The organism is Carnobacterium sp. ISL-102 (genome assembly GCF_018612935.1).
GTDB classification, from domain to species: domain Bacteria; phylum Bacillota; class Bacilli; order Lactobacillales; family Carnobacteriaceae; genus Carnobacterium_B; species Carnobacterium_B alterfunditum.
Genome location: NZ_JAGGRF010000004.1, coordinates 57,717 through 115,387, shown reverse-complemented (window position 1 = coordinate 115,387; position 57,671 = coordinate 57,717). Strand labels below are relative to the sequence as shown.

The 57,671-nt window shown below is 36.0% G+C and carries 55 protein-coding genes (1 of these 55 only partly in view); 14 read left to right on the top strand and 41 right to left on the bottom strand.

All coding sequences use genetic code 11. The annotated features are described in order from the left end of the window. The 7 genes from J7E16_RS04355 to J7E16_RS04325 form a co-directional block, all read right to left on the bottom strand. A protein-coding gene (locus tag J7E16_RS04355) for a CheR family methyltransferase (RefSeq protein ID WP_214889110.1) crosses the window boundary here: on the bottom strand, positions 1–608 show its 5' portion. The gene continues 163 nt to the left of window position 1, outside the view; only the first 608 of its 771 coding nucleotides appear in the window; its start codon is at positions 606–608; the stop codon falls past the left edge of the window. After that, a complete protein-coding gene (locus J7E16_RS04350; protein ID WP_214889107.1) occupies positions 608–1,630 on the bottom strand; it encodes a protein-glutamate methylesterase/protein-glutamine glutaminase in 1,023 nt (340 codons plus the stop codon). The genes J7E16_RS04355 and J7E16_RS04350 overlap by 1 nt, the downstream gene beginning before the upstream one ends. 24 nt (positions 1,631–1,654) lie before the next feature. After that, a complete protein-coding gene (locus J7E16_RS04345; protein WP_214889104.1) occupies positions 1,655–2,137 on the bottom strand; it encodes a chemotaxis protein CheD in 483 nt (160 codons plus the stop codon). A gap of 32 nt (positions 2,138–2,169) precedes the next feature. Continuing rightward, positions 2,170–2,619, bottom strand: a complete 450-nt coding sequence (locus J7E16_RS04340; RefSeq protein ID WP_214889102.1) for a chemotaxis protein CheW — start codon at positions 2,617–2,619, stop codon at positions 2,170–2,172. Between the two features lie 84 nt (positions 2,620–2,703). Next, complete coding sequence (locus tag J7E16_RS04335) at positions 2,704–4,773, bottom strand: methyl-accepting chemotaxis protein (RefSeq protein ID WP_353049858.1); 2,070 nt, start codon at positions 4,771–4,773, stop codon at positions 2,704–2,706. A 279-nt stretch (positions 4,774–5,052) separates the two neighbouring features. Beyond that, positions 5,053–5,964, bottom strand: coding sequence for an aldo/keto reductase (locus J7E16_RS04330; RefSeq protein WP_214889099.1), 912 nt, complete (start codon positions 5,962–5,964; stop codon positions 5,053–5,055). A gap of 72 nt (positions 5,965–6,036) precedes the next feature. Then, a complete protein-coding gene (locus tag J7E16_RS04325; protein ID WP_214889096.1) occupies positions 6,037–6,198 on the bottom strand; it encodes a hypothetical protein in 162 nt (53 codons plus the stop codon). A 225-nt stretch (positions 6,199–6,423) separates the two neighbouring features. On the opposite strand from J7E16_RS04325, the gene J7E16_RS04320 reads away from it, so the two are divergent. Beyond that, a complete protein-coding gene (locus tag J7E16_RS04320; RefSeq protein ID WP_251006061.1) occupies positions 6,424–7,335 on the top strand; it encodes a nuclease-related domain-containing protein in 912 nt (303 codons plus the stop codon). A 296-nt stretch (positions 7,336–7,631) separates the two neighbouring features. Here J7E16_RS04320 and J7E16_RS04315 read toward each other — a convergent pair whose 3' ends face one another. Both J7E16_RS04315 and J7E16_RS04310 read right to left on the bottom strand, forming a co-directional pair. Then, positions 7,632–9,038, bottom strand: a complete 1,407-nt coding sequence (locus J7E16_RS04315) for a uracil-xanthine permease family protein (RefSeq protein WP_214889090.1) — start codon at positions 9,036–9,038, stop codon at positions 7,632–7,634. Between the two features lie 617 nt (positions 9,039–9,655). Beyond that, positions 9,656–10,777: an NADH-dependent flavin oxidoreductase gene (locus tag J7E16_RS04310; RefSeq protein ID WP_214889087.1), complete on the bottom strand. Its 1,122-nt coding sequence runs from the start codon at positions 10,775–10,777 to the stop codon at positions 9,656–9,658. A 183-nt stretch (positions 10,778–10,960) separates the two neighbouring features. Between J7E16_RS04310 and J7E16_RS04305 the strand changes: the two genes are divergently transcribed. Beyond that, positions 10,961–11,371, top strand: a complete 411-nt coding sequence (locus J7E16_RS04305; RefSeq protein WP_214889083.1) for a bis(5'-nucleosyl)-tetraphosphatase — start codon at positions 10,961–10,963, stop codon at positions 11,369–11,371. 109 nt (positions 11,372–11,480) lie between these two features. Here the strand turns inward: J7E16_RS04305 and J7E16_RS04300 are convergent, their stop codons facing one another. Beyond that, positions 11,481–11,900 (bottom strand): Hsp20/alpha crystallin family protein, encoded by a 420-nt coding sequence (locus tag J7E16_RS04300; protein WP_214889080.1) that lies wholly within the window; start codon positions 11,898–11,900, stop codon positions 11,481–11,483. A 215-nt stretch (positions 11,901–12,115) separates the two neighbouring features. Between J7E16_RS04300 and J7E16_RS04295 the strand changes: the two genes are divergently transcribed. Continuing rightward, positions 12,116–12,292 (top strand): hypothetical protein, encoded by a 177-nt coding sequence (locus J7E16_RS04295; protein WP_214889078.1) that lies wholly within the window; start codon positions 12,116–12,118, stop codon positions 12,290–12,292. A gap of 174 nt (positions 12,293–12,466) precedes the next feature. Here J7E16_RS04295 and J7E16_RS04290 read toward each other — a convergent pair whose 3' ends face one another. Continuing rightward, a complete protein-coding gene (locus J7E16_RS04290; RefSeq protein WP_214889075.1) occupies positions 12,467–13,081 on the bottom strand; it encodes a CadD family cadmium resistance transporter in 615 nt (204 codons plus the stop codon). 212 nt (positions 13,082–13,293) lie between these two features. Between J7E16_RS04290 and J7E16_RS04285 the strand changes: the two genes are divergently transcribed. Further along, entirely contained in the window at positions 13,294–14,271 is a 978-nt protein-coding gene (locus J7E16_RS04285) for a permease prefix domain 1-containing protein (protein ID WP_214889071.1), read from the top strand. Between the two features lie 262 nt (positions 14,272–14,533). Beyond that, complete coding sequence (locus tag J7E16_RS04280) at positions 14,534–14,812, top strand: hypothetical protein (RefSeq protein WP_214889068.1); 279 nt, start codon at positions 14,534–14,536, stop codon at positions 14,810–14,812. A 630-nt stretch (positions 14,813–15,442) separates the two neighbouring features. On the opposite strand, the gene pepF is transcribed toward J7E16_RS04280, so the two are convergent. Continuing rightward, positions 15,443–17,254 carry an oligoendopeptidase F gene (pepF, locus tag J7E16_RS04275; protein ID WP_214889065.1) on the bottom strand — a complete coding sequence of 604 codons (1,812 nt, stop codon included), beginning with the start codon at positions 17,252–17,254 and terminating at the stop codon, positions 15,443–15,445. A 289-nt stretch (positions 17,255–17,543) separates the two neighbouring features. On the opposite strand from pepF, the gene helD reads away from it, so the two are divergent. Then, the gene (gene helD, locus J7E16_RS04270; protein WP_251006060.1) at positions 17,544–19,790 is read left to right on the top strand and encodes an RNA polymerase recycling motor HelD; all 2,247 of its coding nucleotides are present in this window, start codon (positions 17,544–17,546) and stop codon (positions 19,788–19,790) included. A 55-nt stretch (positions 19,791–19,845) separates the two neighbouring features. On the opposite strand, the gene J7E16_RS04265 is transcribed toward helD, so the two are convergent. After that, a complete protein-coding gene (locus J7E16_RS04265) occupies positions 19,846–20,265 on the bottom strand; it encodes a pyridoxamine 5'-phosphate oxidase family protein (RefSeq protein WP_214889063.1) in 420 nt (139 codons plus the stop codon). Positions 20,266–20,358: 93 nt separating this feature from the next. After that, entirely contained in the window at positions 20,359–21,006 is a 648-nt protein-coding gene (locus J7E16_RS04260) for an NAD(P)-dependent oxidoreductase (RefSeq protein ID WP_214889061.1), read from the bottom strand. Positions 21,007–21,265: 259 nt separating this feature from the next. Between J7E16_RS04260 and spxA the strand changes: the two genes are divergently transcribed. Further along, positions 21,266–21,670 (top strand): transcriptional regulator SpxA, encoded by a 405-nt coding sequence (gene spxA, locus J7E16_RS04255; RefSeq protein WP_214889060.1) that lies wholly within the window; start codon positions 21,266–21,268, stop codon positions 21,668–21,670. Between the two features lie 449 nt (positions 21,671–22,119). Here the strand turns inward: spxA and J7E16_RS04250 are convergent, their stop codons facing one another. The 5 genes from J7E16_RS04250 to J7E16_RS04230 all read right to left on the bottom strand — a co-directional run bounded on the left by J7E16_RS04250 (position 22,120) and on the right by J7E16_RS04230 (position 26,352). Then, positions 22,120–22,785: a DUF6320 domain-containing protein gene (locus J7E16_RS04250; RefSeq protein WP_214889059.1), complete on the bottom strand. Its 666-nt coding sequence runs from the start codon at positions 22,783–22,785 to the stop codon at positions 22,120–22,122. Then, positions 22,782–24,191 carry an alcohol acetyltransferase gene (locus tag J7E16_RS04245; protein WP_214889058.1) on the bottom strand — a complete coding sequence of 470 codons (1,410 nt, stop codon included), beginning with the start codon at positions 24,189–24,191 and terminating at the stop codon, positions 22,782–22,784. The genes J7E16_RS04250 and J7E16_RS04245 overlap by 4 nt, the downstream gene beginning before the upstream one ends. A gap of 40 nt (positions 24,192–24,231) precedes the next feature. Beyond that, on the bottom strand, positions 24,232–25,155 hold the full coding sequence (locus J7E16_RS04240; RefSeq protein ID WP_214889056.1) for an alpha/beta hydrolase: 924 nt from the start codon (positions 25,153–25,155) through the stop codon (positions 24,232–24,234). A 169-nt stretch (positions 25,156–25,324) separates the two neighbouring features. Next, positions 25,325–25,666, bottom strand: a complete 342-nt coding sequence (locus J7E16_RS04235; protein ID WP_214889054.1) for a GNAT family N-acetyltransferase — start codon at positions 25,664–25,666, stop codon at positions 25,325–25,327. 203 nt (positions 25,667–25,869) lie between these two features. Next, entirely contained in the window at positions 25,870–26,352 is a 483-nt protein-coding gene (locus J7E16_RS04230) for a general stress protein (protein WP_214889053.1), read from the bottom strand. A gap of 238 nt (positions 26,353–26,590) precedes the next feature. Here J7E16_RS04230 and J7E16_RS04225 point away from each other — a divergent pair, with 238 nt between their 5' ends. Both J7E16_RS04225 and J7E16_RS04220 read left to right on the top strand, forming a co-directional pair. After that, positions 26,591–28,225, top strand: a complete 1,635-nt coding sequence (locus tag J7E16_RS04225; RefSeq protein WP_214889050.1) for a peptide ABC transporter substrate-binding protein — start codon at positions 26,591–26,593, stop codon at positions 28,223–28,225. 151 nt (positions 28,226–28,376) lie between these two features. Beyond that, positions 28,377–29,222: a DegV family protein gene (locus J7E16_RS04220; protein ID WP_214889047.1), complete on the top strand. Its 846-nt coding sequence runs from the start codon at positions 28,377–28,379 to the stop codon at positions 29,220–29,222. A 221-nt stretch (positions 29,223–29,443) separates the two neighbouring features. On the opposite strand, the gene J7E16_RS04215 is transcribed toward J7E16_RS04220, so the two are convergent. The 8 genes from J7E16_RS04215 to J7E16_RS04180 form a co-directional block, all read right to left on the bottom strand. Then, positions 29,444–30,202, bottom strand: a complete 759-nt coding sequence (locus J7E16_RS04215; RefSeq protein WP_214889045.1) for an ABC transporter permease — start codon at positions 30,200–30,202, stop codon at positions 29,444–29,446. Beyond that, on the bottom strand, positions 30,199–30,852 hold the full coding sequence (locus tag J7E16_RS04210) for an ABC transporter ATP-binding protein (protein WP_214889041.1): 654 nt from the start codon (positions 30,850–30,852) through the stop codon (positions 30,199–30,201). Before J7E16_RS04210 ends, J7E16_RS04215 begins: the two co-directional genes overlap by 4 nt. Positions 30,853–31,030: 178 nt before the next feature. Then, positions 31,031–31,654, bottom strand: coding sequence for a PepSY domain-containing protein (locus J7E16_RS04205; RefSeq protein WP_214889039.1), 624 nt, complete (start codon positions 31,652–31,654; stop codon positions 31,031–31,033). Positions 31,655–31,803: 149 nt separating this feature from the next. Next, positions 31,804–32,715 carry an ATP-grasp domain-containing protein gene (locus J7E16_RS04200; RefSeq protein ID WP_214889037.1) on the bottom strand — a complete coding sequence of 304 codons (912 nt, stop codon included), beginning with the start codon at positions 32,713–32,715 and terminating at the stop codon, positions 31,804–31,806. Positions 32,716–32,752: 37 nt separating this feature from the next. Next, positions 32,753–34,015: a dicarboxylate/amino acid:cation symporter gene (locus tag J7E16_RS04195; RefSeq protein WP_214889036.1), complete on the bottom strand. Its 1,263-nt coding sequence runs from the start codon at positions 34,013–34,015 to the stop codon at positions 32,753–32,755. A gap of 387 nt (positions 34,016–34,402) precedes the next feature. Then, positions 34,403–35,323, bottom strand: coding sequence for a 1-phosphofructokinase family hexose kinase (locus J7E16_RS04190; protein WP_214889034.1), 921 nt, complete (start codon positions 35,321–35,323; stop codon positions 34,403–34,405). Between the two features lie 152 nt (positions 35,324–35,475). Next, positions 35,476–37,503 (bottom strand): copper-translocating P-type ATPase, encoded by a 2,028-nt coding sequence (locus J7E16_RS04185; protein WP_214889032.1) that lies wholly within the window; start codon positions 37,501–37,503, stop codon positions 35,476–35,478. Between the two features lie 316 nt (positions 37,504–37,819). After that, on the bottom strand, positions 37,820–39,256 hold the full coding sequence (locus tag J7E16_RS04180) for an MDR family MFS transporter (RefSeq protein WP_214889029.1): 1,437 nt from the start codon (positions 39,254–39,256) through the stop codon (positions 37,820–37,822). A gap of 203 nt (positions 39,257–39,459) precedes the next feature. On the opposite strand from J7E16_RS04180, the gene J7E16_RS04175 reads away from it, so the two are divergent. Next, a complete protein-coding gene (locus J7E16_RS04175) occupies positions 39,460–40,347 on the top strand; it encodes a fructose bisphosphate aldolase (protein WP_214889026.1) in 888 nt (295 codons plus the stop codon). Between the two features lie 166 nt (positions 40,348–40,513). Here the strand turns inward: J7E16_RS04175 and J7E16_RS04170 are convergent, their stop codons facing one another. The 4 genes from J7E16_RS04170 to srtB all read right to left on the bottom strand — a co-directional run bounded on the left by J7E16_RS04170 (position 40,514) and on the right by srtB (position 43,736). Further along, positions 40,514–41,440, bottom strand: a complete 927-nt coding sequence (locus J7E16_RS04170) for a metallophosphoesterase (protein WP_214889023.1) — start codon at positions 41,438–41,440, stop codon at positions 40,514–40,516. A gap of 323 nt (positions 41,441–41,763) precedes the next feature. Then, entirely contained in the window at positions 41,764–42,093 is a 330-nt protein-coding gene (locus tag J7E16_RS04165; protein ID WP_214889022.1) for a thioredoxin family protein, read from the bottom strand. Between the two features lie 45 nt (positions 42,094–42,138). Further along, the gene (locus J7E16_RS04160; RefSeq protein WP_214889020.1) at positions 42,139–42,690 is read right to left on the bottom strand and encodes a GNAT family N-acetyltransferase; all 552 of its coding nucleotides are present in this window, start codon (positions 42,688–42,690) and stop codon (positions 42,139–42,141) included. 278 nt (positions 42,691–42,968) lie between these two features. Then, positions 42,969–43,736 (bottom strand): class B sortase, encoded by a 768-nt coding sequence (gene srtB / locus J7E16_RS04155; protein ID WP_214889018.1) that lies wholly within the window; start codon positions 43,734–43,736, stop codon positions 42,969–42,971. A gap of 125 nt (positions 43,737–43,861) precedes the next feature. Between srtB and J7E16_RS04150 the strand changes: the two genes are divergently transcribed. Beyond that, complete coding sequence (locus J7E16_RS04150; RefSeq protein ID WP_214889017.1) at positions 43,862–44,500, top strand: fasciclin domain-containing protein; 639 nt, start codon at positions 43,862–43,864, stop codon at positions 44,498–44,500. A gap of 145 nt (positions 44,501–44,645) precedes the next feature. On the opposite strand, the gene J7E16_RS04145 is transcribed toward J7E16_RS04150, so the two are convergent. From J7E16_RS04145 to J7E16_RS04120, 6 genes are all read right to left on the bottom strand, one after another. After that, positions 44,646–45,650, bottom strand: coding sequence for an acrylyl-CoA reductase family protein (locus J7E16_RS04145; RefSeq protein WP_214889016.1), 1,005 nt, complete (start codon positions 45,648–45,650; stop codon positions 44,646–44,648). Between the two features lie 476 nt (positions 45,651–46,126). Continuing rightward, complete coding sequence (locus J7E16_RS04140) at positions 46,127–46,408, bottom strand: YkvA family protein (RefSeq protein WP_214889015.1); 282 nt, start codon at positions 46,406–46,408, stop codon at positions 46,127–46,129. A 110-nt stretch (positions 46,409–46,518) separates the two neighbouring features. Continuing rightward, the gene (locus J7E16_RS04135; RefSeq protein WP_214889014.1) at positions 46,519–47,226 is read right to left on the bottom strand and encodes a VIT1/CCC1 transporter family protein; all 708 of its coding nucleotides are present in this window, start codon (positions 47,224–47,226) and stop codon (positions 46,519–46,521) included. A 498-nt stretch (positions 47,227–47,724) separates the two neighbouring features. Continuing rightward, entirely contained in the window at positions 47,725–48,693 is a 969-nt protein-coding gene (locus J7E16_RS04130) for an electron transfer flavoprotein subunit alpha/FixB family protein (protein WP_214889013.1), read from the bottom strand. Positions 48,694–48,708: 15 nt separating this feature from the next. Then, the gene (locus tag J7E16_RS04125) at positions 48,709–49,503 is read right to left on the bottom strand and encodes an electron transfer flavoprotein subunit beta/FixA family protein (RefSeq protein WP_214889416.1); all 795 of its coding nucleotides are present in this window, start codon (positions 49,501–49,503) and stop codon (positions 48,709–48,711) included. 5 nt (positions 49,504–49,508) lie between these two features. Continuing rightward, positions 49,509–50,639 carry an acyl-CoA dehydrogenase family protein gene (locus J7E16_RS04120; RefSeq protein ID WP_214889012.1) on the bottom strand — a complete coding sequence of 377 codons (1,131 nt, stop codon included), beginning with the start codon at positions 50,637–50,639 and terminating at the stop codon, positions 49,509–49,511. Between the two features lie 198 nt (positions 50,640–50,837). Here J7E16_RS04120 and J7E16_RS04115 point away from each other — a divergent pair, with 198 nt between their 5' ends. Further along, positions 50,838–51,536: a Crp/Fnr family transcriptional regulator gene (locus tag J7E16_RS04115; RefSeq protein ID WP_214889010.1), complete on the top strand. Its 699-nt coding sequence runs from the start codon at positions 50,838–50,840 to the stop codon at positions 51,534–51,536. 609 nt (positions 51,537–52,145) lie between these two features. On the opposite strand, the gene J7E16_RS04110 is transcribed toward J7E16_RS04115, so the two are convergent. From J7E16_RS04110 to J7E16_RS04100, 3 genes are all read right to left on the bottom strand, one after another. Then, positions 52,146–52,529 (bottom strand): VOC family protein, encoded by a 384-nt coding sequence (locus J7E16_RS04110; protein ID WP_214889008.1) that lies wholly within the window; start codon positions 52,527–52,529, stop codon positions 52,146–52,148. After that, positions 52,526–53,176, bottom strand: a complete 651-nt coding sequence (locus J7E16_RS04105) for a sugar O-acetyltransferase (RefSeq protein ID WP_214889006.1) — start codon at positions 53,174–53,176, stop codon at positions 52,526–52,528. The genes J7E16_RS04110 and J7E16_RS04105 overlap by 4 nt, the downstream gene beginning before the upstream one ends. A 90-nt stretch (positions 53,177–53,266) precedes the next feature. Continuing rightward, a complete protein-coding gene (locus J7E16_RS04100; RefSeq protein WP_214889003.1) occupies positions 53,267–54,463 on the bottom strand; it encodes an amidohydrolase in 1,197 nt (398 codons plus the stop codon). Positions 54,464–54,588: 125 nt separating this feature from the next. Here J7E16_RS04100 and J7E16_RS04095 point away from each other — a divergent pair, with 125 nt between their 5' ends. Together J7E16_RS04095 and J7E16_RS04090 are read left to right on the top strand one after the other, a co-directional pair. Beyond that, entirely contained in the window at positions 54,589–55,701 is a 1,113-nt protein-coding gene (locus J7E16_RS04095; protein WP_251006059.1) for a YibE/F family protein, read from the top strand. Then, the gene (locus J7E16_RS04090; RefSeq protein ID WP_214888996.1) at positions 55,698–56,486 is read left to right on the top strand and encodes a YibE/F family protein; all 789 of its coding nucleotides are present in this window, start codon (positions 55,698–55,700) and stop codon (positions 56,484–56,486) included. The genes J7E16_RS04095 and J7E16_RS04090 overlap by 4 nt, the downstream gene beginning before the upstream one ends. Positions 56,487–56,510: 24 nt before the next feature. Here the strand turns inward: J7E16_RS04090 and J7E16_RS04085 are convergent, their stop codons facing one another. After that, positions 56,511–57,215 carry a Crp/Fnr family transcriptional regulator gene (locus tag J7E16_RS04085; RefSeq protein WP_214888994.1) on the bottom strand — a complete coding sequence of 235 codons (705 nt, stop codon included), beginning with the start codon at positions 57,213–57,215 and terminating at the stop codon, positions 56,511–56,513. Positions 57,216–57,671: the final 456 nt, after the last annotated feature.

Genomic DNA, 57,671 nt, shown 5'->3' with positions numbered 1-57,671 from the left:
ACATTGCGGCAGACGATGACGTGATAGTCTCTTCCAAATCGATCGCCAATCAAATCATGTTTTTTAAATGCCACTTTATTTTTGATTTGATTAGACAGATAAAAAGTATGATCTTCATGGGTGAAGTACCGTTTGCGATTTTCTTCATCGACATTTTTAATTTCGACACTCGTAAAGATCCCTTTTTTAGCTTTTGCTAATATGGTTTCATCAATATCGGTAGCGGTTATTTTCTCTGCTTGGGCAATTTTATGTTTGTCCATGATCATTGCTAATGAAAAGGCTTCTGCTCCAGTAGAACACGCTGCACTCCAGATTTTCAAAGGACCAAAACGGGGCTCAAGATACGTTACCATCAAGTCTTCAAATTCATCAAAAACTTCTCTATTGCGGAAAAAATCAGTCACATTAATAGTGATATAATTCAAAAAGTTCTTTTTAACGATCGGATCGGCTTGGATTTTAATCGCATATTCTTCTAAAGTTACAGCACCAGTATTCTTCATAATTGTTCCGATACGTCGTTGAAGCTGTTTTTCTTTGTATCCATCTAGATTAATATTCAAATGTTCTTTTGTCCATGCATAAAAAAATTCGAAATTTAACATTAGCCTCGCATCCTTATCATCCAATTGATCAAATCTGATATTTCATTTAAACTCGCAATTTCATCGATCACGCCTTTTTGTACTGCATTGCCTGGCATCCCATAGACAATTGACGTTTCACGGTTTTGCGCCACGGTAAACCCGCCAGCTTTTTTGATTTCAGCTAATCCTAGGGCTCCATCTTGCCCCATTCCCGTTAAAATAAAACTAGCTAAGTTACTGCCGTAAGCCGCAGCAGCCGTTTCAAACAAGTAATCTACAGCTGGCCTTACACCGTGGATCTTATCTGCTTCGTTCAATTTGATGCGATTATTTTCGATCAGCATGTGGTATCCACCAGGAGCGACATAAACGATTCCGCCTTTTATTGCCATACCCTCTTCAGCTTCTACAACAGTTGCATTTGATTCTTTATCCAACCGTTTGGAGAATGATGTCGTAAATCCTTTAGGCATATGTTGCACAATAAAAATCGGAAAGCTTAAGTTTTCCGGTAAAGACCGAATGATCGAAAATAATGCTTTAGGTCCTCCAGTAGAAGCACCTATCGTAATAGCTTTTATTTTTTTAGGCAACCTTTTTTCCAATCCGTTTAGCTGCAAAAGAGATTTTTCTACTGGCATGTCCATTTTCTTTTGTTCAAATAACGGTTTTATCTTGTCTGCTACTTCATTTTTAAATACTTCCGATTGATTTCTGATATCATGCGGTTTTTCAATGAAGTCCATCGCTCCCAAGTCTAGAGCTGCGATCGTATTATCTTCCCCACTGAATGAACTCATCATGATAACCGGTACATTGTGTTCTTTCTTTATGATTTCAAGTGTCTCTAACCCATTTAATCCCGGCATTTCAATGTCTAAAGTAATGACATCTGGTTGTAGCTGCGGAATTGCCTTTAGTGCATCACGGCCATTTCTAGCTGTGCCAATAACTTCCAACCCATCGATACTCGTTATTGTTTCAGTGATAATTTTTCTCATGAAAGGAGAATCATCCACAACTAATACTTTTATGTTCATTATTTGATATTCCCCTATCCCTTTTCACAATACGATTATTTCTCTATTCACCATTCGAACCGTTACTGTAAAGGTGGCCAAATCGACGATCATTGTTCTGCCCATGTTCCCTCCAGTATGTATGCCCAATAAAGGAATCCCTAATTGTTTCAATACTTCTTCAACAGCAAGAACATTTCGATCTCCGATACTTCCATGCGGAAGATCTTTAGAAAACTGAAACATACTTGCCCCACCAGCTATCTTAGCAACTAACGGGTTGCTGTTTGTTTGTTTATTTATTTCGGATACCATATGAGGGATAGCTAGATCAGCAAACTTTTCAATCTTGTTGGCATCTTTAAAAGCACTACTATCCGGCAGCATGATATGGCTTAAGCCGCCGATTTTTGTTTTAGGATCATATAAAGCAATCCCTACACATGAACCAAGCCCCACCGTGATTAAAGAATTCGGCTGCTGTGCTACCTTATAATCTGAGATCCCAACTCTTAATTCATCTGCCATCCATTTTCACCATTCCTCTAATCTACCCATTTTTATCGATTGATCAATGATACCAATTCTTGTTTACCTGTTCCTGAAAAAATACTATCCACATCTAATTGTAAAATAATGCCTTCTTCTGTTCGAATAAAAGCTACTATATAACTAGCTGATTCTTGATCAGCCTCTTCTGACGTTTCATGGTCTGTACTTTCAAATGAACGAATATTCGTCACTTTATCTACCGCTAATCCAATTTTTTTGTCTTGCCAACTTATAACGATTACTTTCGTGTCAGCCGTTATTGCTGTTTTATTTTGAAAGAATCGTTCACTTAAATCAATGATTGGTATAATACCTTCATCATAATCTATCGCTCCTAACACATAAACAGAAGTATCTGGAATTCGTGTTAGATTTTCAACGTGTATAATTTTTTCAGTCACTTCGATCGGAATGGCAAAACACTGGCCACCGCTACTAAAAACAACGAACTTTCCCATTATGCTTCTCCTCCAGCTTCTCTACTTGATCATATACGTTCACTCTTATCCGAATGAACGTATATCCTTTTTTACCTTAATAGGCTACTTTATTTTAAATTGATCTGTTTCTTCTTTCAATTCATTTGCAATGGTTTCTAGCTTAGCGATACTTGATGAAAATTCTTCCATTGTTGCTAAAATTTCTTCTGCATTTGCTGATACTTCTTGAGTTCCAGCTGAATTTTCTTCCGCTGATGCAGCGATATTTTCAATAGCTACTAATGTTTCATCTTTCTTAGCAGAGATAACATATCCTAAGCTGGCAACGTTCATAATACTTTCAACAAGTTTGTCCATTTGGTCGGTTACTTTATTTGACGAATTGATTGCTTCATCGATCGTTTTTGTTTGGAGTTCACTTTCTGAATGCGATTGTTCAACTTTGCTGACCATTTCATTTGATTTCTCTTGGATACCTTTGATAATAGCGGCGATATCTTTTGTAGACTCATCACTTTTCTCAGCTAATTTCCTGATTTCATTGGCCACAACAGCGAAACCTCTGCCGCTTTCACCTGCACGGGCGGCTTCAATAGAAGCATTTAAAGCTAATAAGTTGGTCTGGTCAGATATTCCATCAATGACTTTAACGATTTTCTCAATATTTTGAATATCCTCATTTACAGCATGGATACTCTCACCCAATCTGGCCATTGTTTCGATCGTCGTTTCCCAGTTCACATGAACTTCAGCCATCATTTGGTTGTTTTTTCCATTGGCGATAGTGGTGTCATCCGTGTGTTGTCCCATTTTTTGGATGTTTTGATCGATCTCACCCACTGTTTTCGCTAACTCTTCCATTTTGCTTACGGTATCTTCCGTATCTTTCGTTTGGATACTTGTTGCCTGAGCAATTCCGGTAATCGTCTCAGATACTTCCTCTGTTGCTGAAGTTGTTTGTTTAGAAATATCGTTCAGCGTTTGGGTCATATCTGTTAAGCGATTGCTCTTTTGTTGGATATCTCCTACCATTTGCCTGAATTGTTGCATCATTTTATTAAACGCAAATGCGATACGTCCGATTTCATCACTATTTTCATCGATTGCTTTTGATTTTGTCAATTTTTTCAAGTACGGTTTATCCGGCAACATGTTGAAATCATCTCCAGTGATCTCAGTCGTCAAATCGCCTGCTTCAACTTGATTAAAAGCCTTAGTCAAAGTTGCTGTGATCGTCATAACATACTTGGATGCCATCCATGCACTTAGAATAGCAATAACAATACCAATGGATAAGCCGATCACAGCTGCTCGATTCATAGCATCGATTTCATTAGCCATTTCGTCTTCGCCGACGACTCCATAAACAGTCATACCAAGACGGCTGACTTTGGCATAATAACTGCCAACTTCTTGCTTATCGTGAATATAGCCTGTTTGTTCGGTTGCTTTTTTAATTAAATCACTCTCACCGATATTTGTTCCAATTTTCTTTGGATCATTAGACATCATATACTCGCCTGCTTCGGAAAGTACAAAAAAGTTTCCGGTATTTCCATTTTGGATAGAGGTCAAATAACTATTCATTCGCGTTAGATCTATATCAATGGCCAAAACGCCATAAAAAACATCGTCGACAATAATTGCTCTAGAAATCGTCATCGCCATTGTCCCTGTAACAGCATCGCTATAAGGTTCACTCCAAATCAATGCCCCATTGCGTTCAACAGCTCTTTGGTACCACGTTGCTGCACTTGCATCAAAGTCCGTTGGTAAATCTTCGACCGTTCCGATTATTGCTTGATCTTCGGGAGCATAGTAAGCATTTCCTATGTACATACTATTCGTCTTAACAGATTGCATATCTTCTTGGATAGCTGTTTGGATAGCTTCAGATTGAAATTCATTAAATTCTTGGAATTCCGTTTTTTCTGCTAAAGAATTGATCGTATTTTCTAATTCTAGACCGATCCAGTCTAATTGGGTCGTAAATTGGGTCGCTAAATTTTTTTCACTTTGCTCAATACGTTGGGATAACAAATTTTGTGTGCTGTAATAATTCATAACCAACACAATGACAATAGGTATGGTGATCATTGCTATTAGTGTAGGAATAATCACTACTTTTATACTTTTCTTTCTGCTATTCTTCTTTTTGCGTCTATTTTTCACCGACAGTTCCTCCTTATATAAACCTTCTTTAAAAACACTTTTCACACCCCAACGTATATTTGATTAGAAGTTCTCACGAGTACTTTTTTTTAAACGTTTACTAAATAACATATCGGTATTTTCCTTTATTTCTTAAGGGCTTAATTTTCTTTTTTTATTTGTTCTTAATGCTGTCACACATTATTTATTTTGACAGAAAAAAAGGCATTCTTTTGATCGAAGTCAAAAGAATACCTTTTTTATTTTATTCTATTTGCAAAAATACTTTTTGCTTACCGTTTATGGCAAAATATTTCCAGCAGCTAGATAGATCTCATACCATTCATCATGAGTCATCGTTACTTCAGAAGCTTTTGCATAACCTTTCAAGCGCTCTAATGTCATTGTTCCAACAACCGTTTGCATATGAGCAGGGTGACGTAGAATCCAAGCAACAGCCACAGCTGCATTAGACAAGCCGTAACGATCACCGATTTCTTTCAATTTGGCATTTACTTCAGGATAGTTTTTATTGTCTACGAAAATATCTCCACCATCTTTTATTGGTGACCAAGCTTGCAAAGTAATATCCTCTAAACGACAATAATCCAATACTCCACCATCTCGGTTTATCCCACTATCAAACTTCGTATTCACATTGATCCCAGCATCCAACATGCCGGTGTGCTTCAAGCTAAATTGCATTTGATTCGCAACTAAGGGCTGTTTGACGTAACTTTTCAATAATTTAATTTGATGAGGATTATGATTGCTGACACCAAAGTTGCGTACTTTACCGCTTTTTTCCAATTCATCAAAAACTTCGGCTACAATTTCAGGTTCAACTAATGCATCTGGACGGTGCAACAGCAGTACATCTAAATAATCTGTTTGCATACGTTTAAGGATACCGTCTACACTCTCAAGTAAATATTTTTTCGAAAAATCGTAACTGCCTTTTCGAATACCTACTTTAGATTGGAGCAATATTCTTTCACGGATAGCAGGATCCATTTCAATGACTTTTCCAAAAATCTCTTCAGCTTTTCCTCCGCCGTAAATATCAGCTAAATCAAAAAAATCAATTTCTAAGTCCAATGCATTGTTAACTACTTTACTCGCTTCTTGAGGTGACAAATTGCCCATTGTCCAGCACCCTAATGCAATATTTGGCACCATTAATTCACTTTTCCCTAAAAACATTCTTTTCATATCTGTCAGCTCGCTTTCTTTCTATCTGAGAAATCGTTTTCAGTATACCACTTCTGAATGTTTTTTACTAAACTAAAAAACATTCACTATCTTAATTGCTGAAGTTGCGTTACGAGCAGCTTCTTGTGTTTCTTTTAAATTAACTGATGAAGGAGTGAGAATATTTTTAGGGTCTACTTCTACGAGCAACCCTGATTGACGTAGAAGTAAAACCTTTTTTTGAGGTCTACTCATTCGTCAATACCCTGTTGACGAATGAGTGAGACACTATTTCCGGCTTCAGTCTTCCATGCTAGGCAGCTTCATGGAAGACTGAAGCATCTCATCCTCTCTAATCTTACGTGAAAATTTATCCTCAAGAACAAATTCCTTATTATAGTTAGGCCATAAAAAATGACTTTTGCTATTTTCTTCTTATATTAAAAGAGAATGATCAAAATTAAGGAGCGCGATAAACTAATGCTATTAAAAGAACGAACAAAATCGGTCACCCACCGTATCTTAGAATCTTTGAATTATCGAATGAATTTACCGGATGAGGAAAAAATAAAATATGAAAATCAAGTAAAAGGTTTTGCTGGTGAAAAACAATTTGATGTCTGTATGAGTCGATCTCACCAGTCAGGTCTCATATTGAACGATCTTGTTCTGAACCATAGAGACACTGTTTTTCAAATCGATTCCCTTCTTATCACGACTGATGCCGTCTATTTATATGAAGTGAAAAATTATGCCAGTTCATACTTTTATAGAGAAGAGTCATTTTTCACGGAATCGGGCTACAAAATCCTTAATCCCCTGAGACAAATCGACAGAAGTATGACCTTTCTTTATAATGTGATGCTTAGTCTAGGGTACCGATTGCCGATACATCCTCTTATTGTTTTTATTGATCCAGAATTCAACCTTTACTCTCTGCTGCCAAACAAACTATTTCTATTTTCAAATCAATTGCCTAAGCACCTTAACACCTTATCTGATCAAAATTTTCCAATCACAGATAAACAAGTGGAACTTGGGAAGAAATTAAAAGCGTTACATAATGAAAATTATCGTCCCGATAATTTACCTATTTATCATTTCGATCAATTGCAGAAAGGAATCTTATGCCCCATTTGCTTCTCAACAAGCTATAGAGATACAAGACAAACTTACTTTTGTACCGCATGCGGTCACAAAGAAACCATTATAAGTGCTATTGAGCGTAGTATTGTAGAGTTTAGACTGCTTTTTCCTGATAGCTTAATGACGACAAATCTGATTTACCAATGGTGTGGAGCGATCTACTCTAAAGAACGGATCCGCGTGATCTTAAAAACAAATTATCATCGTCATTTGTCCCGGCAGATGACGTATTATAGCGAAAAGTAGTCAATGTCCTTTATTTTCCCATTTGGCGCATGTTTCACGAAAGAGTAAAAGCATTTCTAGGGTCTACTTCTACGAGCAACCCTGTTTGACGTAGAAGTAAACACATTTTCATGTCTCACTCGTTCGTCAATACCCTGTTGACGAACGAGTGAGACACTATTTCCTACGTTACTTTTACGTGGAAGGTCACTTCACGAATGAGTGGCGCCTCACAGCCTCACCAACTTATTAACTCATTAAAACTAAAAAAACGTTCACCACTCCTAAATCAGAGTGCTGAACGTTTTGCTGTTTGATTAAATTGTTTCGCTTTCCAGTGTTGGTTTTTCTTTCAAAATAATGTTCAAAAATAAGGTAACGATCGTTCCAGCAGAAATCCCAGATGAAAATAATCCACCAAGAATTCCTGGCAAACCGGCTACTACTTCAGGCCTGAAAGCCACGCCTAGTCCAACACCTAATCCAGCAGCGACAATGATCAGATTGCGGTTGTCAAAATTCACACGAGACAATGATTTCACGCCAGACGCGGCTACGTTGCCGAACATCAGAACTCCTGCTCCACCTAGAACAGCCATTGGCATGATCGATACAAGTGTCGCAAATTTAGGCAAGAAACTCATTAGCATCAATAGAACACCCGCTGCGATCGCAACTGAACGAGAGGCATTTCGCGTTAAAGGGATCAATCCAGCATTTTGGCTAAAAGTCGCTACCGGGCCTGACCCGATCGCCGGTCCAATAAATGACCCGACTCCATCCGCGCGGACACCATTTGCAATATCATCATCAGTTAATTCTGTTTCTGTTACCGCACCAATAGTCTGCATCACACCAACTGTTTCAATAACTGTTACTAAGTAGCCTGAGATAAATGGAATCGCAAATTTCAAATCAAAACTCACACCATATTTAAAGAGCTGCGGCATAGCGAACCAATTAGCTCGAGTTACTTGACCGAAATCAACCATTCCAAGCGGGATACACATCACATAACCAACAACGATCCCAATCAGTACTGCTGCAGGCCCGATTTTCGAACTTCCATAATGATTCAGTATAACAATGATCAAAAATACGATCGTAGCGATCGTTAAGTTAAGCAGTGAACCATAGTTAGCTGACCCCACTCCACCAGCTACCCAATCAAAGGCAACAGGCATCAACGTTAATCCCATCAGTGAAATAACGGTTCCTGTTACGGCTGGCGGAAAAAATTTCATTAAAGGTTTAATAAAATAACTTAAGCTGATCTCTAAAACGGCTCCCATCATAGTCCCGCCAAAATAACCAGCAATCCCTCCACCCATCGTATTGATGACTGCATTTGCCGGACCGACGAAACCAAAATCGGTTCCCATGATCGTTGGAAGACCGGCTCCTACACGAAACCACTTCGGTCCGATCCCTTTGGATTGAATGATTGAAACAACGCCCGAACCCAACAAGGCTGCACTAATCATATAAGAAGTATCTGCGACCCCAAATCCTGCAATACCAGAGATCACTAAGGGCACAGCTACGATCCCACCAAAAGCAGTTAGTATATTTTGAAATCCTAAGAGAGTCATCAAGAAAAAGCCTGGTTTATCGTCTACTTGATAAATAAGATTCGATTCGGGTTTCGGTGCAATTCCCCCTTCTCCCCTCTTTTTTTTCGGTAATACGATTTTTCTTTCTGGATTTCCTATTCTTTCTTCCAAAATAACCCTCCCATTAAATACGAACATTTATTTTTAAAACAGTCTTATACTTCGTATTTATTAATTCTTTTTTAGTATAACTGCTCGAAAACATTATGTAAAGCATTAAAACGGAATTTTCCCATTCTTTTCTTAACTAGATTGTTCGTGTTTTTTCCTCAAAAAAAAAGGCTGGGACATAAGTCCAACCCTCTTTACCTACCCAACCATTGATTTTAATAGTAGCCTCATTGGTAGAAAATGAGATTGCAATTGACTATCATACCTTAACTCTTTTTAGCAAAGAATTTAGTAGTAATAAATCAGTTTAATCACTCACTTGAAATTTTTGGCGGAATAGGGTTTGCTTGTAGCCTAAAATAAAGCACTGTGGGCAAATAACGCCCAAGTATATCATGTTTGTAAGCAGCTAAAGTAGCAACAACCATGACAACTTCCTCTTTAGGCTTCAGGTGTTCCCATGGCTCTCCACAAGCAAACCCGTTATTCCAGAAGAAATTTCTTTTGGAACACTATTTTTTAAACAATCGATATATAACAAAATAAGAGCCTGCTCATCAGTTTCCTGATAAGCAGACTCTTATTATACAATCTATCATTTTTAGTGTTTGCTTTTATTAATGAACAATTGGAAACCAACCCGGTCTGCTTTCAATATACTCCCACATAGCGTCTGGCAACATGAGATCTTTACGATACTCCGGTTTGATTTTTTTACGAATCGCTGTTTCATTACCTAATTTTACTTTTTGGATCCAATCAGGCTCAACGATTAATTCCCGGCCGATTGCAACAATTGGTATACCCGATTTCATTGTCTCTAAAGCATCATCCGGCGTGATGATCGATCCTACTCCAATGATAGGGAAATCTTTTCCAACAAATTCTTGGATACGTTGAACAATGGGAGTCGCTTCAGCTGGATTGCGAACTGATCCTTGAGTCCATTCATTCGTTGAGACATGAACGTAGTCTAACCCTTGCTCTTTCAACTTAGCCACAAGCTGAAGTGTATCTTCTATTGTAATACCGGGTTCTTTTATTTCTTCAGGAGAAATACGGTACCCAAAAATAAATGGTTTTTCAGCATATGTTTGAATGGCTTTTTTTGCAGCTTGAACGACTGCTAAAGGAAAGTTCATACGTTTTTCAAGTGATCCTCCCCAATGATCTTCACGACGATTCGAATGTGGTGAGAAAAATTGTTGGATCATGTAATTATTTGCTCCATGCAATTCGATCCCATCAAATCCAGCCTGGATCGCTCTTCTAGTCGCTTGTCCAAATGCATCAACTAGTTCGTGTACTTCTGCGTCAGATAACGCTCTTGGTACTTCTGCTCCTACAACGTCCAGAGGTACTGCACTTGCACTAACCGGTTGCTCACCTCTTAAAGTTCTTCTGGATCCAAGTCGGCCCACATGGAAAATTTGCAAAATAGCTTTCGGTCCTTCATCTTGGATCGTTGTTGCTAATTTTGAAAGACTATCGATTCGGTTATCAGATGCGGCACTTAACGAACCTGCAAAGCGTCCGTTTTCCATCACTTGGGCACATGAAGTCACGACAGCTCCTAAACCTGCAACACGTCTTTTATAATATTTTTTTTCATCTGTCGTGACCATTCCATTTTCAAAAGAAGAATTCGTTGTCATTGGTGCCATAAACACGCGGTTATCTATTTTGACTCCCGATGCAAATGTAAAAGGTTCAAACAATGGATCGTATTTTGGTTTCATAAATTTTCTCCTACTTTTATTCATTTATTTTTTTCTACTCTTGTCATCCCCTAATGATAAAAGAATTAAACGCTTTTTTCAATCAATTTCACTTACAATTTATCAAAAAACATCTCCGCTAACTTTTTAGGTTTACTTTTGGTATACTAGTCAAAACAACTTATCTTACTGGAGGAATAACTGATGAAACAAGAGAAATCATGCGGAGCAATAATTGTCACAAAAGGAATAGAACCGCCAAAATTTTTATTGATCAAACACCACAATGGCGGACATTGGGCTTTTCCAAAAGGACATGTGGAAGGAACGGAAACGGAAGAAGAAACCGCTCTACGAGAGATCATGGAAGAAACACATCTAACGGTTGAACTAGATACTCATTTTAGACACGTTGTTCACTATTCACCATATGAAGGCACTGTAAAAGACGTGATTTATTTTATTGCGTATGCTGCTGAACAAGCTATTCAAAAACAAGAAGAAGAAGTCCTAGACAGTACCTGGTTAAGTTTCGAAGAGGCCTTGGCTCTCATTACTTATGAAAATGATCGGACTATCCTCGAAGCGGCCATGAATTACCTCGTTAAAAAATAGATAAAGGTGGTTCTTAAAGCAGATGTCTGGTTTGTTTCTCAAAATACATTCGATACAAAAAGGTGTTGAGACTTTTGTCTCAACACCTTTTTGTGGTCTTTTTAGCTGCTTAGTGAATTTCGATTTGTTTAGGATTATTTTCGTCTGAAACTTTTTTAGGTAATGTTACTGTTAAAATACCATTTTCAAAAACTGCATCAACGCCGTCTTCTTTAACATTTTTTAATAGGAATTGGCGGCTATACGATTTAGTTGAACGCTCTCTGCGGATATAGTTGCCTTTATCATCTTTTTCATCTTTACTTGTTTCTTGAGTTGCCCCAATAGACAAAACATTGTCTTCATATTTCAATTGAATAGCCTCTTTAGCCATCCCAGGTAATTCAGCTTCTACGATATAAGCATCGTCTTCATCCCGAATATCTACGTTAAAATTCGCTGTGCTTGGTAATAAGTGGTCAAAAGGATCTTCGAAAAAGTTCTTACTAAAATTCATGAAATCACGTCCTGCTGGAAATAAATTACTCATAAATCTCTCCTTCTTTCTCTTTTTTTTTTAGACCTTTTGAGCAAGTATATCCTTTGCTCAAGTTTAGTATAGGACGTTTAAAAATCTTAGTCAAAGAAGATGATTTATTTTGCCTTTTTTTACAATTTTATTCTCAGCACTTTTATCTCTTGTTCGTATTAGTATTCTTTATTTGTTATACTAGCTAAACAAACACTGTACGGGAGGTACGCGTTATGCTTAATATGATAGGTAAAATTTTATTAGTTATCGGTCTGATGATCATCATTTTTGGTTATTTTGGACCTGTTAAATCAGGAGATCCGATTATTGGAACATTATTTATTATAGTCGGCTTGGCTATCACAGCTTTGGCTTTTATGTTTGGAAAAAACCGGACACCTAGAACGTAACTCCGCTAACAATAAAAAATAGCATTACTCTCCTGAAAGAAAAAGGAGCGTGGTGCTATTTTTTTTGATTTGTCATACAAGGAACAGCTAATTCTAGCATCACACATCCCAATATATGAAATCCGCTGCTTATATCAGATCATTAAATTCTAAGACTGCGAAAATTCATTAGCCTTAGTTGATCCAGTTTAAAAGCGTTTGTATGGTGTTATTTTCGATCATGATAAAGATTCCTAATCCAATAAATACTATTGGTACAATAACTCGTTCATATTTTTCTAAAGTAGTCGAGACAAAAGAAATTTTTGCCAATTTATAACTAATAAAGCAAAGAAGAGCAATAGAGATAACAAATACAACTAGGGCAATGATGATTTCTGAAACAGATAGAGAAGCAAAGTAAGGGATATAAATACCCAAATTATCGCCACCAGAAGCAATCGTTATCAAGGCAACTGTCCAGAACAAGCGACTTGTCCCTCTAGCTTCTAGCTTTTCAGCGACTTCCTCTTCTTCCTCCTCTTCACCTGTTACAGCAACTCGGATGCCTAAGTAAATCGGGATCAATCCCAAGAGACCAATGATCCAATCTTGCGGAATAAAATTCAGCACATAAGCTGCAAATAAACTTACCATTACTAAAATTCCTGTTCCAAGATATTGGCCCCAATAAATCTGACGTAACCCTTTTTTGGTATGACTTTGGGAAAAGATGATCAGCAAGATAAATAAATAATCAATGCTGGTGGAAATATAAACAGCACTAGCTGAAAAAATACTTTGTAACAAAATAACTCACTCCAAACTAAAATTTTATCGCTAACATTTCTGAGAACTCTATCTATTGTAATACATATGATTTTAATTTGCTCATTCAGTTCAGATTGCTTTATCTGTTATAAGTAAAGGAGGTATACTTTAGTTAACAAGATGGTTGGAGTAAGGAACTGGCTGGATTTAAAAAATAGGATGGACAAATTTATTGAGGAGGAATAAAACTCATGGACACAATAAAGCAATATGTCGAATCGATTTTTGTTAATTTACCCCGGACTTCTAAAATGCTGCAGCTTAAAGAGGATATGCTCACTGATATGGAAGATAAATACCGTCAACTAAAAGCAGAGGGTAAAAGTGAAAATGAAGCCATTGGTGCAGTTTTATCTGAATTTGGCCATACCGATAAACTTATTGCAGAATATCATTCAGAAACTGAATCAGAACAAACTGATGACCATTCCGTTTATTTGTCAGAGACACAAGTTGAAGCGTTTATGCAGCACCGATCCAAGTATGGAATGGCCATTGGAGCTGGTGTTGCTCTTTGTATTTTAGCTCCGGCTGTCATGATTTTATTCCGTGAAGTTGCCATTTTAGTTTTTTCTTCAGCAGCTATGGAAAATATCGATATATTATCAGTTATTCCGCTTTTTATTTTTATTGCTATCGCTGTTGGCATTTTCATCATTTTTGGGTCGAAAGAAGAACAATTTGATCTTAATAAAAAAAATATCATTCTTGATCCCGCTACGCGTGTCAACTTGAATCAAGAAATGAAAGATTTCAAGCCTAGTTTTGCGAAGGCCATTGCTTCTGGTGTGATCCTTTGTATTTTAGCTCCCATTTCGTTACTGCTAGCGGTTGTTCTTTTAGGTGAAGATAGCGCTTGGTCTGTCATTTTCCTATTGGGTTTTGTAGCTGTTGGGGTTTTCCTATTTGTCTTTTATGGCACTCTGAATTCCACCTATGAAAAGCTGCTCTCAATTGGTGATTATAAACCTGAAAGAGTCATTGCTAGCAAACTGACCGATACGATTGCAGGAGTTATCTTTCCATCAGCTACAGCTGTTTATTTATTCTTAGGTTTTGTTTACAATGCTTGGGGTACGGCTTGGATCATTTTTCCAATAACCGGTATCCTCTTTGCCGCTTTCTCTTCACTCTACCAAGGTTTTATTGAAACAAAACGAAAAAAATAACCTTTTGATGAACGGATCGAAACAGTTAGACAGGATCTAACTGTTTCGATCCGTTTATTAGTTACATAAGTATATCTTATTAGCTGTCAGCCAAACATTTAGCTTCTTGATAGAACCCGTCATTTCAACTTTAACTAAATATGTTTCATTACCTTTCTTACAAAAAGAAGTCATCTTTTAGGAAACTATTGTTATGCAGAATACCACATTGTATACTTAAGTTTATCGACAATACACACTAAAAAGATTGGAGTTCTAGTTTATGTATAATACTAAAAAAAATACTCAAAAATGGCCAACTATCTTATTTTCTCTTTCAATCGTGTTGACCATCCTCTCAATTTTTATTCAAAGTCAATTTTCATTGTTTAGCTTCCCTGTTTTTCTTAGCGTTCTCATTGTTGCTGTTTTATTAAGCACGTTATCAATGATTTTATCCTTGAAAGCCAGAAGTCAAACATACACGATTGTCTTTTTCATCCTTAATTTACTGATCATTGCTTTCTTAGCTTTTACTATTTATACACTTTTGATGGCTTGAATCAATTAAAGCTTTCTTCCTAAAATCTTCACACTTTCTTTTAGTCATTGTCACAATATAGAGAGAAATGACCATTAAATTTTCACACCTAGCGTTTATACTAAAGACATACCAAACCTGAAACTTTTTTTTCTACTTATTTACCCCCATAAATGAGTAATCCATACCCCTTTTAAAGCCTTTGCGATTTTAGCAAAGGCTTTTTCTATGGAAAGGTAGGGTCCCAAGAAGCCTCTAGATCTGATTAACGCAAAAAAACTTAGCTGCACGATAAAACACCTTTGCACTATTTTCATAGCGGAGTAAGAATTTTTTCTTGCTTCGCTTTCACGTGAAAACGACTTTGACCAAAGAGTGCTGACTTTTTTTAGTCTCACTCTTTGGTGCCGGGCTGTTTCATAAGGGAGTGATACTAATATGCCGCTCTACTTGTTCATGAAAGGTCCTTTGATGAACAAGCGGCTCCCGTGACTCCCACTTCCCCTATCGCTTACCAAGCAAATAGCAAAGTTCAAAAATAGTTGATCCGAAAAAGACTCAGCTTCTATTTCTGATGAAAGAAACCATCAAAAATGGAGCTGAGTCTTCTGCTAATGAGTTAGACAAACTTGTTTTTTTTGTGAATGAAGTTTAAATCGTAATCTCTTTGGTCAATGCAATGATTTTATCAACAGATTCATCTAAATAGTGGATCGTATCAGATAAAGGTTTATCAGTCGTGATGTCGACACCTGCAATTTTAGCAGCTGGAGCTGGACGGTATTGATCACCTAAAGCTAGGAATTCCAACCACTCTTCTACTGCTGGTTGGCCCAGTTCTTTGATGCGTAAGAATGCTTGAGTCGCGATCGTTAACCCTGCAGAGTATGTGTAAGAATACAATCCCATATAATAATGACTTTGGCGCATCCACGTTAATTCTGCTCCTGGATTGATTTCAACTGCATCTCCCCAGAATTTATGCAATACAGATCGTTTAATGTCGCTTAATGCCGCTGCATCAAAACTTTTGCCTTCATCGATCAGTTGATAAACTTCTCGTTGATAAGCAGCTTCCAATAAATGTGTAATAAAGTTATGGAAATACGTGTTAGAAATCATATTAGACAAGGCAAAGCGTTGTTCACGAGGATCTTCACTTTTGCGTCTTAAAGATTCTGTTAATAATAATTCATTGAATGTTGATGGAGCTTCAATCAAGTAAAGCGATGGTTCTGATCCTAAAAGGGCATTGTTTTCGCCAGAGAGCATCCCTTGACCAGCATGTCCTATCTCATGGATCAATGTGTAAACGTCAGATAATTGGTTGTTCCATGACATTAAAATATACGGGTGTTTGCCATATGGAGACGTACAGAATCCACCGGTCGATTTCCCTTTATTTTGGACAAAATCTACCCAGCGTTCTGGATAAGCTTTCATGATCCGATCAACGTAATCTTGCCCTAAGACACTCAGCGCATCTACTACGACCTCTTTTGATTGCTCAACTGTGATTTTTGATGAATAATCGGCATCCAAGTCGATTTTCAAATCAGCATAGGTCATTTTATCCAACCCATTTACTTCTTTCACATGGCTGATATACTTTTGCATAACGGGAGCTAGATCATTCATAATGCTGTCGATTTGACGGTTGTATAATGTGCGGTCAACCTCTTGATCGTACAAAAGGTAGTCGATAACTGAATCAAAACCACGCATAGTAGCAATTGTTTTTTCTTTTTGGACCTGTGTGTAATAAGCTGCCGCTACAACATTTTGGTAATCGCTAAGGACTGCTGAAAATTTATCAAATGCTGCACGTCGAATAGTAGTGTCTGCATGATACATGTACAAATCTTCGTATAAGACAAAACTCAATGGGTAGTCTTTCCCAGCAGCATTAAATGTTCCAAAATCCATATCTGCCAAGCGTGCTTGTTCGTATATGGCTTCCGGTGCACCAAGGACTGGTGAAAGTTGTGCTAAGGCTTTTTCAACTTTAGGGTCCAATTGAATTGATTTGTCTTCTTTGATGTGACGAATAAAAGACGCGAATTGAGGTTCTTCTTTTTCAACTTGGTCTAAAATAGCGGTATCTACTGCTTTTAATTCAGAATCAAAAAAAGATAATTGGGCACCGATTTCTGCCAATACATTTTCCATAGAACGAGACAATTGGGTGTTTTCAGGATTGGTCAAATCAGTAGCAGCTGGTAAAAAGGCATAATGATTTGTCCAGTCTGCTGTTTGCATGATTTCACTGTATTGTTTTAAAGCCGTGCAGATCATTTTAGCATCCGTTAAATTTCCTTCATAAGTCGTACTAAATTGCTTGACCGCTGCTTTCATATCTTCTACTGCAGCTTCAAAGGCTTCTTTAGTTGGGTATAAACCTGTAAGATCCCACGTTAATGCTTCCGAGACCTCAGATCTGTTTTTCAATTCTTCCTGTGCCATTTTATCAAGCTCCTTTATTGGTTACTATTAGTTGGTTTTTTAGATAAATTACTCATCTAGTATAACACTACTAATGGAAAGGTTGCTAAACTTCTTCTCTATCATTAACAAAAAATTAGTTGATTTAAACATTTAAATAACAACTATTCTTGTATAAAATGCATTCTTTAAAATAGAATCAATCACTTTTCTAGTAATCAAACTATTTGGATGGTATACTGCTAATTGCGTTTAAAATAAGTTGGATGACCCCTCTTTACTTTTCGGCTTTTGAAAGGAGCTTATTTCATTGAAAAATAGTCTATCTATGGAACAGCAACGTGTCCAAACCGTTGTAAAACAAATTCAAACTGAACTGAATCAATTAAAACAAACCGTAGCAAATGATAGTGCAATACAAAAAATGCGTTTAAAAGAATCTGGTGAAATCAAGATCAATCAAGGTTCAAGTGAAAGTATGTGGGAATCAGCAGGCGAATTGCGTTCGATCGAACAAGATTTAATGATTCGCAGTAGAACACTGCTTAAAAACCAAAATCGCGTCATGGCGTTAGAAAAAATGGTCAATGATCCTTACTTTGGGCGAATCGATTACGAAGATGAACTTGGTAAGGAAACTATCTATATTGGCATTAGTTCTGTCTTTGATGAATATGATAATTTAGTAGTCGATTGGCGCTCTCCCATTGCTTCGCTTTATTATGAAGGCAATGTAGGCGACACGATCTCTTTGAAAATTGGAGAAGAAAAATTAGCGCTTTTGATTGAATTGAAACGCCAATTTCTAATTCGCCAAGCAAAGATCATCCAACTATTGGATACAGATAATATAATGGGTGACCCTTATTTACTTGAAGCCTTAGAAGACCGATCCACTTATCAAATGGGTGCTGTTATTTCGACGCTGCAAAAACAACAAAATCAAATCGTACGAGAAACTTCTGCAAAAATCACTTTGATCGAAGGTGTTGCTGGATCTGGAAAAACAGTTGTTTTGATGCAAAAAATTGCTTACCTGCTTTATACATTCAGAGATCAGTTAAAAGCATCTGAAATCATCTTATTCTCACCCAATAAGATTTTCCAAACCTATATCTCTCAAGTTTTGCCTGAGTTAGGTGAACTGAATGTGACGAGTCACACTTTCCCCGAATTTATGAATCAAAGAGTTCCAAAATACACGCTTATTTCTAATCAAGATGAAGAGTTGTCTGACGTCACTTTATTAAAAGGGAGTCTGCAATTTTCAGAGGCGTTAAAAGACTATACTGATCGATTAAAATCGAACTTTATGCGTTTTTCTTCGCTAACCTTCCAAGATGAAATCATCATTTCAAAAGAGGAAATCAAAGAATTGTTTTACAGTATCGAAAGTGAAGGTACCTTAGCTAGTAAGTTGGCCCTGCTTCAAACATTGTTGCTTCAAAAAATAGCTCAATTTAAACAGACGCAAAGAACAGCTAATTGGGTCGAAGATGTCTTGCTTTCAATGTCTGACAGTGAGTTGCGCCAACACGAAAGCGAATCGAAAAACGAACAAAAGGCTGAAGAAACCTTGATTGATTCGATCCTAGAAACAGCTTATTTACCAGTCGTTAAAAGAATTAAACGATTAACCTTCATTCGCTACCAGCATCAATACATTCATTTCTTAAAAGCTGTACCAAAATTACTTTCTTTAGCAGACTTTTCAATTGATGATGACATGTGGACAGAGCATATCCAACAAGTTGTCACGAATATGGCCCATAAAGAATTAGTGTTAGAAGACTTAGATGCCTTTTACAGCTTATTCCAATTGATGCATGGACCAATCAGCAGCACAAAATTTAAATACATTTGTTTAGATGAAGTGCAAGATTTCTCTCCATTCCAATTACAAATGCTAAAGGATTTTTACCCAACTGCCTACTTTGTTTTGAGCGGTGACTTAAACCAAAATATCTTAATGAAACGAATCTCTTTTAATGATTTAGATGCTATTTTCGCTGGTAATTCTTTTCAACGCTATCAGTTGTTAACGAGCTACCGTTCGACAAATGAGATCATTCAATTCTCAAATCGCTTTTTAGAAGAAAATTCTGTAGAGGAACCTAATTTTCGTGAAGGAAAAAAACCAGAATTAATTTTAACCACTAAAAATGATCATTACTTGGACTATGTGAAAACAAAAATTGTGGAAAATCAAAAAGCTGGTTTCCGTACAGCTTTTATCAGTAAAAATTATGCAGAAGCAGAACGTTTCTATCAAGAGTTAACAAATGATGGCATTGAAAGCAATTTAGTTCTGAAAGATACTGATAACAGTCACTACCCTGTTATTGTTATCCCTGTTCAGTTAGCTAAAGGATTGGAATTCGACAGCGTATTTGCTCTTTTCCATTATTCGACTCCTACTTCTTCCAACGATTTATCGACTGCTTATACTATCTGTAGTCGTGCTATGCACGAGTTGTATTTCATCGCACCTGATCTTCAAAGTCCATTAGTAAATCGTCTTGAATCAGCTGATTATCATTTAGTTGACTTGAAGTAAATCAAAAAGAAGGATAAAAAGCGGCTGCTTTTTATCCTTCTTTTTATTTTCTCATTTAATTTAAATCGATTGCAATCACTTCAGGATCTTTTGTTCCTCTGAGGGCAACGGTATCTGGTTGGATTTTTAAAACAACGATATTCGGATCATCTTTCCCTTCAAAGATAAGCTTCATATAAGGGCTCCAAAGATGTTCGATCATCGTTCGATCATCAATGATAGAGACCTGGCCTGCTATTTCAACATAGTTGGTGTTCAACAAACCAGAGTCATAGCCTAGTAAAATAAACGTATAGGGATTTTTTTCTAGCTCTTTTACTTTATGTGTTCGCTTGTCCGTTAATGTGTACAGAATGAATCCTTCATTAAAAAAAGTCATATAACGAGATACAGGTTTACCATCTGAAACAGAAGACATTGTTCCTATATTATTTTTTTCAATAATTTTTAAAGCTTTATCACGCGCATCAGCCATAATTGCATTCCTCCATTTTGAGTTTATTATGCCATACCAAGTATGCTTATTCAAAGAATATGTTCCACTTACAAAAAACGTTTACTTTAAAGACTATTCAGCTTCCGCAACTACTGTATAGCGCTCATTAATGTGTGCTGCCATTGCGATCTCATCAACAATCGCAATGGCAAAGTCAGCATAACTGATGTAGCTTTGATTAGTTGAATTGACAATTACTTGATTGGTCCCGACTTGGTAAGTACCCGTTCGCTTGCCGGTAGCATCAAAATCTAAGGCTGGACTGACAAAAGTCCATTTTATACCAGCTGCTTCTTTTAGATCCTCTAGATTTTTAGCTTGATTGATTGCTGTCGGTTTAAAAAAGGTTGGCAAGTCTGGCGTATCCATTACTCGAAGTGTTTTTTCTGCGTTGACATACAAACTCCCTGCTCCACCTACAACGATCAATCTTGTATCAGGTGCTCCTTTTAATGCTTCAATTAAAATTTTGCCAAATTGTACATGTTTAACAGCTTGTTCTTGCTCCATACCTGTACCAAAAGCATTAACAACGACATCATATTTTTTCAAATCTTCTGAAGTCAACGAAAAAAGATTTTTTTCTACTACTTTTAATTCTTTATCTGCTAATCTTTCTGCGTTTCTCACAATTGCAGTCACTTTATGTCCTCTATTTTTTGCTTCTTCTGCAATCAAACTTCCTGCTCTTCCTGTTGCTGCAATAACGGCTACTTTCATCTTGCTTACCTCCTTTAACTTTATTACTTTCTTTTTATCAGATTAACACATGGGGTAATGTAAACAAAATCTCTCGCCTTTTACCTTCTTGTCAACTTTTTTACATTGAATTAATCTGAATGTCACAAATATGTGAACTTTTAGTGACAAATAGTATTGCATTTCGTACATATTCATAGTAATATACTTGTAAGAACTGGTTTTTAATTTTATTTTAAAATTATTAATTAGTCTAATTACAAACAGGAGAGTGGATGAAATGATCACTTTATATACAACACCTAGCTCTGCTTCATGTCGTAAAGCAAAATCATGGCTAGAGGAAAATAACCTATCTTTTATTGAAAAAAATATTTTCAACGAAAGTTTGACTATTTCAGAATTGAAAGCCATTTTACGTTTGACAGAAAATGGGACTGAAGATATTATCTCATACCGTTCACAAGCTTTCCAAAATTTAAATATTTCACTAGATGAATTCTCATTGTCTGAAGTGTTGGCATTGATCCAACAAAATCCAAGTTTGATTCGTAGACCTATTTTAATTGACGATAAAAAATTGCAAATTGGATTCAACGATGATGATATCCGTCGTTTTTTACCAAGAGAAGTTCGTCGTATCGATTTATTAGAGATGCAAAAACAGCTTTCTGATATCTCTTAAACTTAAATTAATACTTAACGTATTTTTTTACCCTTATAAATTATTCTGCATATAAATGAGTAAATAAAAACTAAAAAACAGCTCTCCCAAAAAAATTCAAAGGAATTTTTGGGGAGGACTGTTTTTTTTTGCTATCAACACTAAAAAATGAGGGTCTATAATTTTTAGTGTTGATAGACTTAATCTAATGGCATTGCTTACCCAAAATTCATGAAGGAATAGGGTTGCTTGTAGCCTAAAATGAAGCACTGTGGGCAAATAACGCCCAAGTGTATCATGTTTGTAAGCTGCTAAAGCAGCAACAACCATGACAACTTTCTTTTAAGCTTCAGGTGCTTCCATGGCGCTACACAAGCAAACCCGTTATTCCAGAAGAAATTTTATTTTGAAGTATCTACACCATATGACGAAGAACCGAAAATGAACGAACCTAGCTAAATTTAAACCAGTTAGACCATCATTCTCTTTTTTAGCTCTCTCAGCACTTCTGCTCGATAAAAAATAAAATTAACTATCAGCATAACGGTACTCAATCCTATTGACAGCCATGCTGGTAAAGGATTGGTTACCCAATCAAAGAAAAGAAAAACAGCTGGGATCAAACCAATCAGCGCTGCACACAGCAAATATAGAATATAATCTTCGACTTCTACTTTCACCAAACGAACCGCGATATACATAGCAATAAGTGCAAAAATGCAGATCATCGGTACCGCATGAGTGGTTGACCAAGCTGACCATCCCTCTACATAATCCCAATAGATACTTAATAAAGATAAGAAAATAATCAAATAGACGATACTTTTAGCAATGTTTCGACGTTTACGAATAATGATCAAAACAACTAACCACATACTTACAATACCAAAAGAAATAATATTAAGACCTTTGGTTGAATTCAAAAAGAATAGTTCAATAATAAGAGATACACTAATAGTCGCAATAGAAATACTCGTCAAAATACGCAAAACTTGTTGCTTATTAAAACGTAACGGGATATCTGGATAAGGATTAGGTGTTGGTATTTCAGAAACCTTTTCCAATGGTTGATGACAAAGAGGACAATTTAACCAATTGCCATTAACAGACACCTTACATTCTTGGCAATATCTCACTCTTCTTCACCTCTCAATTCTAAACCATCTATTCTATTAGCTGAAATAGTTATAGGTACCCCTAGAGCGGTTAAATCTCTAACAAATTGTTTATACAATGTGGTTTCGACGAATGGCGAATTTAAACAAATAGATAAATAGTCTTGGTGACTGATGACACAAAACTGCGGTCTTACGGCAGACGTTTGAAAATAAAATTGATGCACCTTCTCATCAATTGATTGAGGTAATTGAACACTTCCTAAATTAGACATTGCAAAAGTTAATCCGCGATTGTTAAAGTAATTGATCACTTTTAAAATACCATCCTTGATAGGTCTAAAAATTACACGCGTAATAGGATTAAATTCATAAGCAATCAATTTGTTTAATCGTGTTTCTAAACTATTTGGACTAAGTTGTTGCTGCAATTGTTCTTTAAGTGTCTTACAAATGACCGCTAAATTTGTTTCCTCTGACGGCTTATACGTATATTCCAAATGCGTAGTACTAAAAAAGTTTCGAGCAGAAGTTGAATCATAAAATTGCCTCAAGTTGACTGGAACCGATACCGCTATTGTCATTCCGTCTTCTACAACAGGGTTCGTTTTCCGGATGGCTTCGATGAATAATGCCGTTAAATAAATTGTAAGCGAAGCGTTTTGTTCATGTGCTAATTTCAACACCGGTTGAACCGACATATTTAATTCAACGACATGCGTCCGATTATCAATTGTTCGCTTACCTTTTATTTGATAAACTTTCTTTCGCTTCTTTTTATTTTCTTGATTGGTCATTTCATACCGCATAGCTTTTTTTCCATATTCTAGTGCAAATTTACCAGCTGTCTTACTTGCACCCGTTAATTTACGGATAGAAGACTGCGCGGCTTCTGCATAGGTGCGTTGTCCTTTATGACGGAAGTGATGGATAAAACTATCTGTATGTGCACCTTCCATAGCGCGCTCTGATTGGGAACTTTCCTTGTTTGTTTCAGCAGAAATAAAATCATTTTGAAGAAGAACGTATTCACTCAACAAATCTTCAAAAAACCACATCGCTCCCGTTCCATCTGACAAAGCATGAAACACTTCCAAATGAATTCGATTTTGATAGTATACTACTCGGAACAGCAATTCTTTGCGATCAAAATGATACAATTGAGAACAAGGAGGTTGTTCATCCAATAAGACTTGCGGTTTCAAATCACTTTCTTCTAAATAGTACCAGAATACACCTCGTCGTAAGACACTATGATAGAGAGGATAGGCTTCAAAGTTCTTGTCTAATGCTAGTTGCAGTAATATTGGATCAATGGCTTCTTCCATAGTTGCACTCAGTCGAAAGACCTTTGTATCAAAATCAGTCATGGACGCGAGAAAAATATTAGACGCATTATCAAGACGAACCCAATTTTTCCGTTTCATATTATTTCCCCTTCACTCTACTAAAATTCGCCTTTTTAGTTTACTTTTCGTTTAAAAAATCATTAATAGCCTGATAAGCAGCTGTCACTGGTACCGCGAATTTAGGGTAGGTAATGAAACCATGTACTGCTCCTCCGATTCGCTGAATGACTACATCATTTCCGGCTTCTCTTAAAGCTATTCCATACATTTCGCCTTCATCGCGTAATGGATCAAATTCCGCTGTAATGATCAATGTTTTAGGCTGATTTTTTAAATCTTTTGCCATCAGCGGCGAGATGTAAGGATTCTTACGGTTAGTTAGATCAGGTTCATACATCTCCATATATTCTTGAACTTTTTTGGCTGTCAGGCCATATTCATACCCATTTGTACGAATGGATTCAAACGGAGAACTCTCTGTATGGTTCCAATAAGTGACTGGGTAAAGTAAAATTTGCTTAGCTGGGACTGCTTTTCCTCTGTCCCTCAACAATAAAGAAACGGCAGCTGCTAAATTCCCGCCGGCTGAATCTCCAATCAACGTGATTTGTGAAGCCTCCATGGATCCGCTTAGTTCCAGATGAGTCATTAAGGTTTCTGCGATTCGGTAGCAATCTTCTAAACCAGATGGATACGGGTACTCTGGAGCTAGCCGATAATCGACTGAATACACTACTCTCCCTGTTAAGTCAGCCATATTTGTACAAGCTGTTGTATAAGTATCGATATCCCCAATTACCCATCCCCCTCCATGAAAGAAAACTAAAACATCTTCATTTAAAGGTTCCTTTGGATAAAAAATGCGTACTGGAATATCATGTGATCGATCCTCCGAATAAATTTTCTTATCTAATATTCGATACCCTCTTTTTGGTTTTGACGAAAAGAATTGCTGCACTTTTCGTACCCAGAGATAATCTTCTTGCATGTTTATTTTTGGTGAAGATACTAATTTTAATACGATTCTAAATAATGGATTCATTTTTTTCCTTTCACACTAACCTATTCTTTTTATTCAGCATGAGTTATTCGTTTAAAATTGTCAAGACAATACACTATTGGAATAGGATTGATTTTCACCACCAAAAATTGCAGGACCTAAAAAGCCATTATTTCCAGCTGCAAATAATGACTTTTTTCTTTTTATTTGTCTAATAGACAGCATCTATAAAGGCTTCTATTTCAACAATAGCAGTCATTCTGTATTCGCTATATATTTTTTGAATTTCACTTATCATGGCCTTTCCTACTCCTTCTCCGCGAAATGAAGGGATAACAGCTAAATGTTGGATCAAAAATTCATCTTTTTGGATGCTGATTCCTATTATTCCGATGTATTTTTCATCTTCTTTCCACAAATACATTTCCCAGTTAGGATCTTGTTGATAGCGCTGCATCGTTAGTTGGAGGTGTTTTAATTCCTGCTCTTTTGGCATAAGCGATAGTAAACCTTGAGCCACTTTGTTATGGCTACTTCTATACTTAACTAACACTAGCTACCCCTTCTCTCCTTTAAAGCAAAGCACTTTTCAAAATTTTTATGATGCATTAACAGAGTCACACAATTCGTGTAACTCTGTTAGGTATTGAGAAGAAACAAAATGCACGTAACCACTCTTATAACTTTTTATCTTTGCATTTTTAGTTATACTTAACTATTTCCCAGCTTATCTTCTATCTAAAAGATTGATTTGAATCAGGGATTTTCATCTTCACTAGAATCGTCTTTTGCTGCTCCAGATTTCTTTACAATACCAGGAATGATAGGACCTGCGCCAAATCCAGGAACACTATTATTTATAGTCGGCGTTATAGGGACAGTGCGCTCTTCTTGATCATAACTTGAGGGCTCTGTTTCATCATCAATGATCACTACATATTCCCCGTTTTTGATAGCTTTCGTATAGTCTTCTGTTTGCTTTTTATTAAAACCATATTTTTTAAGTGGATTATCTTCATCATTCGAGAAAACCTGTTTTACTTTTTCCCATATTGAATCTGGCTCTTCTTCAGTTGTAACAGCTTCAAATTCTGCAATAATATGATCTTTAATAGCCTTGATTTTTTCTTCTTTTGCCACTACCGTAATATTATCAGATCTATAACCTTCCTTTTGCAATCGTTCAACTTTTGCTGTTGTTTTTTCAAGTGTAGGATAAGCTCCTAAGATTTTTTTCATTGATTCTCACACCTTTCATCTTCTATTTTTTCTTTATCATACCAAATAAAAGAACTGCTTCCAAAGATAACGCTCTCTTTATTTATGTTGGCTATTTCATGCTAGTTTGCCTTATACGATCGTTCATTTATCTAGTTACGATTGCTATTTTAAAGAAAATAGAAGTGCTATAATAAAGAAACAAAATAAAATTGGTATAGAGAGAAATCATTATTTGATTTTAAAGGAGCGTACATATATGAAAGTGCAATTTTATAAACTTGGATTACTATCTTTCACCTCACTTGCAGTATTAAGCGCATGCGGAGATGCAGAACAAGAAAATACTGGTGAAGAGCAGCAAGTTTTACATTTAGCCGCTGAATCAGAAATGGATACGATGGATACTACGATATCCACCACTAATTTCACACCGATGAATAATGTTTTTGAAGGCTTGGTCACCTACGATCTAGATGGCAACTTAGTTCCTGGGAATGCAGCTTCCATGCCTGAAGTATCAGAAGATGGACTAACTTATACGTTTACTCTTCAAGAAGACGCTAATTGGTCAAATGGGACTACTGTTACTGCAAATGATTTTGTTTTCGCTTGGAAAAGAATGGTAGATCCTGAAAATGGATCCGGATATGCCTATCTGTTTTCGGGTATCATAAAGAATGCTGAGGCTATTTTAAATGGTAAAGCAGAAGTTGATACATTAGGTGTTGTTGCCCTCGATGACAAAACGTTAAAAGTAACATTAGAAAAACCAGTTCCTTATTTTCTTGATGTCTTAACGATTCCCAGTTATTTCCCCCAAAATGAAGCTTTCGTAACTGAACAAGGTGAAAATTACGGATTAAATGCAGAAAATGCTATTTACAATGGTCCATTTACATTAGCTGACTGGGATTCTGCTTCAGGTGATTCTTGGAACTATCAAAAAAATGACGAATACTGGGACAAAGATACTGTTAATCTAGATGAAATCACTACACAAGTTGTCAAAGAAGTCGGTACCGGACTTAACCTGTATGAATCTGGTACCCTAGATTCCATTTCTTTATCCGGTGATTTTGTTGCACAATACACAGAAAATGCTGATTTTAAAACAAATAACAAAGCCTGGATTTATTATATTGAAGTCAACCATGAAGTACCCGAATTAGCGAATGAAAATATTCGCAAAGCTTTATCTTACGCTATCGATCGTCAAGGATTCACGGATAATGTTCTGTTAGATGGATCTCAACCTATTTTTGGGCATGTTCCAAACGGATTAGCTAAAAACCCAGAAACAGGTGTTGATTTCCGCGAAGACGCTGGAGATGTTGTGCAATCTGATGTAGAAACGGCTCAAGCAGCTTGGCAAGCAGGTCTGGAAGAATTAGACACGGATACTTTCTCATTGGAGTTGACGACAGCTGATTCTGAAGATAGTAAAAAATTAGCTGAATTCATTCAAAGTGAGTTACAAAATAATTTACCTGGTTTAACGATCGATATTCGTCAAATGCCCGATAACTCAAGACTGGACAATATTAAATCAGGAAACTACCAAATTGCTACTTCTTACTGGTTAGCTGATTTTGCAGATCCGATTAATTTTGTCGAACGTTTTGACACAGATATTAACCGCGGCAATTACTCCTTCGAAGATATCGATGCACTCGTGGATCAAAGCAACCAACAATATGATGATGCCTCAGCAAGATGGAATACATTGATCGAGATTGAAAAAACAGCTTTAGGCGAACATTATGTCGATGTTCCAATTTATCAAACAGCTGAAGCTTACCTTGAAAAGCCTTATGTAAAAGATATTTATCGTCCTGTATTTGGCAGCAGAAGTTTTAAATATGCTTCCATCGATGATACTCAAAAAGAGTAAAATAATTTGTAAACAACCTAAAAAAAGTTAACTTTCACTTAAGTGAAAGTTAACTTTTTTAGGTTAAAATCATTATTTAAAAATAATTCATATTTTTATTAAAGCTTTTCCTATATACTCAATTTACAACTTATTTTAAGGAGAGCATTCAATGAAATTAAAAATTGTAACCGATTCAACTGTCGAATTAACCGATGAAGAAGTAGCTCGTTATGGTATTCAGATTATCCCGTTATCTTCTATGATCGGCGACGTGGTCTATCATGATGATATTGAGATAACAAATGAAGAATTTCTACAGAAAATGAAACAATCACCTGAGCTGCCGAAATCCTCTCAACCACCTGTTGGAAAATTTTTAGCTGCCTATAATGCTTTAACGGCTGACGGAAGTGAAGTTTTGTCTATTCATGTAACCGAAACATTGAGCGGGACTGTCCATTCAGCACATCAAGCAGCAGCATTAGCTGATGGTAAAGTAACGGTCATCGATTCTCAATTTTGTGCTCGCGGTATGGCTTTTCAAGTCCTTGCAGCAGCCGAATTTGCAAACCTTGCTTCATCAACAGCGGAAATGCTCGATCATTTAGAAAATATAAAAGCTAGAACGATACTTTATATCAGCATCGTAAATCTTGAAAATATGATAAAAGGCGGCAGAATAGGTAAAACGATGGGCAAACTGACTTCCCTAATGGATATCAAAGCAACTTTACAAATGACAGATGGAAAACTTCATTCCGATTCAAAAGGACGTGGAACGAAATCAATTGTAAAACGCTATAAGGAAATTTGCCAAACCTTACATGATACCCCAAAAAAGGTAAGCGCAATCGGATTTACACATGTTGGAATGAGCGATTACTCGACCACTATTTTAGAAATGTTAAAAACGACTTTCCCCCATATTGAACCTATGGTTTCTTATGCAAGTCCTAGTGTGATGACTCATGCTGGTCCTGAAGCCGTCTCTGTCCAATTTTTATTAGAAAAATAAGTAAGCACTGTCTATTTTACACAGAAGCAAACTTAGGACTAAATGTAATCCTCTATTTATGATTCAGATATATAGGATCTATAATTTTTGATGTTAATAGATTCGTTTGATCACTTACCTGAAATTTCTTTTAGAATACCGACACCATTTAGTAAACAAACGATATATATACAGCCAAAAAAAATCTGTTCATCAGTATCCTGATAAACAGATTTTTTTATTTAGTTTTTTAATTGTTTTCGGTCATTATAAAATTCTTTATACGCCATATAACTTGCTATGACGGATGCGATACTTGTTGTGGATAACAGCATGAACGTTACCATGATTTGATATTTGATGGCATGCGTTGGATCCACACCAGCAAACATCAAGCCGGACATCATACCTGGCAAACTAACAATACCAATTGTTTTTGCTGAATCAATGGTCGGTGACATTCCTGCACGAATACTATCACGCACAATTGAAACAGAAGCCTGTTTTAAATCTGCTCCTAAAGCTAACTTTTCTAAGACCTGCTGGCGTTGATCGGTAAATTTTGCATTCAAGTTTCGGTAAGCGATGCTGATCGCAATCATTGAATTACTGGCAATCATTCCTGTAATAGGTATTACTTGTGAAGGAATAAACAGAACAGAACCCGATAATATTAAAACGAGCAACGTTAGACCTGTTGCAGTAAAGATGGCAATAAAAGAGATTTTAAATGCATTTGATATCCCTTTACTCCTCTTGCCTGCGTTAAAAGAAGCATTAAAAATAATCACTAAAACAAGTGCTAATGTCACAATAACATTATTCAACTCAAAGACGTAACCTAATAAATAACCAACTGCAAATAACTGGATAACAGCCCGAAAAACACTTATAAGAATATCTTTACCTAAACCTAATTTTTCTTTGTAAACGATTAGCAGTGCTATCCCAACTAGCGCTGTTGCAAAGAATAACGAGGTATTGTTTATTGCTAGATTCATTTAGCTTCCTCCATTTCTCCATCGACCAAATGAATGACCCGATTTGACAAGTCGATTTCTGTCTGATTATGTGTCACCCATAATACTGTGACACCACGCTCTTCATTTATGGTACGGATCAACTTACGAATAATTTCTTGGTTCGCTGAATCTAAAGCACTTGTAACTTCATCTAACAACAATATTTCAGGTAAAAATAATAGATTGCGGATCAATGCTATCCGCTGCTTTTCCCCACCAGACAAAGTCGTTACTTGTTTAGTCAGATACTCTTTCCCTAAACCGACTTCATTTAAAGCCGAAACAGCTTTCTGTTCATCAAAAGTTTGATTTCTGATTTCATATGGAAAGGCTAAATTATCTTTTACAGTCTCTCCAAAGAGGGTGGCTGTTTGAAAAGAATAAGAGACTTCTTTTCGATAAACAGTTGGTTCATACTCTTCAATGCGTTTATTTTGATACAGAATATCTCCCGAAGTTTGCGATGCCATAGAAGCAATGATTTTTAACAAGGTGCTTTTCCCACTTCCAGAAGGTCCAGTGATTGTCACAAATTCGCCTTTTTCGACTGAAAAATCAATACCTTTCAGAATGACTTTCCCCTCTGTTTCATAGCCTAACTGGTCGATCTTTAATAACGGTACATTCATTTATTTTCCTCCCAGAATCATTCTTATTTATGTATCGCTAAAGAATAACTACTCTTTCTATTTGTAACAATTATTTATTTATAATAATTATAAATAAAACGAATGTTTATGTCAATTAAAATTCAGAATACCAAAAAAACTGCCTAATCTCAAGAGAGGAGGCAGTTTTTTGTATCTTTTAATCATTTTCTACAGATAAGAATTCCCCAGTTTCAGCGTTTAAATGAACATCTACTTCGTTATTTCCTTCTTCAAATTCTCCTGTAAACAATGGTATATTCGTATCATCATCTGCTTCTAAATTCCAAGAAAGAAGGACTGCATTCGGAGCTTCTTCCTCCGATTTTGCAATCAATTCATTAATGGTCATTAAATTGTCTACTGCTAATTCTTGATCATCAAAGTCTGAATCTTTCTTCTCTATGTTATTTTTTGTTTCTACTCCATTTTCAGCATTTACTTCCCATTCAATTTCTTGTATATCATCGAAACCATTGATTTCAAATGTATACTTACCAAAATCCTTGTCAAAATCAACTGAAGAGATAACTGCATTTGGATAAGCTTTCTGGAAATCAGCAATAGCTTGTTCATACGTTACGGAGAAAGTTTTACCATCAAAGTTTTTTGATGTAGAACTAACATCATCTGATTCTGTCGTTGTTGAACTTTCCATTGAACTAGCGGTTGATTCTGATGTTGAATTTATGGAATCATCTGTAGGCGCTTCTGCATTGCCACAAGCTGATAAGAGTATCAAAGCAATTCCGCTGACTGATCCTGCTTTTATTGTTGTTAGCATGGTCTCACCTCCTCTTATTAATTCTATAGTACCAAACTAACTAAAAACATGGTGTTTTATTGCTTCCATTACAGTAGGAATCAATTTTAAATTGTTATTTTAACCGGCCTTAAACTGATCACTAGATGCTTCTCACAAAGAGAACCATGTTACCTTTTCTCAAGTTCTGCTTTCAAAAAGTTCGCCAATTCTAACATGGCATACTTTTCAGCAATTTTTTCAGCATCTGCATTATAATTTGTATTTGTATTTACATCATAGGCATAGGCTTCTCCATTTGCATCAAATATAAATTCAATGGCTGCTACATCAATTTCTTGTTCTTTTAGAAACTGTTCATACAACTCTACTTGTTCACTTGGCAGGGAATCAATGATTGTAAACTTATTAATCACTGGTACATCCCCTATTTGGCAGCTGTCTGCTGGGCACAACTCAAACCCATCGCTCGAATCAACTTTCACGGCATAAAAGAATTTTCCACCGATAAATTCAGAACGGACGATCGTTCCATCAGCCGGTTTGATGTATTCTTGGATCAAGCTGATCCCATCAATTGAATCTTCGAATTCTGGCCCATAAATATAGGTTTTCAACTCTGCGATCGAATTTAATAAACGGACACCTAATCCTTTACCGGCACGATTATGCTTGATGATGAAAGGAAATTGATTTAATTTTTCAGCTGCTTTAAGAATCTGTTCTTTGCCAACTGCTCCGTATGTTTCAGGTGTTTGGATACCATTTTTTTGCAAAGCTAAGTGTTGTTTCAGCTTGCTGACTTCTAATTCAATCGCTTTTGTCCCATTAAATACAACGGCATCACGACTTTCCAGCCAAGTCAAAAGATTATCCGTTAATTCAGGTGCGTAACGGTGACCACGTGTATGTGAAGAAGCACTCATACGATTATAGAAAATCCCTTCAGGCGGTTCTGCTTGAATATCGATCATGCCCTCAGATAGATCCCACAACGCATAAGGTGCATTGATTTCATCCAGTTGTGCTGTCAGATGTCTTGTCCAATCATTATTTTCATGAATAACATAAATTTTTTTCATTTTATCTTCTCCTCATCTTTTTTAATTTGCTCTATTTTTATTCATTCAGTTCAGTCGCTGTTTTTTTGTAGTCTACTGTTTTTTTGTATACAAACGCATCTTCAGATTGAGCAATCAGGACTGGGGCTAAAGCGTTCCCTATCACATTGACTGCAGAACGACCCATATTGATAAAGAAATCAACTGAAACCATTAGCGCTACTCCCTCAGCAGGTAAACCAAGTTGTGTTGCTGCTGCTAACAATACCACTACTGCTCCTGATGGAACAGTTGCGATTCCCTTGGTAATAACCGTTAAAAATAAAACGAGTGCAACAATTTCGCCGAATCCTAAAGTCACATTATACATATTAACAATAAACATCGTGGCTAAACTAATGTAAACACCTGCTCCATCAAGATTAAATGAATAGCCTAGTGGTGTTACAAAAGAAGAAACTGATGGTGAAACACCAAATTTCTTTAAGCGGTCAATTAAAGAAGGCAAGACCACACTTGAACTTCCTGTCGTAAACACAACTACGACTAAATCACTGATTTCTTTTAGCATTGTAAAGTAAGGAACATGGAAAAACCAAGCAATGATTGGAAAGATAATCAAAATAACGATCATGAATGCTAGGTACGTAAATAAGACAAATTGTCCTAAAGAAAATAGGTTTTCTATCCCATAGGCTGCTATATCATAGGCCAAAAATCCAAATACCCCAATGGGTGCAAAAGAAATCGCATAATCAACCATTTTGAACATCGCTTGAGACCACGATTCAAAAAAAGTAATGACCGGTTTTCCTTTTTCACCTATCGATACTAAAGCTAGTCCAAGAAAAATCCCAAAAAAGATGATTGGCAATAGATTTCCATCTGCAAAGGCTTGAAATAGATTGCTTGGTACAATACTCAGAAAAAAGCTTTGAAAGTCAATTCCGCTTGCGATACCATCAAGCGACTCAGTCGAGACGGCTCCAGTTTGAAAATTGCTGCCGATTCCGGTCCATTTTCCAGCTAAAACACTAAGGATGATCAGACCTGTCGTTACAGAAAAGAAATAAATAAAGGACTTTCCTGCTACTTTTCCAAAACTTTTTGTGTCACTGATATTGACTATCGCTAAAATAATAACTGGGAAAATAAGTGGCACAATGATCATTTGAATCAAATTCATAAAAATCGTACCGAGTATTTCTAGTTGGAGACCCGTTGTTTTGCTGAAATAGCCTACAAGTATACCCGCTAATCCACCAATAACAACTTGTAACATAAGACTTGGTTTCTTTATCTTTCTTTTATTTACTGACATTTTTTATTTTCCTCCTAGTCGATCGATTATTGTGCACAAAAAAAGTGCATGAGTGGTTTACACTCATGCACAGTTGATCCATCTTTAAAATAAATTAGAAGAGTCCACCCCTGAACAAAAACAGGCTTTTTTCTTATAATTGATCATAGAGCTAACATTGATTTATTCAATCAGAAAGAAGCCCTATGAAAAGATGATTGCTGATAACATGAGTGGTTCATACAACATGGACAACACAACATGCTTAAACAGTTCATCTTTTTCATTATGGCTTCCTCCTTTTTTTAAGTTTATTTTTTCTTTAACGGTGAGCGCTCACCTATTTAAAGTAAGCCCATTGTAACAATGTGAAAATTCATTGTCAACTGTCAATTTTATATTTTGGTCCTATAACTTTTCTAGTATTACCTTTTCTTGCAGATTCTGAGCATCTTTCACACTAAATGACGTACTGTCATCGTGCTGTACTTTGCTAGCTGAACAAGCAGTAGCCATCGTCAATGCTTCAACAAAAGTTTTTTGCTGCGTTAAGGAAGCTAAAAAAGAACCTACAAAACAATCCCCTGCTCCAGTATCATTTTTAACAACTACGACTGGAGGAGTGATTTGATAAAATTCATTTTTATGCCCGCATAAACTGCCTGCTCCGCCTTGCGATACGATAACGTAATCAATCGTTTTGGTTAGTTCTTTTACCGTATCTAACAGCGATTTGCCTTGCTCAGCAATTTCTAGTATTTCAAATCGGTTTGGTTTAATAAAATTTATACCAGTTTTTACTGCCGCTTTTAAAGCCTCTCCTGAGAGATCACAAGCAATAAAACAGCCTATCTTATTTAACAAATTTATTAATTTTTCTAAATCCTCGATTTCAAAACCTGGGGGCATGGAACCAGCAATCAACACTGTATCCTCAGCTTCGACTTTTTCCTCAATTTTATCAAATAATAGCGATTTATCATAATTTGAGACAGCATATCCTTTTTCGGTGATCAAGATACTGCCGCTAACGTCTTTTTCTAAAAGAACATAACTTTCTCTAGTTGGCTTACCATATACTTCAACAAGATCATGATTAATGCCCTTCTCCTCTAATATCTTTTCAAGTTTTCTTTTATTGGTTGTTCCACAAAATCCTAATGCTTGATTTTCCACACCTAATTTACTCATCGCATAAGAGCCATGATGCCCTTTGCCACCTAGGTCGTACGCAACACGGTCCAAACGGTTATTTTTCTCCTTAGTCAACTTCCCTCCAAGATACAATAATCGGTCAATAGTTGGGTTTAACGTAATGGTATAAATCATTCGATATCCTCCTCTTTTTTGAAGTTGATACTATCATTTTGCTGCAGAATACTCATATGTTTTTATTATACCATTTAACTAAAATGGTCCATAAAAAAAACCACTATTAAAAGTGGTTTCACTGAAATACTTTTTAATGCAAGTCGTTTAGTTTAATCAATTTTCAGCATTTGTGCATTTATTGCAACAATGATTGTACTCAAAGACATCACAATTGCACCTATAGCTGGCGTGATCAAAATATTTTGATTGATTAAAACACCTGCTGCTAGTGGAAGAGCTATTACATTATACCCGGCTGCCCATACAAAGTTTTCAATCGTTTTTTTATGGCTAGCTTTAGATAATTTAATGATATTTAAGACATCTACCGGATTGCTGTTCACTAAAACAATATCAGCTGTTTCAATAGCGACATCTGTACCTGCTCCTATCGCTATCCCAACGTCGGATTTCGCTAGCGCTGGGGCATCATTGATTCCGTCTCCGATCATAGCGACCTTTTTACCATCTTTTTTTAATTCAGATACATACTTAGACTTTTCATGAGGAAGAACTTCGGCGATCACTTGTGAAAGTCCCAATTTATCACCTACATAATTAGCTACTCGTTTGTTATCTCCTGTCATCATAATAGTTTCAATACCTGAATCATTCAACTGTTTTATTACTTTATAAGAGGACTCTCTAATAATATCAGCTAATGCAATCATTCCTTGCAATTCATTGTTTTTCAAGACAAACACGACTGTTTTCCCTTGCTGAGCCATTGCTTCATAGCTTTTTTCATCAAATGAAATTTGATCGTTTTTCATAGCTCCTGGGCTGACAATTGAAACTTCCGTATCTTTTACAGTTGCTGTTAATCCTTTACCTGCTAGATTACGGTAATTTTTAACAGCATAGATTTCTAATCCACGTTCCTTTCCTGCTTTAACAATGCCTTTAGCAATTGGATGATCCGATTGTGTCTCAACTGAATAAGCTAATGTTAATAACTCAGATTCGCTTACCCCTTCAGCAGGTTGAATGTCTGTTACACCAAAATTACCTTCTGTCAACGTACCTGTTTTATCAAAAACGATTTTATCGATTTTATATGCTCCTTCAAAAGCGATCCGATTGCGGATCAACAAGCCTTTACTAGCTGCAATCGAAGTTGATCTTGAAGTAACTAAAGGACCTGCTAGTCCCAATGCGTGTGGACAAGCAATGATCAAGACTGTCACCATTCGTTCTAAAGCAAACTCGAAATCACCAGTGACCGACCAATAGATAAGTGTAACTATACCAGTTACAACAGCTACATAGAAGAGCCATTTAGCTGCGATATCAGCAAATCCTTGCGCTTTAGATTTTGTGGTCTCAGCCTCTCGGACTAACTGGATAACTTGAGAAAGATAAGTATCATTCCCAATTTTATTTACTTCAATTTTCAAAACGCCTTCACCATTAACGGATGCACCGATCACATTCATTCCGGGGTCTTTCTCTACTGGTACAGATTCTCCAGTCAGCATCGATTCATCTACAGCAGATGAGCCTTCATAAATACTGCCATCTAAAGGGATCTTTTCACCTGACTTGACAAGGATTTTATCCCCAGGTTTTAAATCTTCTACTGTTACTTCAATAATATTGCCTGTTTCATCAATTTTGTGTGCTTCTTTTGGCATTAATTTAATTAGTGCTTCTAAGGCTTTTGAAGCTCCCATGATCGACTTCATTTCGATCCAATGTCCAAGCAGCATGATAGAAATTAAAGTAGCCAATTCAAAGAAGAAATCACTACCTGAAATAAAGAAAGTGGTCAACGTACTATAGAAATATGCTGTAATGATCGCTAACGAAATCAGCATCATCATTGCTGGGGTTCGCGATTTTAGCTCGGTCCATGCTCCTGTCAGGAATGGTTTCCCACCATAGAAAAAAAGAATGGTTGAGAGAACAAACAATAGGATGTCACTTCCTAAAAATCGAATATCATATCCAAAAAGCATTTGGAACATTGGCGATAAAATAGAAATAGGAACTGCTAGAATCAATGAGACCCAAAATCTTTTTTTAAAATCTTCAATCATCATTGCGTGATGCCCCGCATGCCCGCCATTATGGTTCATACCGCTATGGTTCATATTATTGTGATCCTGATGATTTGTTTGCTCTTTGTACTTTGCCATATCTATCTCTCCTTCTTCTATTTCTTGATTTCGTTTACGTTTGTAATCATATCACTTTCAAATTTATACTTATTAAATAAAATTGTCAAGAATAGTCTTCTTATAAATGACTTTTTAGTCTACTGCTATCTATATATATAGTACATAAAAACTATTATACATATCAACATTCGCGTTCTACGATAAAATCATCATTGAAGCATCTAAAGGTAATAATGAGTGGCTTTTTTGATTCAAAGCATTTTTTTACCTTATCAAATACTTTTAACTACAAAAAAACTCTTTACCTTTTAGGCAAAGAGTTTTCTACTTTAGCTTAAACATTTCCGACTGGTTTTACTTTTAGTAAATACAGATCTTCTTTAATAAATAACGTCATAATGAAGGCTGCCAGCGAGAACAATCCTACTAATTTGAAGACCATTTGAAACCCTGCTAAATCAGACAATTCAGGTGATAAATGCTGTGTTGCACCATTTTGAGAAGCAATTGTCATCACAACGACGAACAGAGCCGTTCCCATTGAACCCGCTAATTGGCGTTGGGTATTGAACATTGCTGAAGCATGTGAAGCTAAGGCTAAAGGCACCGCGTTGAAAGCAGCTGTTTGGATGGGCATCAAAGTTAATGAGAACCCTAATGAACGAACTATTTGAAGTAAAACAATGTATTTGATGGGTGTATTAAGATCAATTAGTCCTATAATAAAGGTTCCGATAGTGACTAATACTAACCCACTCATGGCTAACCTTTTAGAACCATATTTATCAAACATTCTGCCAGTTATCGGACTCATGATAGCCATCACGATTGATCCAGGTAATAGGACCATTCCTGATTCCATCGGTGTCATCCCGCGCATATTTTGGAAATAAATCGGCAACAACATGATCGCTCCGTACATCCCTGCTGTTAACACAAACGAAATAATAAGATTTAATCGGAATCCTTTGTATTTAAAAATACTGAAATTCAGTAATGGTTCTTTTGAATGATTGGAACGATTGACCAATAGAACTAAAGAAACAACCCCAATAATTAAAGGCAACGCCACATTAGCGCTTATAAAGTTATTTGAAGATGCATTACTAAGACCAAATAGTAATCCGCCAAAACCTAATGTTGAATAGATGACACTGATTCCATCTAGTTTAGGTCGACTTGTTTCTCCAACATTTTTCAAAATGAAGAAGGCAACCACAACATCTATAATAGCAAATGGTAAAATGAAATAGAACAACATATTCCAGTGGTAATTTTGCACTACCCACCCTGAAAATGTAGGTCCAATAGCTGGAGCGAAATTCATCGCTAGACCAATCAGTCCCATCGCTGAACCTCTTTTTTCAATTGGAAAAAGGTACAATATAACGATCATTTGTAATGGCAAGATGATGCCTGCTCCGATTGCCTGAACCATTCGTCCAATGATCAGTACGCCGTAGATACTAGAAGTTGCCGCCACAAAAGTACCAATTGAAAAGACAATCATCGAAAACAGGTACAATTGACGGGTTGTAAAGCGGTTAACAAGATAGGCCGTGATAGGTACCATGATCCCATTGATCAGCATGTATGCAGTTGTTAACCATTGACCTTGAGTCGCTGTGATCGAAAATTCTTTCATAATACTCGGTAAGGCGGTACTCATAAGCGTTTGATTTAATATGGTCACAAAGGACCCCATTAAAATAACTCCTAAAATAGACCTGACTTGTGTGAATGACATATTTTGATTTTCTGCTTGAATCATTACTTTTTTTCCCCTTTATTAAATTTTTAAATCTGTTTTTTTCTGCGAACCAATCATTCGAAGGGTAAATACTTTGCAATAGCTTATCTTTTTAATTTAAATTATGAAATGCTATACTAATCAATGAAAGGTTTATTACCCATTCACTGAGTTGACCTTTCTTATTTACTATTTTCTTAAAACTAATCTAAGGAGCTGAACTAATGAAAAAAGAACAATTCGAACGAATGAAGAACGGAAAAGGTTTTATTGCAGCATTGGACCAAAGCGGTGGAAGTACTCCGAAAGCTTTAGAAATTTATGGCATAGCACCTGACACTTATTCAAACGAAACTGAAATGTTCGACTTAGTTCATAATATGCGGACTCGTCTGATGACTTCTGCAGCTTTTAATTCTGACTCGATCTTAGGAGCTATTTTATTTGAACAAACAATGGATCGCAAAGTTGAAGACCTTTATACAGCTGATTATTTATGGGAGAAGAAAGGCATAGTCCCTTTCTTGAAAGTCGATAAAGGATTAGCAGAAGAAACTGATGGTGTTCAGCTAATGAAACCTAATCCTGACCTAGATGAATTATTGCAAAGAGCTGCTGAACGTCATATTTTCGGAACAAAGATGCGCTCATTAATTAAAGAAGCAAACCCTGAAGCTATTAAGCAAGTCGTTGACCAACAATTTGAAGTTGCCAAACAAATTATTGCAGCCGGACTTGTACCAATTATTGAACCAGAAGTGGATATCAACAGTAAAGATAAGGAAAAGTCTGAAGTTCTCTTGAAAGAGGAGATTTTGAAACAGCTAGATGCCTTAAACGAATCAGCTAACATCATATTAAAACTATCGATTCCAACAATTGATGATTTTTATAAAGAATTGATCGATCATCCTAGAGTTATACGAGTAGTAGCTCTTTCTGGTGGCTATCCCCGTGAGAAAGCAAATAGAGCTTTGTCACGTAATCATGGGCTGATTGCTAGTTTTTCAAGAGCATTATCCGAGGGTTTAAGCGCTAGTCAGTCAGATGAGGATTACAACGCAATGTTAAAAGAATCTATCAAACAAATTTATAATGCCTCGATCACTTAATAGTCAGTGGTCGGAAGCTAAACAATAAACACAACGTATAGTAATAGAGGAAAGTCCTCTATCTTATACGCTGTGTTTTCACTTTAACAGTATACTCTTGTTTACATAATAAATCAAAATCTTTTACTTTTCTTTATTTTTATAATTATTTTGAGATCCATTGAACTCATAACTTACTGTTATCCTTATTCCAGCCTTCCAACATCATATCAAATTCTTCGATTGGTTCTGGTCCCCGCATAACATTTTTTTGAACGGTAAAAACACCTTTTTTACTTACTTTAGTTTCCCATCTTACCAACTGGACTTCTCCTCCGGTTATTTCAATTCCGGTAATACTCGTGGGGTAGACACAGCAACCCGTGTTGAAGTAAGGAAGGTCCTTATTTTTCGGGTATTTAAAACGGTGTGTGTGGCCGCAAATAAGCATTATTTTATTTTTCTTGATCCATTTATTGAAATTTCGCTCGATTTTATGTCGTTTTGCTACATTTTTTACCGGACTTGTAGGATTTCGAATGCCAAACCCATGCAAAAAACGCCAAAAGAATTTTAATGATAACATCGTGAAAAAAGCAAATTGATCATTTGGCGCATCACCTTGGTGGCCATGTACGGTCAAAATTTCTTGTCCTGTTTTTTTATACCTCAACACCATTGCTTCAATAGGTTTAAGTCCCTTTAAAAAATCAAAAAATTCCTCTGTGTATTCATCATAATTTGTATAATAATTATCTTTTACAAATTTAGGATTCTTTAAAGCAATATCATGATTGCCATACAATTTTATTAGGCGATCGTCATCAAAAAACTGTTTAATAACATCATATACTTCTCTATGTGCATTTTTTGTGAAAGTAAAATCAGAATACTCTAATAGTTCGTCTCCATCTCCAGCCTCTACATAAGTAAACCTATTTTTATAATAATATTTTAAAGCATGCAGATAAATATTCCGGTTTCGCGTGAACTCATCAGTTATATTTCCATTACCACGATGGACATCACTAAAGAACACATATTTAGAATTCTCATCAAACTCTTCTACTCTAGCATTTTTGTAAGCTTCCGTTAACTTTCTGTCTGTAAACATCTTTTCACCTCATAATTAGTTGTCACTCTTTTTCATGAGTAACCAAATTGTTAGCCTTGTTAACAGTATACTTTATCTAGTCTGGTAAAAAAAATAATTGTTGCTATAGTGCTGAAACTGGACAACTAATAGATAAGATTTTAATTAGGTTTGGATCCATTCTATGGCTGCAAGTAACTACTCTTCCTACAGAATTTCCAACTGAGTGATTAAACTAATCTATTTTGGTGTAAAAAAATAGGTGCAAATGAATTTCTTCATCCACACCAAAAATTGTGCAGTCGCTTTAACAGCGTCTAGACGACGGGGGTATTTTGCTCTACTTAACTATTTTCAACTACTTGCTGAAATTTTCTGTGCAACTCATCCATGACAACAAACCTTGCCTCGCGAATTGCTTCTTTCCCCTCAGCAAATAACAATAAAGCAGGAACAGTAAACACCGTGAATTGGCCGGCTACTTCAGGAACGTCATCTGCACTGACTTGAATAGGTTTGATAGTTGGAAATTCTTCCAACATTTCTTGTACTTGTGGTTGAACAGCGTGGCAAACACCACAATTTTTTCTTGAAATATAAACGAAAGCAAGCGCGTTTTCATCTATTAAACGTAAAACTTGATCTATGGATGTTGCTTGAGGAAATGTATTCATTTTTTTCATTCTTCTTTCTATGAGTTGATTGTTTATTTATTTTAATCAAGTAAGATAGTCTTCTTTGAGGATGGAGTAGTAAACATCATCTACATAGCGTTCTTTGTGGATCCTATTTTTTCTTAACGTTCCTTCATATGTCATCCCAAGACGCTTTAAAAATTTTCCAGAAACTAGATTTTCACTATCATGACAAGCATAAATTCGTTCCAATCCTAATTTTTCAAATCCTAACTCAAGTATTAATTTTCCTGCTTCTGTTACATACCCGTTTCCCCAATGACTTTTATTTAATGTGTAGCCAATTTCCGCACTATTGTGTTCTTCTCTCAACCTTATATCAATTGTGCCAATCATTTTCCCGGTTTTTTTCAATTGAATAGCATACTTTCTAAGTGGCTCTTTCATGAAATGATTCGCAATATTTTTTCCCGTTTCTGCTAAATCTTTATGTTTTTCAAAAACAAATCTAACAGTTTCGTCATCAGAAGCGTATTCATACATATCTGCTGCATCTTCCAACGTCATAGGCCTTAATAGGATCCGCTCACCATCTAAATAGCTGCTAAGACTTAATTGGTATATTTTTTCTTCCATATAAATCCCCCACTTTATTCTAACTATTACTTTCAATTTAGTTAGACAGATAGATTTATTCAATCGACCTAAAAAATTTAAACCATCTTTTGTATAAGAACTTAGGATTATTCGTTCACTTACATTTTGTAAGTTATTTAATATTATGCCACAGATCAAAAGGTATTTCAAGCGGAAACACTTCAAGTTAAGCATCTCTTTCATAACATTATAAAAATTTGTAAGACTAACTATTTTCTTAAATAAAAACAGCCAGTCAATAGACAATAACTTTTGTGCTATTCCGTTATTTCAACGGCATGAATAAAAAGTCGTCCGTCATTAACATCGTAATTACAAGTAACCAGAGTTAAGATCTTATCTTCTGGGGAAACAGGAGTATCGGTTAGGAAAATAGATTCATTTTTTAAGGTGTCAACAAAATCAGGGAATTCATTATCTTTAAAGGACACATCGAGGAATTTAGGATCAGCATCAGACGGGTGCACGGAAAAAATTTTATAGGTTCGTTCTGTGAAGGCATCGGTAAAAATAAATTCAGAATTGTTAGTTAAAAAATCTTCTGATAGATATTGATCTAAATCCTTGAACATTTGGCCGTATTTAGCGTAATGCCCATAAATAATGGTGTGTTTATCTATGCCCATACCGACGTTTCGATAATCCATAAAGATTGCTCCTAAAACGTCTTCTTCTTTGTAAAAATTATGCTTCAAATAAAAGTCATTATCTGTTCCACGTACAACAGGATAATCAATAACGGTATTACCTATATTTAACCAACCAACATAATCAGAATTAAGCAGATAATGATCTGTTGCGGTATTTTTTTCAAACACCATTTCTTCTGCAATGTTTTTTTCGGTATCTATTTTTGTAGTAGGTGCAACTTCTTTTGGGACCCCATTTTCTTTAGGCGTTGATTGAACTAAAACACTCTCTGGAACTTTGACCTCTTTGCGTTGAGCCGTTACCATGTTGTAATAATAAGCACTCTGTACCACTAGCAAACCTGATAAAATCGCTACCCAATATTTTTTTTTCATATACATACCTCCATTTTATTTTTCCTCGGAGTTATCTTTTGACAACGTTTACATTATGATGATATTATAACTTATGTAGACAGAGATAACAAAATATAACTTTGTCACAAAGGAGATGGATAGAAATGAAGAAGTTTTCGAAGATTGCATTTTCCCTTGTCACTCTGCTGTTACTATCGCCAATTTTTGCCGCAACTGCTAATGCAGAAAATCATGTTACAGATGACGTAGTCGGTGTCGCTCTAGGTAACCCTGATTTCAGTATCCTTGTGTCTGCTCTTCAAAAAGCTGAACTAGTTGAAACACTTCAAGGAGATGGCCCATTTACTGTATTTGCACCAACTAATGCAGCATTTGAAAAGCTGTTAACGGAATTAGATATTACAGCAGAAGAATTGCTGGCACAACCTGACTTGGCAAAAGTTCTTACCTATCATGTTGTTTCTGGAAAAGTTTTGGCTTCTGATTTAACAGATGGAATGACAGCACCAACTGTAAATGGCGAAGAGTTGATGTTTGATCTTTCAGGAGATCCAATGGTCAATAAATCTATGATTACTCAAACTGATATTGAAGCAACAAACGGTGTTGTCCATGTTATTGATACTGTTTTAGTTCCTTCAGACTTTACGTTACAAGAAGTTGATATAGAAGAAACAACAGTTGCAAAAACAGGACTTGAAAGTAGTGCACCAATTCTTGTAGCTATGCTTGTTACTGCTGGTGTAATCATTTTCATGGTTATCAAAAAGAAAGAAGCATAAACTAAAAGCTAAGTGAAATGAATTGTCCCAGTTAACAGAACTATATAAGAGGCTTATTATTTGGGCTAAAAAAAATAGTGTTGGTGAGTAAAAAAACTCAGCAACACTATTTTTATTGTCCTTAGGATCAAAAATAGGATGTATTCTATGCTATTATTTCAACTAAAGTTCTTCCTGTCATTTTACCTGCTATAATTTTAGAAAAAGATTCTGACAATTCTTCGAGTGTGACTTGATGATCGATCATACGCTCCAGTTGTTCTGGTTTCATATCCGTTGCAAGACGATTCCACAGTCCCTTTCGTTTGGTCAACTCAAAATCAGCTGAATTGATTCCATAGATACCGATCCCTCTTAAAATAAACGGCAACACAGTAGCTTCAAACTTTGCTCCTCCTGCATTTCCACTTAGTGCAACTCCACCATTTAGAGCAAGTTGAGCAAGGTAATCGGAAAGGTACTCTCCTCCAACCGGGTCGATTACTGCCTGCCATCTTTGTTTAGCTAATGGCTTTCGTTTTTCTAAATGCGCCTCATCTGGGTGAATGACACTATTTGCACCAATAGCCATTAAATAATCCTGTTGGACTATTTTTTTACGCGATTCAGCTTCAACAGGATAACCCAATTTAGAAAGCATTTGAATAGCCATACTGCCGACTCCTCCAGTAGCACCTCGTACAAGGACGGGAAGCTTATTTTTTTCTAAACCCATTTTTGCTAAAGTCTGAACAGATTGTCCAGCTGTAAAACCAGCTGTTCCGATGATCATTGCTTCTTTTAAACTTAGACCTTGCGGCAACTTCACTACCCATTCTTTTGGAACACGAGCATATTCACTAAATCCACCAAAATGAGTTATTCCCAGACCGTAACTCGTCACAATGACACTCTCGCCGATTGAATGATCTTCTGTTGTAGATTCTACTACTTCACCACTCAGATCGATCCCCAAAACGATTGGATAAGAGCGGATAACTCCACTTTTACTATTTGTCGCTGCAAGTGCATCTTTGTAATTCACACTAGAATAATGTACTTTGATAAGTACTTCTCCCGGTGGCAAATCATTTTTTGACAACACTTTTACTTCTGTTACAACTTCTCCTGCCTCATTTACATCAGCCCATAATGCTTTAAAATTATTCATTTTTTAAACTTCCTTTCATTCTAAATTACCCATTCTATAGTGGTTTAAAAAAAGCACTGTATGGCTTCATGAAAAGCGTACTAAAAACAGCTCAATAAAGCAACCGTTTCCATATATAACGGCTGTATAATTTTTGGTGTTGATATACTTAATCTAATTGCATTGCTTACCCAAAATTCATGGAGGAATAGGGTTGCTTGTAGCCATGTAGAGGATTCAATGAGAATTACACAACGTTGGCGCTTCAGCGATTACGGTGTGTTTGAAGCTTGAAAGCCGGAAGACATTCTTTTAGGCTTCAGGCGTTCCCTTGGCTCTCCACAAGCAAACCCGTCCATTCCAGAAGAAATTTTTTTGAAGCATCCACACCATTTGTTGTAGAACATATATAACAAATTTTTAAAAAGAGAAAATAAAATCAATTTCAAAAAAAAGAACTCCTAATATTTAGAAGTTCTTTTTTGTTTAACATATGGTTACACTTTTTCAGCTTCTTTTCTTACTTGAGTAGAATTCATTTGTGTATCATCTGAAAGCAGCTTATTAGCAACTAGGAAAAGAATCGGTAAGATAACGTCATCTGCATATCCAACTACAGGGATGAAGTCAGGGACAAAATCGATGGGACTAATAATATATAGAATGATTCCCGCTACTATTAGTTTCTTTTTCCCGCTTGTTTTTGTATTAAATAGAGAAAGGATCAGCGATTTCACTTGCGCCATTGGGGTCTTGGCTTGTTTTGTTTTCAACTTCATCTTTACATGACCTCCATTCAATTTGGATACAGTTAGTATAACTTCATTTTCGCTACAATGTATCAGTCTAAAGCATGATTTTCTAATAAATTCTATATTCGATTCCTTTATCAAATACTTCCTAAAAAAGCACCAACAACATAAGCAACTAAAGCAGCCAGACCGCCCACTAGTAACATTTCGAAACCTGATCTCAGCCAATTAGTATGAATAACTTTGGATTTCATCGCTCCTAAACTAAACAATGTCATTCCAGTAAGGATAGATGCAATAAAAAAACTATTATCCAATAAGCTTGGTATATACATCGCTAATACATAAATCAAAAGTGGGACTACACCAAAGATACTAAAAGACAAAAAAGTCACTACTGCATTTTTTACCGGTGAACCTTCTGTAGTATTAGAGCCGTATTCCAATTTCATCATCTGGTTTACAAATGGTTTTTCATACTTGGCAAGTGTGGCTGCTAATAAGTTAGCATCATTCTCATTGATTCCTTGTTCGACAAGAGAATTCGTCAGCTGTCCTTTTTCCTGTTCAGGGTGTTGCGTTATATCTACCTGCTTTTTATACCGTATATTTTTTTCATACTCATTTTGTGATTTTGTTGAAAGAAAATCTCCCACCGCCATTGAAAAGCCATCGGCCAATAAATTTGAAAAACCTAAAATCAAAACAACTCTAAAAGATAATTCTCCGCCAAGACTTCCAGCTACCACAGCAAAAGTTGTAATAATACCATCTAATCCCCCATAAACAATACTCTTGATGTATTGTCCACCACGATTCTTAGGAGTTTCTGCATCTTTTTCCATTTTATTAGCCCCCACCTCTAATTCAATTAACTAGACCAATTGTTCAACTTTTATCTTGCTAGTATGCTTATCGTCGCTATAATTGCTGAATTATTGCTACTTTGATCGCTAAAATTCTTATATTTTTATTATACTATACTGTTTTTTTTATTCAAATAAACGAGAGGATTCATTATCAAAACAACTGATGTGAACTCCAAACGTCAGGCTTTATGTTAAGCATCTAATTGACTAGCATGAGAATAAAATTTAGCAAGCCTATATTTGGATCATCTCTTTGAATAGATGATGATTTGTTTAATTAAAGACCCTTTTTTTGATCTATATCATGACCGCAAAAAAATAAATTCACACCGATACAAAAAATATGTATCGGTATGAATTTATCGTTGATTATCTAGGTTTTGTCGCTATATATTGAAATTTCTTTCTAATTCAGCTCTTTATATTCATACACAAGTGTTCCTTATTTTTTAATTTCTCTACTGGGATCTATCCTTACTGAACGACTTTTAAAAATCCTTTCAAAAAGTCAGCCGAATCTCCAACATAACTGTAATCTGAATGCTTAAAGATAGGTGCTTCTGGATCCTTGTCTACAGAGATCACAAGTTCTGCATTCTCAATTCCTGTTGTATATTGTACAGCCCCATGTATACCTAAATTGATCAATAATTTAGGTGCGATGGTATTACCAGATTGTCCAATTTGATCATCACCACTAAATTTAGGATGATCTGTCAAAGGACGGGTCACTCCAATTTTTGATCCTAACTTACGAGCGAGTTCTTCGGCCATGGCAATTACGTTATCGTCCACAGCACCTCGTCCTAGTGCAATTACGCGATCAGCACTTGCAATGCTGTCACTTTTAGAAAGTAAAGGAGTCTCTTCCATGATTTTTATGCGGTCTGCTACTTTAAAAGGTAAATCAATTACTTCAGTAACCATGACTGACTTGTTGCTGACTTTAATAGATTCAAAAGTATTTGGTCTTACAGAAGCCATTTGTGGGCGATGGTCAGGACAGATGATCTCACACATGATGTTATCCCCATAAGATGGTTTTGTTTGTACTAATAAATCCCCATCAAATGACAAGTTTAAACAATCCGAAGTCAAACCTGTATTTAGTTTTGCTTGCAGTCGAGGTGCGATTGAACGTCCAACAACTGTAGCTCCAAAAAGAATACTATTTGGTTGGCGACGACTGGCTAATTCTGCCATTAAGAAAGCAATCTCAGAATCAGCTGCATCTTTCAGCCGATCATCTTTTACCACAACGATTTCATCGGGACCGTACTCTTTAATAGTATCTTCAAGATTATTATCTGTTGCTTCAAATAGGATAACAACAACTTTTTTACCATTTGCAATTGCATTTGCTTTAGTTATTAATTGATAGGTAACCGGTTGGATGATTCCTAAATGTTTCTCTGCGTATACCCAAATTTCTTGATTAGTCATTTTTTTCCACCTCTTTTAAAGTAAATTATTGGCTCTCAATTGTATTAGTAATTCACGAATTGCTTCATCTGCTGTTCCTTTAAGAAACTTCGTAGCTTTCGCTTCTTTTTCGGGTGCCCAAACACTACGTACGAATGTTGGAGAACCTTTCAGACCAATTCTATTGGGATCAACTTGGAAACTCTTTTCATCCCAAATACGAATATCTTTTTTGTAACTCTGTTGAATATTACGCGGTGTTGGGTAACGTGGTTCGTTCATTTCGCTGCGAACAGTTACTACTGCTGGTAATTGGAATTCAATTTTTTGTTGCATATTTTCTAATAATCGAGTTGCAGTCATAGCTTGTTTAGAATAGCTATGCAGATCACTAACAAAGGTGATCTGCGGCCAATCTAAAAATTCAGATACAATGGGTCCAACTTGACTAGTGTCTGCGTCAACTGATTGGCGACCAAATAATACTAGATCTACATCTCCTAGTTCTTTTATAGCTTGTGACAGAACATATCCTGTTGCTAAAGTGTCCGCTCCACCAAATTGACGAGAACTTAAAAGTATCGCATCATCACATCCCATAGCTAAACCTTGTCGTAACGTCATTTCGAAGTCAGGAGGTCCCATAGACAATAGAGTGATTTCTCCACCCCATTTATCCTTTAAACGTAGAGCTGCTTCAATGGCGTTCTTATCAAAGGGATTCATGATCCCAGATTCTCCAGAACGAATTAAGTTTTTAGTAATTGGGTCAATTTTCAAGTTATTAGAAACAGGTACTTGTTTAATACATACTACAATTTTTAAGCCCATTGAACTCATTCCTCTCCCTCGTTTACAACTTCTTTAGCTATTTCAATCATCATTTTTTCTAACGATCCTTCGGCAAGTTGTAAAGCACGAGCATCACGAATCAAATGTTCAACTGGATATTCTTTACTGTAACCATATGCACCTAATACTTGTAATGCATGGTCAGCGGCAGTTACTGCGGCACGACTACCATATGATTTTGCCATAGTGGCCACTTTAGCATAAGATTTACCAGCTTCTTTTAACTTAGCAGCTTCTTGGTAAAGCAACTGTGTATTTTCTTTTGCAATAGCGATTTCTGTAATTTTTGTTTGAATAGAATGTAATTGAATAATAGGCGTATCGATTGCTTCGCGTTTTTTTGCGTAATCAACCGCAATAGTTAAAGCATGTTGGGTGATACCAGCTGCAATCGCTCCCATTAGAATGCGAGCATCGTAGTGAGCATTATCCCCTATCTCCACACCTTGTCCTATTTTACCAAGCAAGTGTTCTTCACTGACAACAACGTCTTCCAAGAAAATCTCGCCTACCGGTGTACCATTCATTCCAATAAATTCTTCTCTTTTTCCATGTTTAAATCCATTCATATCTTCATCCACAAGGAAGCAAGATAATTCCATTGGAGCTGTTTTAAGAAGTACACAGTATACTTGTGCCAATCCACCATTTGTAATCATCGTTTTGTTACCGTTTAAAATCCACTTATTTCCCTCTTTTACTGCCTTTGCGGTATGTCCCATTACATTAGATCCACCTTGTGGTTCTGTTGAAGCGAAACCAAAGATTCGGTGATTTGCTTGAGGCAAATATGTTTCTTTTAATGCAGGTGTTGCATATTTTAGCACTTGATCAACTGTTTTATAATGACCTTCTAAGGTAAAAGCAACACTTGCATTCCGACTAGCTAAATCATAGATAGTTTGAGAACTAGCAATCGTGTCAAATCCGGCACCACCATACTCTTCTGGCAAAACTAAACCTAAAAAGCCTGTGTTCACAAGGTCATCCCATAATTTTTTAGGGAAATCTCTTTGTTTATCAATCAACATATCCAGTGGTTTTACTTCTTTATCAGCAAAATCTGTAACCATTTGATGTAACATTACTTGAGACTGTGTTAATTTTATACTCATTTTTTACACTCCTTTGTTCAACTATGCACAATATTAAATACATTGCATTTAATAAATTAACTATACCGTATTCTTTTTCCGATTTACTTGATTTAAATCAAGTACAATTTTTTATAAAAGATAACGTTCTCTTTTCTAATATATAAATTACTGGTACACTATAGGCGTATTGTGAAGAATTATTGAGGAGCTCATGAGATGAAAAAAAAATATTTAAAATCTGATCATCAGACGTTTATATGCGGAAAAACAGAACATCATTGCATAGATGCTATTCCCTTATTTCAATCACTTACAGCCGAACAAAAAGAAAAAATACATCCATTGATCCAACACAAACACTTCCTTCGAGGTGAAACGCTTTACCGCCCAGGACAGATAGCTGACTCCCTTTATGTACTAAAAAGTGGAACTACCCGAATATATCGATTAGCCGATACAGGAAAAGAGCAGCTGATACGTATTGTAACTCCAGGAGAATTTACCGGAGAATTAGCTTTATTTAAAGAAGGCATCTATGAAGCTTTTTCAGAAGCATTAAGCGATTGTTTCGTTTGTGCCATTAAGCATTCAGATTTTCGTGAGTTGCTCCTACAATACCCTTCTATATCAGTCGAAATGTTAGCTACGATTGCAAAAAGATTAGCGACCTCTGAGCAACAGACCGCTTGGGCTACTACCGAAACTGTTAAAGATAGATTATTGCATTTTTTAATTAGTTTAGCCGACCCCAAAGAGATAGAACCAATTGTTGAATTAAAGATGGCTAAAAAAAATCTAGCTTCTTATCTAGGAACGACTTCAGAATCATTAAGCCGAGAGTTTGCTCGGTTAGAAAAAGAAAAAATCATTAAAGAAATCTCATATGGAAAAATAAAATTATTAGATTTTCCATAATTGATATTTATCTTTATAAATATAGAATCTTCCTCATAATTAGGAAGGTTTCTTTTTTTACTCCCTTATTTATTATGCTAAAGGTATTAACAGATAGGAGAAATACAATTATGAAAAAGGTCATTTATATATAGATCAATTAAAACCGTCGTCTTATATCAAAAAACCTGCTTTGTTAGTCACATGGAAACTTGTTTTGGTGCTCATTTAATCAATAAACCTACTTTGTTAGTCAAACGGTAGCTTATTTTGGTGCTCATTTAATCAATTCACCTACTTTATTAGTCAAATAGAGCCTTATTTAACATCTGTTTAATCAGCAACCCTTAACAAAAATATATTTACCAAGTGATGTTGGTATTTCAAAATGAATTTCTTCTGGAATAAATGTATTTTCATATAAAGGGTTGGATCTTTTATATTGATTGCAAGCATTTCCTGTTTTTCCAGAAATTCAACTAAACTCGTTTATTCGTCCTATCAACACTAACAACTATTGACCCCGCAAAAAAAGGAGGACAGATTTTTATCTGTTCTCCTTTTTTTACATTTGCTCACTTAAGGATTTTGGCAATCTAAAATTCAACACAGGAAGCTTGCATGTACTTTTCAGATCGTAATTTCTATCCAATTGCCTTCTGGATCGGCTACAACGCTTTCATAGTAACCGTCTCCAGTCCAACGAGGCTGTCCGACAATCGTATGCCCCTCGTCTGCAATGATGGTCGTTAAGTTATTTACTTCTTTTTCACTTCCAACACTGATAGCTAAGTGTGCCCATCCTAATGGTGTTTCTTCCGGTTGATAGGTAATTGTAGGCTGCTGCATCAATTCTAATTTCGTTTCTGCTCTAGGAAACGTTAAAAAATAGCTGGCAAATCCACGATTTGTATTCTCATAACGTTCTCCCGCTTGTGCGTTAAAGTAGGTTTCATAAAATTGACGCATACGCTCAATATCCTTAGACCATAATGCTACATGTGAAATTTTCATCTGATAGTACCTCCCTTAATTTCAGCGTCCTGTTCAATGGCAACTTCTGCCCAATAGGCCGCTTGCTGTTTTTCCCACTTTATTTTGTCTGCTTGGGTGATTTCTCGAATGACACGGCATGGATTACCAGCTGCTATCGTATTCGCCGGAATATCCTTAGTAACCACAGATCCAGATCCAATAACAGCGTTATCTCCTATGGTGACACCAGGATTCACTACAGCACTTCCACCAACCCAGACATTGTTCCCAATTGTAATTGGCATGCCGAATTCTAATCCACTATTGCGAACTGTCACATCAATGGGATGTCCTGCCGTGTAGAGACACACTCGCGGTCCAAACATAACATTGTCTCCAATCGTAATTGCAGCAATATCTAGCATAATACAATCAAAATTAGCATAAAAATGCTTTCCGATAGTAATATTTTGCCCATAGTCTAACCGTAAAGTTGGTTCAATGTAGATTTCACCTGCTACTTTACCGAAGATTTCCATTAACAATTGCGTACGGTACGGTTTTTCTTCTTCAGTAGTAGCATTAAATAATCGAACCAGTTGTTGTCCTTTTTTTCTTATAGCTTTCAATTCTTCACCTTGAGCCAGATACAATCTTCCTGCTAACATTCGCTCTCTTTCTGACATCTTTTCTACCCCCTGCTAAAGATTCTGCTGTTTCGCTTGATGCTGAACAATTTATATACTCCAAACACTATGCCAAATTTACTTTAAAAGTTATTTTTCTTTTATTAGATAATCCACTACAATCGAACCCATTGTTTTGGCAGCAACGATCAAAATTGATTCATTAATTTTAAATTTGGGGTGATGATGCGGATAAGCTTCGCCTTCTTCAGGGGCAGCACCAATATAAAAGAACATACTTGGGCGTTCTTTTGCATAATACGCAAAATCTTCTGATGGAGGTTGTGCATCACACAATTCGATTCCTTTTAATTCAGGAATGGTTGTTTGTTTCAATTTACTGATTGTTTCTTCTGTTAAACCAGGTTCATTATATAGAACAGGATAGTCATTTTCATATTTCAGTTCATAAGTAACATCAAACATAGCTGCTATACCATCTAATTTAGCACGGATCTCTTTTTCAATGATCATCCGAACCTCTTCAGACATTGAACGTACATCGCCTTCTAAAAAGACTGAATCCTTAATAACGTTGAATGATCCGCGGCCATCAAAGTTACCAATCGTTATTGAACCAACATCGAATGGGTTTAAACGGCGACTCACTATTGATTGCGCTGCAACAACAAAGTAACTTGCGGCTACAATTGCATCATTTGCTTTATGTGGAGAAGAACCATGTCCACCGACTCCTTGGATTTTGATATGAAAATTTGCACGGCCCGTTTGGATGTTTCCAGGACGATAAAATAGTTTACCTGTTTCCATTTGAGACATCACATGAATACCGAAAACATTATCAACACCATCTAATGCGTGATCTTCAATCATTTGAATCGCACCACCAGGCGGCATTTCTTCAGCATGTTGATGTAAAATAACGATTTTCCCTGTTAATGTATCTTTTATCTCAATCAAAGACTCTGCTAAAATCAACATGTATGCTGTATGTGCATCATGTCCACAAGCATGCATCACTCCGGGGTTTTTTGATTGAAAAGCAACATCAGATTCTTCTTGGATCGGCAATGCATCGAAATCAGCACGGATCGCAATCGTTTTCCCAAGTTTACCAGAATCAATCGTCACAACTATCCCTCGTCCACCTACATTAGTACGTACATCACAGTCTTTGCTTTTATAGAAATCCGCAATATAAGCTGCAGTTTGTTCTTCTTGGAAAGATAATTCAGGGTTTTCATGCAACTGATGACGTATTTCAATCATATGGTCTTGTTTCGCATTTATTTTTCCAAAAAGGATACTTTTTATTGATTCATTCATTTTTTCCCTCCTAATACTTTTTTCAAAGCATTTAAATCTATAATCCTGTTCCGCTAGTCAAAAAAATTTATGTTATAGTAGATATGCTGATTTATTGTATTCAGTTGAATAATGGAGGTAATTATTTGAACAACAACAGGAAGAAAAAAAGAGTCTTATTATATGGCTTTACCTTGCTATGTATAGTTGCATCTATGTTATTTATTCAAAATAACTTTAACCTATATGACCAACCGATAGCAGAAGTTGTAACCGTAACACTTAAAGAAAAAAAGAGCATTGATGACGCAACGAATAAAGATGAGTTATTTTATCAAACGCTAGTTGGAAAAATCAAAAATGGAACGCAAAAAGATCAATTGATTTCATTAGAAAACACTTACTCCTCATCCGGAGCCTTCGACCAACATTATCAAGTTGGCGACGAACTATTTGTTTCCATTCAAAGCAGCGATAACGTTCAGTTAGCAGGAACTGTTGATGGACCAAAACGAGACAAATATGTTTTAGCTGCAGCATGGCTATTTATACTAACTGTCTTACTTGTCGGGAAAAAGAACGGCTTGTTTTCATTGATCAGTTTAACAATCAATATACTTGTATTGTACCTCGCTTTAAACAGTTATATCAACTCAGAACGAGCCAGTTTATTGCTTATCTCTAGCGGATTAGCTGTTTTTTTCACTGTAACATCTTTATTATTAGTTAATGGAAAAAACGAGAAAACCCTTGTCGCTGTCTTAGCAACCTTAATTGGTACTTTTTCCGCTCTTCTAATCGCCTATATTGCAATGTGGCTGACAGCAGAACAAGGTCTAAGATATGAAGAAATGGCATTTATCACAAGATCGCCACAAAAAGTATTCTTAGCCAGTATCTTAATTGGTTCTTTAGGTGCAGTAATGGATATTGCGATCACAATAACTTCTTCACTATATGAGCTGCATGATAAGAACAACGCTATTTCCTTAAAAAATCTAAAAGTATCAGGAAATGAAATAGGCAAAGATATCATGGGGACAATGACGAATGTGTTGTTTTTTGCCTATGTTAGCGGCGGTATTCCTATGATTCTGCTTTATTTAAAAAACGGTTCAACATGGGGTTACACTTTATCGATGAATTTATCCTTAGAATTGACTAGAGCACTTGTTGGAAGCATCGGGATCGTGCTGACTATTCCAATAAGTATCCACACGGCGCTTTATTTTATTCATAAAAGGAGCACAATTAAATGAATGTATTAGTTCTTTTATCAATTATTTTATTCGTACTGATGAAGTCCATCAGTGGCGAAAAAGGCACAAAATCGTTTATCGCTCTTTTTTTAAACTTTGGTATTACACTTTTGACTATACTGTTGATTGCTAAAGGAATAAGTGATCCGATTTTTCTAACCTTGATTGCCTGTATCATCATTAGTTGTATTAATTTATTTTATATAAATACAATCAACCTTAAATCAATTATTGCTTTCATTTCTACAATGATCACATTACTTTTTTTAGTAATTGTCATCTTCTTTATCGTTGAAAAAGCTAACATACAGGGATTTGGGATAGAAGAGATAGAAGAACTTAGTTTCTTCAACCTTTATGTAGGAATAGATTTCCTTAAGATCGCGATTAGTACGATCATTATGGGATCTATTGGTGCCATTACAGATACTGCTATTTCTATTGCCTCTGCAATGAATGAGATATGGTTACACAATCCTAAACTAAGTCGATCCAATCTCTTTAAATCTGGCATGAATGTAGGTAAAGATATTTTAAGTACGACTACAAACACGCTGTATTTTGCCTTTATTGGCGGATATCTAGCTTTATTATTATGGTTTAACGATCTATCCTACTCACTTGGTGAAGTAATCAATTCTAAAGTATTTAGTTCGGAAGTTATTTCGATTTTCTGTATCGGAACAGGTGCAATTCTGGTTATTCCTGTTACAGCTTGGCTTACGGCTTATATTTTTACCAAGTATAAAAAAGAATTTCCTGTAACTAAATCCGCTTCTGAATAAAACAAACGAACTGCCATGATTTGCTTAAACCAATAACAAACCATCTAAATCAATTACTTTAATCCGTTTATGAGTGATTTGTTTGATATAACCTCGCTCCTCTAAATCATTGAATTTTCGGCTGATCGTTTCAGGAGTGGTTCCTAAATAAGAAGCTAAATCTTTTTTACTCATAGATAAAGTAAATTCAATTGTTCCAGCACCTTCTTGATCGAGACTTTCTGCTAAATATAAAGCAATGCGCGTTTCGACTTTTTCTGTTGAAAAACGAGTTGTTTGCTTCTCAGATGCCTCAAGTCGATTTGAAAATTCAGCAATTACTTTTAGAGAGACAGAAGGATATTTCACTAAAAATTCTTGTAGATCTGAACGTTTGATCAGGCAGATTTTTGTATTCACCATTGCTTCAGCATATGATTCATGTGTAGATTCAGAAAACAATGCCATTTCACCGGTAAAATCGCCGGGATTTAAAATGCGGACCAACTGTTCTTTTCCGGACTCCGCTAATCTATAGATCCTTACTTTTCCTTTATTAATAATATAAAGAGAGTCGGATTCATCTCCAGCATGATAAATAAGTTCATTTTTTTTATATGAAACGGATTGTGTGGCTCCCATAATTTCGTCTAACTGCTCATCCTCTAAATGATTAAAAATTGGGACTAACGACACGCACGATTTATGCGATTTACCCGTATGGTGATGGTGCATATTATCTTTATCCATTTTATTCCCTCCAAAAAGATACTTTCTTGAAATCATTATCTATAGCAATTAAGCTAAGTATACCACTCCATCTATATTCTTCGAGTAAAGTTGAGTATTTTCTTTTGCATCTATATTTAATCAAAGTAGCCTGTTACAGCTATAAGGCCCCACTATAAGCAGGCTATTTTTTATTTAATAATATTACTGTGGCTTCTTCTGGCTTTATCTTGCAGCTTGAGAAACGGTTAAAAACTAGGATGAGTTTTAAAACTGTCTCTTTTAAGAGGAAAATTGCCGCTACATAGACAAAAGCTACATAAATTTCCGTGTTATTTATCGTACTCTATTCTAATAAGCCACCACTGCTTTGAAAATAATTCGATTTGACAGTGAGAAAAAAATGGATCTCAACTCAAAATAGATCATCATTTGAGTAACCTTAATTAGTCTTAATTCGTGCAACTCAGAGTCGCT

What these genes read in the sequence shown, in the direction of transcription:
- J7E16_RS04350 (WP_214889107.1), bottom strand. Translation starts at nt 1,630, where the DNA reads ATGAACATAAAAGTATTAGTTGTGGATGATTCTCCTTTCATGAGAAAA.
- J7E16_RS04345 (WP_214889104.1), bottom strand. Translation starts at nt 2,137, where the DNA reads ATGGCAGATGAATTAAGAGTTGGGATCTCAGATTATAAGGTAGCACAG.
- J7E16_RS04340 (WP_214889102.1), bottom strand. Translation starts at nt 2,619, where the DNA reads ATGGGAAAGTTCGTTGTTTTTAGTAGCGGTGGCCAGTGTTTTGCCATT.
- J7E16_RS04330 (WP_214889099.1), bottom strand. Translation starts at nt 5,964, where the DNA reads ATGAAAAGAATGTTTTTAGGGAAAAGTGAATTAATGGTGCCAAATATT.
- J7E16_RS04325 (WP_214889096.1), bottom strand. Translation starts at nt 6,198, where the DNA reads ATGAGTAGACCTCAAAAAAAGGTTTTACTTCTACGTCAATCAGGGTTG.
- J7E16_RS04320 (WP_251006061.1), top strand. Translation starts at nt 6,424, where the DNA reads ATGCTATTAAAAGAACGAACAAAATCGGTCACCCACCGTATCTTAGAA.
- J7E16_RS04310 (WP_214889087.1), bottom strand. Translation starts at nt 10,777, where the DNA reads ATGAAACCAAAATACGATCCATTGTTTGAACCTTTTACATTTGCATCG.
- J7E16_RS04305 (WP_214889083.1), top strand. Translation starts at nt 10,961, where the DNA reads ATGAAACAAGAGAAATCATGCGGAGCAATAATTGTCACAAAAGGAATA.
- J7E16_RS04300 (WP_214889080.1), bottom strand. Translation starts at nt 11,900, where the DNA reads ATGAGTAATTTATTTCCAGCAGGACGTGATTTCATGAATTTTAGTAAG.
- J7E16_RS04295 (WP_214889078.1), top strand. Translation starts at nt 12,116, where the DNA reads ATGCTTAATATGATAGGTAAAATTTTATTAGTTATCGGTCTGATGATC.
- J7E16_RS04285 (WP_214889071.1), top strand. Translation starts at nt 13,294, where the DNA reads ATGGACACAATAAAGCAATATGTCGAATCGATTTTTGTTAATTTACCC.
- J7E16_RS04280 (WP_214889068.1), top strand. Translation starts at nt 14,534, where the DNA reads ATGTATAATACTAAAAAAAATACTCAAAAATGGCCAACTATCTTATTT.
- pepF (WP_214889065.1), bottom strand. Translation starts at nt 17,254, where the DNA reads ATGGCACAGGAAGAATTGAAAAACAGATCTGAGGTCTCGGAAGCATTA.
- J7E16_RS04265 (WP_214889063.1), bottom strand. Translation starts at nt 20,265, where the DNA reads ATGGCTGATGCGCGTGATAAAGCTTTAAAAATTATTGAAAAAAATAAT.
- J7E16_RS04260 (WP_214889061.1), bottom strand. Translation starts at nt 21,006, where the DNA reads ATGAAAGTAGCCGTTATTGCAGCAACAGGAAGAGCAGGAAGTTTGATT.
- spxA (WP_214889060.1), top strand. Translation starts at nt 21,266, where the DNA reads ATGATCACTTTATATACAACACCTAGCTCTGCTTCATGTCGTAAAGCA.
- J7E16_RS04245 (WP_214889058.1), bottom strand. Translation starts at nt 24,191, where the DNA reads ATGAAACGGAAAAATTGGGTTCGTCTTGATAATGCGTCTAATATTTTT.
- J7E16_RS04240 (WP_214889056.1), bottom strand. Translation starts at nt 25,155, where the DNA reads ATGAATCCATTATTTAGAATCGTATTAAAATTAGTATCTTCACCAAAA.
- J7E16_RS04230 (WP_214889053.1), bottom strand. Translation starts at nt 26,352, where the DNA reads ATGAAAAAAATCTTAGGAGCTTATCCTACACTTGAAAAAACAACAGCA.
- J7E16_RS04225 (WP_214889050.1), top strand. Translation starts at nt 26,591, where the DNA reads ATGAAAGTGCAATTTTATAAACTTGGATTACTATCTTTCACCTCACTT.
- J7E16_RS04220 (WP_214889047.1), top strand. Translation starts at nt 28,377, where the DNA reads ATGAAATTAAAAATTGTAACCGATTCAACTGTCGAATTAACCGATGAA.
- J7E16_RS04215 (WP_214889045.1), bottom strand. Translation starts at nt 30,202, where the DNA reads ATGAATCTAGCAATAAACAATACCTCGTTATTCTTTGCAACAGCGCTA.
- J7E16_RS04210 (WP_214889041.1), bottom strand. Translation starts at nt 30,852, where the DNA reads ATGAATGTACCGTTATTAAAGATCGACCAGTTAGGCTATGAAACAGAG.
- J7E16_RS04205 (WP_214889039.1), bottom strand. Translation starts at nt 31,654, where the DNA reads ATGCTAACAACAATAAAAGCAGGATCAGTCAGCGGAATTGCTTTGATA.
- J7E16_RS04200 (WP_214889037.1), bottom strand. Translation starts at nt 32,715, where the DNA reads ATGAAAAAAATTTATGTTATTCATGAAAATAATGATTGGACAAGACAT.
- J7E16_RS04195 (WP_214889036.1), bottom strand. Translation starts at nt 34,015, where the DNA reads ATGTCAGTAAATAAAAGAAAGATAAAGAAACCAAGTCTTATGTTACAA.
- J7E16_RS04190 (WP_214889034.1), bottom strand. Translation starts at nt 35,323, where the DNA reads ATGATTTATACCATTACGTTAAACCCAACTATTGACCGATTATTGTAT.
- J7E16_RS04185 (WP_214889032.1), bottom strand. Translation starts at nt 37,503, where the DNA reads ATGGCAAAGTACAAAGAGCAAACAAATCATCAGGATCACAATAATATG.
- J7E16_RS04180 (WP_214889029.1), bottom strand. Translation starts at nt 39,256, where the DNA reads ATGATTCAAGCAGAAAATCAAAATATGTCATTCACACAAGTCAGGTCT.
- J7E16_RS04175 (WP_214889026.1), top strand. Translation starts at nt 39,460, where the DNA reads ATGAAAAAAGAACAATTCGAACGAATGAAGAACGGAAAAGGTTTTATT.
- J7E16_RS04170 (WP_214889023.1), bottom strand. Translation starts at nt 41,440, where the DNA reads ATGTTTACAGACAGAAAGTTAACGGAAGCTTACAAAAATGCTAGAGTA.
- J7E16_RS04165 (WP_214889022.1), bottom strand. Translation starts at nt 42,093, where the DNA reads ATGAATACATTTCCTCAAGCAACATCCATAGATCAAGTTTTACGTTTA.
- J7E16_RS04160 (WP_214889020.1), bottom strand. Translation starts at nt 42,690, where the DNA reads ATGGAAGAAAAAATATACCAATTAAGTCTTAGCAGCTATTTAGATGGT.
- srtB (WP_214889018.1), bottom strand. Translation starts at nt 43,736, where the DNA reads ATGAAAAAAAAATATTGGGTAGCGATTTTATCAGGTTTGCTAGTGGTA.
- J7E16_RS04150 (WP_214889017.1), top strand. Translation starts at nt 43,862, where the DNA reads ATGAAGAAGTTTTCGAAGATTGCATTTTCCCTTGTCACTCTGCTGTTA.
- J7E16_RS04145 (WP_214889016.1), bottom strand. Translation starts at nt 45,650, where the DNA reads ATGAATAATTTTAAAGCATTATGGGCTGATGTAAATGAGGCAGGAGAA.
- J7E16_RS04140 (WP_214889015.1), bottom strand. Translation starts at nt 46,408, where the DNA reads ATGAAGTTGAAAACAAAACAAGCCAAGACCCCAATGGCGCAAGTGAAA.
- J7E16_RS04135 (WP_214889014.1), bottom strand. Translation starts at nt 47,226, where the DNA reads ATGGAAAAAGATGCAGAAACTCCTAAGAATCGTGGTGGACAATACATC.
- J7E16_RS04130 (WP_214889013.1), bottom strand. Translation starts at nt 48,693, where the DNA reads ATGACTAATCAAGAAATTTGGGTATACGCAGAGAAACATTTAGGAATC.
- J7E16_RS04125 (WP_214889416.1), bottom strand. Translation starts at nt 49,503, where the DNA reads ATGGGCTTAAAAATTGTAGTATGTATTAAACAAGTACCTGTTTCTAAT.
- J7E16_RS04120 (WP_214889012.1), bottom strand. Translation starts at nt 50,639, where the DNA reads ATGAGTATAAAATTAACACAGTCTCAAGTAATGTTACATCAAATGGTT.
- J7E16_RS04115 (WP_214889010.1), top strand. Translation starts at nt 50,838, where the DNA reads ATGAAAAAAAAATATTTAAAATCTGATCATCAGACGTTTATATGCGGA.
- J7E16_RS04110 (WP_214889008.1), bottom strand. Translation starts at nt 52,529, where the DNA reads ATGAAAATTTCACATGTAGCATTATGGTCTAAGGATATTGAGCGTATG.
- J7E16_RS04105 (WP_214889006.1), bottom strand. Translation starts at nt 53,176, where the DNA reads ATGTCAGAAAGAGAGCGAATGTTAGCAGGAAGATTGTATCTGGCTCAA.
- J7E16_RS04100 (WP_214889003.1), bottom strand. Translation starts at nt 54,463, where the DNA reads ATGAATGAATCAATAAAAAGTATCCTTTTTGGAAAAATAAATGCGAAA.
- J7E16_RS04090 (WP_214888996.1), top strand. Translation starts at nt 55,698, where the DNA reads ATGAATGTATTAGTTCTTTTATCAATTATTTTATTCGTACTGATGAAG.
- J7E16_RS04085 (WP_214888994.1), bottom strand. Translation starts at nt 57,215, where the DNA reads ATGGATAAAGATAATATGCACCATCACCATACGGGTAAATCGCATAAA.